The 57,671-nt window shown below is 58.2% G+C and carries 51 protein-coding genes and 1 tRNA gene (1 of these 52 only partly in view); 25 read left to right on the top strand and 27 right to left on the bottom strand.

The features are described from left to right. Window positions 1-1,827: the 3' portion of an alpha-glucan family phosphorylase gene (gene glgP / locus VH599_11720; GenBank protein ID HEY7348969.1), read on the top strand. The gene continues 723 nt to the left of window position 1, outside the view; the window shows 1,827 of its 2,550 coding nt (coding positions 724-2,550); its start codon lies beyond the left edge, outside the window; the stop codon is at window positions 1,825-1,827. An 84-nt stretch (window positions 1,828-1,911) separates the two neighbouring features. Here the strand turns inward: glgP and VH599_11715 are convergent, their stop codons facing one another. The 4 genes from VH599_11715 to VH599_11700 all read right to left on the bottom strand — a co-directional run bounded on the left by VH599_11715 (window position 1,912) and on the right by VH599_11700 (window position 4,423). Further along, window positions 1,912-2,037: a hypothetical protein gene (locus VH599_11715; GenBank protein HEY7348968.1), complete on the bottom strand. Its 126-nt coding sequence runs from the start codon at window positions 2,035-2,037 to the stop codon at window positions 1,912-1,914. Window positions 2,038-2,144: 107 nt separating this feature from the next. After that, the gene (locus VH599_11710; protein ID HEY7348967.1) at window positions 2,145-2,681 is read right to left on the bottom strand and encodes a hypothetical protein; all 537 of its coding nucleotides are present in this window, start codon (window positions 2,679-2,681) and stop codon (window positions 2,145-2,147) included. Between the two features lie 99 nt (window positions 2,682-2,780). After that, complete coding sequence (locus tag VH599_11705) at window positions 2,781-3,629, bottom strand: MBL fold metallo-hydrolase (GenBank protein HEY7348966.1); 849 nt, start codon at window positions 3,627-3,629, stop codon at window positions 2,781-2,783. 11 nt (window positions 3,630-3,640) lie between these two features. Continuing rightward, window positions 3,641-4,423: an NUDIX hydrolase gene (locus VH599_11700; protein ID HEY7348965.1), complete on the bottom strand. Its 783-nt coding sequence runs from the start codon at window positions 4,421-4,423 to the stop codon at window positions 3,641-3,643. A gap of 184 nt (window positions 4,424-4,607) precedes the next feature. On the opposite strand from VH599_11700, the gene VH599_11695 reads away from it, so the two are divergent. Then, on the top strand, window positions 4,608-5,378 hold the full coding sequence (locus VH599_11695) for a glucose 1-dehydrogenase (GenBank protein HEY7348964.1): 771 nt from the start codon (window positions 4,608-4,610) through the stop codon (window positions 5,376-5,378). A gap of 42 nt (window positions 5,379-5,420) precedes the next feature. Here the strand turns inward: VH599_11695 and VH599_11690 are convergent, their stop codons facing one another. The 4 genes from VH599_11690 to VH599_11675 all read right to left on the bottom strand — a co-directional run bounded on the left by VH599_11690 (window position 5,421) and on the right by VH599_11675 (window position 11,083). Next, window positions 5,421-7,040 carry an ABC transporter ATP-binding protein gene (locus VH599_11690; GenBank protein ID HEY7348963.1) on the bottom strand — a complete coding sequence of 540 codons (1,620 nt, stop codon included), beginning with the start codon at window positions 7,038-7,040 and terminating at the stop codon, window positions 5,421-5,423. Between the two features lie 29 nt (window positions 7,041-7,069). Beyond that, a complete protein-coding gene (locus VH599_11685; GenBank protein HEY7348962.1) occupies window positions 7,070-8,050 on the bottom strand; it encodes an ABC transporter permease in 981 nt (326 codons plus the stop codon). A gap of 12 nt (window positions 8,051-8,062) precedes the next feature. Beyond that, the gene (locus VH599_11680; protein HEY7348961.1) at window positions 8,063-9,739 is read right to left on the bottom strand and encodes an ABC transporter permease; all 1,677 of its coding nucleotides are present in this window, start codon (window positions 9,737-9,739) and stop codon (window positions 8,063-8,065) included. Window positions 9,740-9,985: 246 nt separating this feature from the next. Beyond that, entirely contained in the window at window positions 9,986-11,083 is a 1,098-nt protein-coding gene (locus VH599_11675) for a BMP family ABC transporter substrate-binding protein (GenBank protein ID HEY7348960.1), read from the bottom strand. A 509-nt stretch (window positions 11,084-11,592) separates the two neighbouring features. On the opposite strand from VH599_11675, the gene VH599_11670 reads away from it, so the two are divergent. Next, window positions 11,593-12,612 carry a hypothetical protein gene (locus VH599_11670; GenBank protein ID HEY7348959.1) on the top strand — a complete coding sequence of 340 codons (1,020 nt, stop codon included), beginning with the start codon at window positions 11,593-11,595 and terminating at the stop codon, window positions 12,610-12,612. A 32-nt stretch (window positions 12,613-12,644) separates the two neighbouring features. On the opposite strand, the gene VH599_11665 is transcribed toward VH599_11670, so the two are convergent. The 18 genes from VH599_11665 to VH599_11580 form a co-directional block, all read right to left on the bottom strand. Next, window positions 12,645-13,262, bottom strand: a complete 618-nt coding sequence (locus VH599_11665; GenBank protein HEY7348958.1) for a PD-(D/E)XK nuclease family protein — start codon at window positions 13,260-13,262, stop codon at window positions 12,645-12,647. Window positions 13,263-13,276: 14 nt separating this feature from the next. Continuing rightward, window positions 13,277-13,657, bottom strand: coding sequence for a hypothetical protein (locus VH599_11660; GenBank protein HEY7348957.1), 381 nt, complete (start codon window positions 13,655-13,657; stop codon window positions 13,277-13,279). Between the two features lie 17 nt (window positions 13,658-13,674). Further along, window positions 13,675-15,423: a helix-turn-helix domain-containing protein gene (locus VH599_11655; protein ID HEY7348956.1), complete on the bottom strand. Its 1,749-nt coding sequence runs from the start codon at window positions 15,421-15,423 to the stop codon at window positions 13,675-13,677. Window positions 15,424-15,658: 235 nt separating this feature from the next. Next, complete coding sequence (locus VH599_11650; protein HEY7348955.1) at window positions 15,659-16,489, bottom strand: tetratricopeptide repeat protein; 831 nt, start codon at window positions 16,487-16,489, stop codon at window positions 15,659-15,661. Between the two features lie 164 nt (window positions 16,490-16,653). After that, window positions 16,654-18,102, bottom strand: coding sequence for a tRNA (N6-isopentenyl adenosine(37)-C2)-methylthiotransferase MiaB (gene miaB, locus VH599_11645; GenBank protein HEY7348954.1), 1,449 nt, complete (start codon window positions 18,100-18,102; stop codon window positions 16,654-16,656). A gap of 15 nt (window positions 18,103-18,117) precedes the next feature. After that, complete coding sequence (gene larE, locus VH599_11640; GenBank protein HEY7348953.1) at window positions 18,118-19,017, bottom strand: ATP-dependent sacrificial sulfur transferase LarE; 900 nt, start codon at window positions 19,015-19,017, stop codon at window positions 18,118-18,120. Window positions 19,018-19,393: 376 nt separating this feature from the next. Next, entirely contained in the window at window positions 19,394-20,149 is a 756-nt protein-coding gene (locus VH599_11635) for a CehA/McbA family metallohydrolase (GenBank protein HEY7348952.1), read from the bottom strand. A 41-nt stretch (window positions 20,150-20,190) separates the two neighbouring features. Beyond that, window positions 20,191-21,435: a serine/threonine-protein kinase gene (locus tag VH599_11630; GenBank protein HEY7348951.1), complete on the bottom strand. Its 1,245-nt coding sequence runs from the start codon at window positions 21,433-21,435 to the stop codon at window positions 20,191-20,193. A 238-nt stretch (window positions 21,436-21,673) separates the two neighbouring features. Continuing rightward, window positions 21,674-23,656, bottom strand: coding sequence for an FHA domain-containing protein (locus VH599_11625; GenBank protein ID HEY7348950.1), 1,983 nt, complete (start codon window positions 23,654-23,656; stop codon window positions 21,674-21,676). A 143-nt stretch (window positions 23,657-23,799) separates the two neighbouring features. Then, the gene (locus VH599_11620; protein HEY7348949.1) at window positions 23,800-25,098 is read right to left on the bottom strand and encodes an FHA domain-containing serine/threonine-protein kinase; all 1,299 of its coding nucleotides are present in this window, start codon (window positions 25,096-25,098) and stop codon (window positions 23,800-23,802) included. A gap of 93 nt (window positions 25,099-25,191) precedes the next feature. Beyond that, complete coding sequence (locus VH599_11615) at window positions 25,192-26,115, bottom strand: GNAT family N-acetyltransferase (GenBank protein HEY7348948.1); 924 nt, start codon at window positions 26,113-26,115, stop codon at window positions 25,192-25,194. A gap of 168 nt (window positions 26,116-26,283) precedes the next feature. After that, on the bottom strand, window positions 26,284-28,377 hold the full coding sequence (gene ftsH / locus VH599_11610) for an ATP-dependent zinc metalloprotease FtsH (GenBank protein ID HEY7348947.1): 2,094 nt from the start codon (window positions 28,375-28,377) through the stop codon (window positions 26,284-26,286). A 533-nt stretch (window positions 28,378-28,910) separates the two neighbouring features. Beyond that, window positions 28,911-29,837: a malate dehydrogenase gene (gene mdh / locus VH599_11605; protein ID HEY7348946.1), complete on the bottom strand. Its 927-nt coding sequence runs from the start codon at window positions 29,835-29,837 to the stop codon at window positions 28,911-28,913. A 75-nt stretch (window positions 29,838-29,912) separates the two neighbouring features. Beyond that, the gene (locus tag VH599_11600; GenBank protein ID HEY7348945.1) at window positions 29,913-31,205 is read right to left on the bottom strand and encodes a serine/threonine-protein kinase; all 1,293 of its coding nucleotides are present in this window, start codon (window positions 31,203-31,205) and stop codon (window positions 29,913-29,915) included. A gap of 125 nt (window positions 31,206-31,330) precedes the next feature. Next, the gene (gene panB / locus VH599_11595) at window positions 31,331-32,182 is read right to left on the bottom strand and encodes a 3-methyl-2-oxobutanoate hydroxymethyltransferase (protein HEY7348944.1); all 852 of its coding nucleotides are present in this window, start codon (window positions 32,180-32,182) and stop codon (window positions 31,331-31,333) included. A gap of 46 nt (window positions 32,183-32,228) precedes the next feature. Then, entirely contained in the window at window positions 32,229-33,200 is a 972-nt protein-coding gene (locus VH599_11590) for a Rossmann-like and DUF2520 domain-containing protein (GenBank protein ID HEY7348943.1), read from the bottom strand. Between the two features lie 90 nt (window positions 33,201-33,290). Then, window positions 33,291-34,226 carry a sigma-70 family RNA polymerase sigma factor gene (locus tag VH599_11585; GenBank protein ID HEY7348942.1) on the bottom strand — a complete coding sequence of 312 codons (936 nt, stop codon included), beginning with the start codon at window positions 34,224-34,226 and terminating at the stop codon, window positions 33,291-33,293. 232 nt (window positions 34,227-34,458) lie between these two features. Then, window positions 34,459-34,531 (bottom strand) — tRNA-Arg (locus VH599_11580). A gap of 578 nt (window positions 34,532-35,109) precedes the next feature. On the opposite strand from VH599_11580, the gene mocA reads away from it, so the two are divergent. The 6 genes from mocA to VH599_11550 all read left to right on the top strand — a co-directional run bounded on the left by mocA (window position 35,110) and on the right by VH599_11550 (window position 39,979). After that, window positions 35,110-35,709: a molybdenum cofactor cytidylyltransferase gene (mocA, locus tag VH599_11575; protein HEY7348941.1), complete on the top strand. Its 600-nt coding sequence runs from the start codon at window positions 35,110-35,112 to the stop codon at window positions 35,707-35,709. Between the two features lie 42 nt (window positions 35,710-35,751). Continuing rightward, window positions 35,752-36,207, top strand: a complete 456-nt coding sequence (locus VH599_11570; GenBank protein ID HEY7348940.1) for a heavy metal-binding domain-containing protein — start codon at window positions 35,752-35,754, stop codon at window positions 36,205-36,207. Between the two features lie 240 nt (window positions 36,208-36,447). Beyond that, on the top strand, window positions 36,448-36,702 hold the full coding sequence (locus tag VH599_11565; GenBank protein ID HEY7348939.1) for a hypothetical protein: 255 nt from the start codon (window positions 36,448-36,450) through the stop codon (window positions 36,700-36,702). Between the two features lie 355 nt (window positions 36,703-37,057). After that, window positions 37,058-37,771 (top strand): DUF4388 domain-containing protein, encoded by a 714-nt coding sequence (locus VH599_11560; protein ID HEY7348938.1) that lies wholly within the window; start codon window positions 37,058-37,060, stop codon window positions 37,769-37,771. 129 nt (window positions 37,772-37,900) lie between these two features. Next, complete coding sequence (locus tag VH599_11555) at window positions 37,901-39,544, top strand: cache domain-containing protein (GenBank protein ID HEY7348937.1); 1,644 nt, start codon at window positions 37,901-37,903, stop codon at window positions 39,542-39,544. Window positions 39,545-39,550: 6 nt separating this feature from the next. Continuing rightward, complete coding sequence (locus VH599_11550; protein HEY7348936.1) at window positions 39,551-39,979, top strand: cyclic nucleotide-binding domain-containing protein; 429 nt, start codon at window positions 39,551-39,553, stop codon at window positions 39,977-39,979. A gap of 64 nt (window positions 39,980-40,043) precedes the next feature. Here VH599_11550 and nrdR read toward each other — a convergent pair whose 3' ends face one another. Further along, the gene (nrdR, locus tag VH599_11545; GenBank protein HEY7348935.1) at window positions 40,044-40,499 is read right to left on the bottom strand and encodes a transcriptional regulator NrdR; all 456 of its coding nucleotides are present in this window, start codon (window positions 40,497-40,499) and stop codon (window positions 40,044-40,046) included. Between the two features lie 248 nt (window positions 40,500-40,747). On the opposite strand from nrdR, the gene purB reads away from it, so the two are divergent. The 16 genes from purB to VH599_11465 all read left to right on the top strand — a co-directional run bounded on the left by purB (window position 40,748) and on the right by VH599_11465 (window position 57,453). Continuing rightward, a complete protein-coding gene (gene purB / locus VH599_11540; GenBank protein HEY7348934.1) occupies window positions 40,748-42,079 on the top strand; it encodes an adenylosuccinate lyase in 1,332 nt (443 codons plus the stop codon). A 195-nt stretch (window positions 42,080-42,274) separates the two neighbouring features. Continuing rightward, window positions 42,275-43,513, top strand: a complete 1,239-nt coding sequence (locus VH599_11535; protein ID HEY7348933.1) for an FAD-dependent oxidoreductase — start codon at window positions 42,275-42,277, stop codon at window positions 43,511-43,513. Further along, complete coding sequence (locus VH599_11530; GenBank protein HEY7348932.1) at window positions 43,503-43,865, top strand: nuclear transport factor 2 family protein; 363 nt, start codon at window positions 43,503-43,505, stop codon at window positions 43,863-43,865. Before VH599_11535 ends, VH599_11530 begins: the two co-directional genes overlap by 11 nt. A gap of 175 nt (window positions 43,866-44,040) precedes the next feature. Further along, entirely contained in the window at window positions 44,041-44,940 is a 900-nt protein-coding gene (locus VH599_11525) for an NAD(P)H-binding protein (GenBank protein HEY7348931.1), read from the top strand. 329 nt (window positions 44,941-45,269) lie between these two features. Further along, window positions 45,270-46,403, top strand: coding sequence for a hypothetical protein (locus VH599_11520; GenBank protein ID HEY7348930.1), 1,134 nt, complete (start codon window positions 45,270-45,272; stop codon window positions 46,401-46,403). A 97-nt stretch (window positions 46,404-46,500) separates the two neighbouring features. Further along, window positions 46,501-47,019 (top strand): hypothetical protein, encoded by a 519-nt coding sequence (locus VH599_11515; protein HEY7348929.1) that lies wholly within the window; start codon window positions 46,501-46,503, stop codon window positions 47,017-47,019. Between the two features lie 292 nt (window positions 47,020-47,311). After that, entirely contained in the window at window positions 47,312-48,166 is an 855-nt protein-coding gene (rpsB, locus tag VH599_11510; protein HEY7348928.1) for a 30S ribosomal protein S2, read from the top strand. Between the two features lie 210 nt (window positions 48,167-48,376). Continuing rightward, window positions 48,377-48,898, top strand: coding sequence for an elongation factor Ts (locus tag VH599_11505; GenBank protein ID HEY7348927.1), 522 nt, complete (start codon window positions 48,377-48,379; stop codon window positions 48,896-48,898). 66 nt (window positions 48,899-48,964) lie between these two features. Next, window positions 48,965-49,708, top strand: coding sequence for a UMP kinase (gene pyrH / locus VH599_11500; protein HEY7348926.1), 744 nt, complete (start codon window positions 48,965-48,967; stop codon window positions 49,706-49,708). A gap of 100 nt (window positions 49,709-49,808) precedes the next feature. Further along, on the top strand, window positions 49,809-50,366 hold the full coding sequence (gene frr / locus VH599_11495) for a ribosome recycling factor (protein ID HEY7348925.1): 558 nt from the start codon (window positions 49,809-49,811) through the stop codon (window positions 50,364-50,366). A gap of 29 nt (window positions 50,367-50,395) precedes the next feature. Then, window positions 50,396-51,235 carry an isoprenyl transferase gene (locus tag VH599_11490; GenBank protein HEY7348924.1) on the top strand — a complete coding sequence of 280 codons (840 nt, stop codon included), beginning with the start codon at window positions 50,396-50,398 and terminating at the stop codon, window positions 51,233-51,235. Between the two features lie 44 nt (window positions 51,236-51,279). Next, complete coding sequence (locus VH599_11485) at window positions 51,280-52,173, top strand: CDP-archaeol synthase (GenBank protein ID HEY7348923.1); 894 nt, start codon at window positions 51,280-51,282, stop codon at window positions 52,171-52,173. 255 nt (window positions 52,174-52,428) lie between these two features. Further along, window positions 52,429-53,592 carry a 1-deoxy-D-xylulose-5-phosphate reductoisomerase gene (gene dxr, locus VH599_11480; GenBank protein HEY7348922.1) on the top strand — a complete coding sequence of 388 codons (1,164 nt, stop codon included), beginning with the start codon at window positions 52,429-52,431 and terminating at the stop codon, window positions 53,590-53,592. Beyond that, a complete protein-coding gene (locus tag VH599_11475) occupies window positions 53,589-54,749 on the top strand; it encodes a site-2 protease family protein (GenBank protein HEY7348921.1) in 1,161 nt (386 codons plus the stop codon). Before dxr ends, VH599_11475 begins: the two co-directional genes overlap by 4 nt. A 92-nt stretch (window positions 54,750-54,841) precedes the next feature. After that, complete coding sequence (gene ispG, locus VH599_11470) at window positions 54,842-56,086, top strand: flavodoxin-dependent (E)-4-hydroxy-3-methylbut-2-enyl-diphosphate synthase (protein ID HEY7348920.1); 1,245 nt, start codon at window positions 54,842-54,844, stop codon at window positions 56,084-56,086. Between the two features lie 347 nt (window positions 56,087-56,433). After that, a complete protein-coding gene (locus VH599_11465; protein HEY7348919.1) occupies window positions 56,434-57,453 on the top strand; it encodes a CAP domain-containing protein in 1,020 nt (339 codons plus the stop codon). Window positions 57,454-57,671 lie beyond the last annotated feature (218 nt).

Raw genomic sequence — 57,671 nt, 5'->3', positions numbered from 1 at the left:
GGAGGCGACCACGAGATGCGCATCTCGCAAGAGGTTGTGCTGGGCATTGGCGGCGTGCGCGCGCTGCGGGCGTTGGGGCTAAAGCCCGCGCTCTGGCATATGAATGAGGGCCACGCCGCCTTCCTGGGATTGGAGCGCATCCGCGAACTGATCGCTGAAGAGGGTCTGACCTTTGCCGAAGCCCGCGAAGCTGTGGCGGCCAACGCCGTCTTTACCACGCATACGCCGGTTCCGGCTGGCAACGATGCGTTTGGACTTGATCTCATTGATCGCTTTTTTGGCAGCTACTGGGGACAACTGAGTCTCAGCCGCGACCAGTTTATGGACCTGGCCCGCCAGGATCAAAGCTGGGGGCCTAGCTTCAGCATGACGGTCCTGGCGCTCCGCCTCTCCAATCAGCATAACGGCGTCAGCAAGCTGCATGGCGATGTCTCGCGGCGCATGTGGCAGTTCCTGTGGCCGGGGGTTGACGTGGATGAAACGCCGATTGGCTCGATTACCAACGGCGTGCATACCTCAACATGGCTGGCCCCCGCGCTGGGAGAGTTCTATGATCGCGCTCTTGGTCCAGCATGGCGCGAACATCTAGATGAGTCACAAACCTGGGTACCTATTCTCAACGCCTCTGATCAAGAGTTGTGGGCAATTCATTGCCAGCTTAAAGCTGAACTGATCACCTATGTCCGCGAGCGAGCCAGGCAGCACCGACTCCGGCTGGGTGAAGGCGCGTTGCAGATCAACGAGGCGACAGCACTCCTTGACCCGCAGGCATTTACCATTGGCTTTGCCCGCCGTTTCGCCACCTACAAACGCGCCACCTTGATTTTCCGCGACCTGGAACGTATCCGGCGCTTACTCCAGTCTTCCAGCCATCCTGTACAAATCATCTTTGCCGGCAAAGCCCATCCGGCAGACGAGCCAGGCAAAGCGCTCATTCAGCAGGTCTATCGCCTCTCGCGGCAGCCGGGGTTTGCAGGCCACGTCGTCTTCCTCGAAGACTATGACATGGATATGGCGCGAAAGCTGGTGAGCGGCGTCGATCTGTGGCTCAATAACCCCGTTCGCCCCTACGAGGCCAGCGGCACCAGCGGCCAGAAAGCCTCACTCAATGGAGCGCCCAATTGCAGCATCCTTGATGGCTGGTGGGTCGAAGGATATAACAGCAAAAATGGCTGGGCCTTCGGCGAACAACGCGAATACCAGAACGCCGAGCTTCAGGCCGAAGCCGACGCTCTGGCGCTCTATACTGTCCTGGAGCAAGAGATTATCCCCCTGTTTTTCGAGCGCGACACCCAGGGCCTGCCCACGCGCTGGCTGCGCGTCATGAAAGAAACCATCCGCACGATTGCTCCCCAGTTCAGCATGCGCCGCATGGTCAAGGAGTATACCGAGCGCCTCTATGTGCCGGGCGAGCAGCAAGAGCAGCGCGTGGCTCAGGACCACTACGCCCTGGCGCGGGCATTGGCAGCCTGGAAAAAGCAGGTCATCCAGACCTGGCCGGAGGTGGGCCTCTGGGCAAACGGCCCCACCGAAGGGCAGATTGCCATCGGCCAATCAATTGATGTCACTGCCTATGCGCGCCTCGCCAGCCTGCGGCCAGAGGATGTTCTGGTCGAAGTAGTCTACGGACACGATGAGGATGGGCGCCTCAGCGGCTCAATCTATCAGCGCATGGAGCAGGATGGTCAGGAGAGCGATGGCAGCTACCGCTATCACACGCGCATCCTCCCACAAAGCGGCGGGAGCTTTGTCTATGGGGTGCGCCTGCTGCCAGCGCATCCGGCCCTGCTAGACCGGCACGAGATGGGGCTAGTGCGCTGGGCCTGATCAGTTCTCTACCAGCGGAACTATCTGCTGACCGGAGGCGCGGCACGCCACGCCTCCGGCGTTTTATGCCTGCGCGCGCGCCGCTCAGGCTCGCTGCCGTTTGGCGGCCTCTTCACGGCGTGCCTGAAGGAGACCGAGCAGCAATGAACCCACAAGAAAGACAACCAGCATCACTTCTACCGGGCTAAATCGAATACGCCCTTTATTCATTCTAGCGGCTCCTTTCGCGCTGCCTGCCCAGGCGCATGCTCCCCAGGAGAGCGCCACACCTCGTTATACCACATCTCCCTGGATGCTTACGGCGCAAACAGCGCGGCTCAGAACAACGCCTGCTTTATTTTCTGGTGGCGATCTCTGGCCTTTTCGCGCGAGAACTCTTTCTGGCGCTGGCGTTGGCTCTTTTCAGCATTCCTGGTAGTTCGCCTGGCTATTTCCAGCCCTTCACCCACCTGGGCGCGCAATTTATCTAGGCTGCGCTCGATTGTTGTCATATGCTGGGCAGTATACGCATAGGCCCCTCGCATGAGTTGATTGGCCTGCTGCTGGCCTTCGCCCACAATCTCATCGAACTGTTGGAGGCTAAGGGTTTTAATGCGATCATCGCTCAAGATCTCTCTCGCCTCTTGCCTGGCAGCTTCTACAATCAGTCTGCCCTCATTCGCTGCCTGGCTGAGCAGTTCATCGTGCGAAGAGGTGAGCGCAGCCTCCTGCTGCGCGCGCTCGATCTGTTCGCGGGCGGCCCGCAGCAGTTCATCAATCACGCTCCGATCAACGGCGTGCAGGCGAGTAAACGGTACCCAGGGGCTTTCGCGCACATAGCTTTCAAGGGCATCAAGCGTATCGAAGACATCCATCGTGGCGACTCCTCTTGCGCCAATCCGCTCTTCCCGCTCTCTTCGAGGCTGCCAGGCACAGCCTTACAGATACCCTGCATAAAAGATGCCAGAAAAGCGTTATGTCAGATCGTTCAGTCGCCAGATCGTTTCTCCTCCTTGCGCTTCTCGCTGCGCCACGCGCCCCTCCTCCTCTAATTTCAGCAGGTGCGCGCGCACTGATTCCCCGGCAAAGCCGTGTAGTTGAGGGTCCACATCCGCATAGATGTGTCTAACCATCGCTGGGATGCCGTCCAGGCCCGCTTGCAAAGCCGCCAGAATCTGCTGTTCTCGCAGCAAACGATGGTCAATGTATTCCTGAAGCTTCGCCTGGGGCGTCGTTATAAACGGCCCGTGCGCAGGCAGAATCAGCGCCAGATCATGAGCCAGCAGACGGCGCAGCGAACGCAGGTACTCGTTGATACTGCCTTCGGGGGGAATAATCACCACCGTCCCGACACCAGCCACCAGATCACCTGCAAACAGGATACGGGCGCGCTCCAGCAAAAAGCAGACATGATCGAAGCGATGACCAGGGGTATGGATGACCCGCAGCCGGTCAGGGCCGCAATCAATGGTTTGCTGGTCTGAAAGTTCCTGGTCGGCAATAGATGTTCCCTCACGGCTCCAGGCCAGGATGGGAGCGCCGGTAAGCTGCGCCAGGGTTCGCGCGCCCTCGCAGTGGTCTGCATGTCCATGCGTGATGAGAATGCTGCTCACGCCGCCCCAAGCCTGGCCTGCCCGCGCCAGCGACTCCAGATGCCCCTGATTCTCTGGCCCTGGATCGATAATAGCGCAGCCTGCCCCCGTTCCGCCAACGAGAAACGAACTGGTTCCTGGGCCGGTCAGCGCCGATGGGTTGGGAGCAAGCACATGCCTGACATAATCGGGAAGCGCGGGCAGCGCCGGTTTCGTTGCTTCTGTTGTCATAGATCTGACCCTTATGCCTCCATCTCATCATAACCCGGCTCACCAGGGAGGCGAATAACGATATTACCATCGCGCAGTGTGGCGCGTGGGAGAATCACCGGAATGGACTGATTGCGCAGCCGCGCCTCCGCATCGGCAATACTGGTAAACACGCCCAGAGCGCGTAATTGATGGATGGTCGCAAAGACCAACGGAAAGGTTCCCTGCTTATATTGCGCCAGCGCCTCGCCTGGGGCAATCCAGGTTCCGGCAGTTGTTTCCAGTTGGTCATGCGCGGCCTGCTGCTCTTCAGGCGCGGCGGCGATAAAGAAAAAGGTGTCAAAGCGTTTCGGCAGCGCGCCAGGCGTAATCCAATGAGCAAAATAGGTGAGGCGGTCTGTCGCCAGCGTCAACCCCTCCCCCTGGGCAACAGCGGCCAGCGTCGTCTCGTTCTGTTGCAGATGGCGGCGATGCTCGGCAAATCGCGCAGCATGGCCGCTGGAAATCGCCAGAATGCGACCATCCTGCCCGGCAAGCAGCACCCCTGCTTCCTCAAAAAGCTCGCGGATCGCAGCAGCGCGCAGCCCAGGGCCAAGCGCGGTTTCCCCCAGGTGATCGCCGCCTGGGGAAATACACAGATCGGATAGAGTCTCAGCTTCGCGGTCTCCGGGCTTGACCGAGCCGCCCGGAAAGACATAGACATCTGGAACAAACTCGCTGCGAACGTGTCGCCGCACCATAAACGTCTCGATGCCGCCTTGCTGGCGATCCCGCAGTAAGACAATCGCAGCGGCTGGACGTGGTTCTACAGACATGAAAGCTCCTATTTCGTCTGGTATTTTCGTCTGGGTATCTGCTCATGGGCAGCTAGCGGGTAGAGAGTCTGGTTCGGAGATACGACCATGCTTCACAAAGAAAGTATACTACAATGAAACAGAAAGAAGCTGAAACCGAAGCCAGAACAAAAACGACGCTTATTTCCGCAGGAGGAGATTACAGATGGACTTAGGACTTCAAGGAAAGGTGGTCCTTGTAACCGGCGCGAGTCGCGGTATCGGGCGAGCTATCGCCAATGCCTTTGCGAGCGAGGGCTGCCATCTCGCCATTGCCGCGCGTGGACAGGAGGCGTTGGAGAACACCGCCGAGGAGCTGCGCGCACAGGGCGTGCAGGCGCTGGGCGTGCCGGTTGATCTCACCAGATCAGAAGACTGTAAGCGTCTGGTCGATCAAACGCTTCAGCGTTTCAGACGGATTGATGTCCTCGTCCAGAATGCAGGTGGCGCCGTTGGGGCAGGCTTTCTGGAGACCACCGACGAGCAATGGGAGCAAGCCGTCAACCTGAATATCATGGCAACCACGCGGCTCTGTCGTCTGGTCATTCCACGAATGCGCGAGCAGGGCGGTGGCAGTATCATTACCATTTCATCTATTTATGGCCGAGAAGCCGGAGGCCGGGTGGTCTACAATACCACCAAAGCAGCGGCCATCAGCCTCACCAAAGCACTGGCCCGCGAATTTGCCCGCGACCATATCCGCATCAACAGCGTCGCGCCCGGTTCGGTCATGTTCCCAGGAAGCTCCTGGCACCGGCGGCAGAAAGCCGACCCCGCGGCCATCGCGGCGTTTGTGAACGATGAGCTTCCGCTGGGTCGCTTTGGCCGACCCGAAGAGATTGCCAGCGTCGTGGTCTTCCTCGCCTCTGACCGCTCCAGTCTGGTTGATGGGGCTTGCCTCAACGTTGATGGCGGACAATCGCGCTCCAATATCTAGCTACCGCAGACAGCGAATCGGCTGCTTGCGGTAGCCGCAGGCTCAGCTTTCGGCCTCTATCTGCTGGGATGAAGCGCCCGCCTGTTTGGATACCTCTGCGCCCACCTGCTGCGCTTCAGCGCCCGCCATAAGCAGCCCCAGGCGCTCCTCAGAAACTTCTGGAGACTCTACCCCCACGATATGTCCTTCATACATCACCGCAATGCGATCAGAGAGCGAGCGGATTTCATCCAGTTCAGCCGAGACCAGCAAGATCGCTACTCCAGCATCGCGCTGGGCGACCAGCCGACGATGAATAAACTCAATGGCCCCGATATCTACGCCGCGCGTTGGCTGCGAGGCCACAAGCACCTTCGGCTCAGAAGACATTTCGCGCGCGACAATAATTTTCTGCTGATTGCCGCCAGAAAGCGCCTTCACCAGGGTTGTCGGCCCAGGCGCGCGAATATCAAATTCGCGGATCAGCCGAACGGCCCAGCTCACGATCTGCTTGAAGCGCAGCAGAATACCATTGATCGAGAAGAGGGTCCAACGCTGGCGGCCCAGAATCAAATTATTGTCGATGCTGTAGCCCAGGACCAGCCCACTCCCCCGTCGGTCTTCGGGGATATGAGCCAGCCCGGCCCGGCGTACCTGCCTGGCGCTGAGATTCGTCACATCCCGATCTCCCAACTCGACCTTGCCACCTGTTGCCCGCCGCAGCCCGGTAATCACCTCCACCAGTTCCGATTGCCCATTGCCTTCGACGCCCGCAATCCCCAGAATCTCCCCCGCGCGCACGTCAAAGGAGACGCCGCGCAAAGCCGCCAGGCCGCGCTCAGAATCCGCCGTAATATTTTCAACGCGCAGCAGCACCTCGCCAGGCTTTGCAGGCGGCTTATCAACCCGCAGCAGCACATCGCGCCCAACCATCAGACGCGCAATCTCTTCTTGCGAGGTCTCACGCGTAATCAGGTTGCCCACCACCTTCCCGCGCCGCAGCACCGTCACGCGATCCGACAATTCCAGCACTTCGCGGAGCTTATGGGTAATAAAGATAATCGTCTTGCCTTGCGCCACCAACCCCCGCAGCACAGCGAAGAGTTCATGGGTTTCCTGGGGTGTCAGCACGCCAGTAGGCTCATCCATAATCAGAAGGCGTGCGCCACGATAGAGTACCTTGAGGATTTCGACGCGCTGCTGCTGGCCCACCGAAAGCTGGCCGGTAATGGCGCCAGGATCGACATGCAGCCCATATTGTCTGGTCAACTCGTCAATGCGATGAAGCGTCTCTTGCTGGCGATAGGGGCTGTAGACGCCGCCAGGTTCATAGCCCAGCACAATATTCTCCGCCACCGTCAGGGGTGGGATGAGCATGAAATGCTGATGCACCATCCCGATGCCCAGGCGAATCGCATCGCGTGGCCCGCTAATATGCGTCGGTTTCTCATCAATCAAGACTTCGCCGCTGGTTGGCTTGACGAGGCCATAGAGGATATTCATCAGCGTCGTTTTACCTGCGCCATTTTCCCCCACCAGGGCATGAATCTCCCCCTGGCGCACGCTGAAATTGACATCATCGTTGGCGATCACGCCCGGCCAGGCTTTATGGATATGGCGCATCTCAACAGCAAGCGGCGCCTCGCTCACATCCGACTTCTGAACCTCAGTAAGTTCCTGCATGCGATCTTCCTTTTCCTATTCGCCTTTTCCTATTCGCCGCCGGGTTCATAGGGAATGCCATCAGCGGCGGGCGCTGTAGCACGCCCAACTACACCAACCAGCGCCACGATGGTCAAGATATACGGGACCGTTGCCACCAATGAAGGCGAGTGCAGCGGTATATCCACGATGCCTACGCCAGTCGCGGGCAGCAAATTGACCCGGCTCTGGAGCGCCTCGCCCAGACCAAAGATGAGGCAGGCGAGCGCCGTATTCCAGGGCTTCCACTTGCCAAAGATCATGGCTGCCAGGGCGATAAAACCAGCCCCGCTGGTAAGATTCGGGTTAAAGATCTGATCCACACCCAGCGCCAAAAACGCGCCAGCCAGCCCTGAGAGCAGCCCGCTCGTAATCACGCACCAATACCGAATCACCCGCACGTTAATGCCAGCCGTATCCGCCGCCTGGGGGTGTTCCCCTACTGAGCGAATGCGCAGCCCGACGTTCGTATGGAAGAGGACGTACTGCATCGCCAGCAGCACGGCGATAGCGATATAAAAGACGACATTCTGTTGCAGGAAGGCCGGCCCGATAAAGGGGATATGGCTCAAGCCCGGAATGTCGAGGTAGGGCAGCGTCAACTGCGCGGGCAAAGTTGAAACGCCGTTCCCATTCGTAAAAAGGGGCAGGAGAAAACCCGTCAGCCCCAGCGCAGCAATATTAATGGCAACGCCGCTGACAATCTGGTCCGCCTTAAACTGAATGGAGAAGAAGGCATGAACCAGCGCCATAAGCCCGCCAGTGAGGATCGCCACCAGCACGGCAACAACGACATTGTGCGTACTCAGCACCAGAATGGCGGAAAAGAAAGCGCCAGTGAGCATCATCCCTTCCATCGCAATATTCACCACGCCGCTGCGCTCCGAAATCACGCCGCCCAGCGCGGGCAATAAGAGCAAGGCCCCAAATTGCAAGGCTGGACGCCAGAGGTTATCAGAAATGATGAGTTGAAAAAGCTGAGATAAAAACATGTTTTTCCCTCCTTACAATATTGAACCCGCTGCATCATCGTCCGCAGCCTCTGGCGCAGTTTCCGGTACAACTGCCGCTACTGTGCTGGCGAGCGCCTCTGTCGTGGGAAAGGCTTCAATCAAGAGCGGAGGGCTGCTGCCTTGTCTCAGGCGGTTTTTCATCACTCGAAGGCCAACAGCAAGTAAGAGAAGAAGAATACCAGCAATATAAAAGACTAATAAGAAGGCAAAGAGCGGGTCGGGATCAACGCTCTGAATCGCGCTCACCGGGGCAGTAAGCGGCACAACAGGCTGCAACGAAATCAAGGAGACGATGAAATAGCCCAGCAGAGCCAGGGTGGCAACGACATCAACCAGGACGAACAGTCCAAGGATGATCGCTGGCAGCCGCTCCATTGATGAGCGCATCCCCGTCATTACGCTGGCAAACAAACGTACAAGCGCGGCGCGAAACTGCGGGATGATCTGCCCGGCGATGACAAAGAGAACCAGCGCCTGAAACGAGAATTGAATCAATTCCACATGGACCGCGTAGTTCGATGGCAACGACGGAACAGCATTGCTCGCCAGCCGTGTGGTGTCAGCCTGCATCAGGCTTGCTCCCTGGGTAAGCGCCGCGAACAGAAACCCCGCCAGCAGCACGCCGATTGGCCCATTCAGACCAAGCAGCGCCACGGAGATGGCATCGAAACCCGTCGGGTCAGTTGCAAATGTGGTGTCGTTGATCGTATGCGTCAGATCAGGCCCCATCACCATCAACGCGCCGGCAACGCCAGCAAAAGCCCCAGCAATCAGCATCGTCACGGTGATATTGCGGCGGACGTTAATGCCCGCATAGCGTGCCGCTTTCTGGCTCTGCCCAACCGCGCGAATCTCATATCCCAGTGTCGTGCGGCTCATCACAAACCAGTAGATCACCACCCCGGCCAGGGCCACGAACAGCCCCAGATTGACCAGATAGCTCTCCTCGTTCGCAATCGTCCCAGGGAGAATCCGGTTGACTATTTGTGAGAGCAATGGCAGCGACGCATTCGGCCCCAGCGGCATAGACGCAGGCTGGAAGTCTACCCTGATGCGCCCGATCCCAGGCAGACAATTATTCGTACACTCGACAAGATAGGCGCTGAGATAATATGCCACGAAATTCAGCATAATCGTGGTCACAACTTCGTGCGCGCCACGCCAGGCTTTGAGAATCCCCACAATCCCGCCCCAGATGGCCCCGCCAACCAAACCCGCCAGCAAGATCAGCGGCATCAGCACCCATCCAGGCGCCGCAGCGAATTTCAGGCCCACGATGACGCCCAGTGTCCCACCCATAGCGATCTGTCCCCCCGCGCCAATATTGAATAAGCCAGCGCGAAAGGCGATTGCTACCGAAAACCCCGCCAGCACAAGTGGAGTCATCTTATCCAGAGTATTAGCAATATTCACCGGACCGCCAGCAGCGCCCCCAAGGAGCAAGCTATAGGCGCTGGAGGTGATATAAAAGCGATCTGCGATGCCAAGTCCGGCAGGCGCCGTAATCATAATGAGGAGACTGCCTGTCAGGGTCATCATAAGAATGCCAACCAGAACCGCGCTCAGCGGTGGGGTCACTCGCAGCGCCCATTGGCGGGCGCGTTCGCCTAATCCGACAGCGGGAAGTTCCTGGTTGTCTGCTGGCCGCTCAAGAGTGGGCGCTGCCATGACATCCTCCTCAAAAACCAGATAATTCATCTACGTAGCAGGGGAAAACCAGGCGATGCGCTGGAAGCTGCGCTTCCTATCATGGTGTGTATAGCAAAGAGACATCAATGTAGATGGCTGCTGTTTGCAGACAGGTGGGCCGCTTTGCAGTGGCCCACCTGTCTGTCGGTTGAGATCAGGCTATCGCCATCTCCTGATCTCCCTCGTTCCCTTCTCTGCCTTGCGGCTTAATCAGGCCACAAAGGCTTAACTAGAAGCGCAGCTTGCAGCCGGAGCGCAGCTCGTGGGAATAGTAATTGAGCCATCCTTGATCTTCTGGACGTACTGGTCCACCACTGGCTGCACATTCGATGGGACTGCGCTGCTCAGCGGCGAGGCGATCACGCCGTTATTGCTCAGATCGAACTGGTTGTAACTGAGCGGATCGCTCGGATACTGGTCTTCCTCGGTCTGGTTGATAATGGTTTCCACGGCCACATCTACGCGCTTCTGGGCGCTGGTGATGATGCTGGCTGGGTGCAGATAGCCCTGATCGCTGTCAACGCCAATGCCATACACGCCGTCGGTATCCGCTGCGTTCAACGCGCCGATGCCGCAGTTACCCGCCACCTGGAAGATGATGTCCGCCTTCTTCTGCTTGATCATCGCGTCTGCCGGGTCCGCGCACTTCGACGGATCGGTGAAGTTATTGGAGTAGGAAACGATGACCTTCACATTCGGGTTCACCTGCGTGGCGCAGTATTTATATCCCGCAATGTAGCGCTCCACCGCCGGAACAGGGATGCCGCCAACCGCGCCAATCGTTGACGCGCCCAGCAGCTTGGGCGCCGCGGATGGTCCGTCCAGTTCCATCTGGCCGGCTACCACGCCCACCAGACATCCGGGCTGCTGTTCCTTGAAGAGCAGCGGCACCACGTTCTTAATATTCGTGTCGCAGGTGCCGTTCGCGTCCACTGCCGCGCACGAATCAACCAGGGCAAACTTTTTGTTGGGGAACGTCTTGGCAACCTGATCGATGGCCTGCGCCATCAAAAAGCCGACACCAACGACCAGATCATTCGTCTGGGCCGCCGTCGTCAGGTTCTTGATGTAATCATTCTGGCTTTGCGTCTGAATGACTGAGTCCTTGAAGTGATACTTCGCTTCAGCCCTTTCATACCCATCATGAGCAAGTTGATTGAAGCCTCGGTCATTGATCTGACCAATGTCTGTCACCAGGCCCACTTGAAACTTGGGCGCCGTGGTGGTGGGGCCGCCAGGAGTGCTCCCACAGGCCGATAGCAACAGCAGCACAATGAGTGCAGGCGCCCCAAGTAGGGCCATTCTGAAACGAGATTTACCCATCTCTGCGCTTCTCCCTCTTGCCGGTCTACGTGTCTTTTTTGCTTGTAAGGATAAGGAGTATCGAGGTGGGGCATTCCTGCTGAGCCAGGAGTGTTCGTAGTATCAGGAAAGGATAGAAAACCGCGACCTGGCAGGATAAACACCCACCTGAGTTGATTTGGCTTCTTACCGGCGGCATTAGTATAGCAGGAAGCTCTTCCGAACGCAATAGCTGAGAGAGCAATTTCAATAACCTCTGCAAAAAGCCATCGAGCGACCAGAGGTCTCCCTTGCTTCTCGCCAGCGGCGACTCCACATGATACACTGATCATAAAGCATACTGCGGCCAGTTGTTCCTCGCAGTGGAACAAACAGCAATCAGCAGAGCAAGCGCCCTTGTATGCTCTTTACAAAGCTCGCCAACGCTTCTTGTCGGATTTGCATGCTTCATCATCGTGACCAGACAGAAAAGCGCCCAGGCAGCAAATAAATCATTGAGCAGCCCTTTCCCATACAGAGGGATCATCGCTATGAGCCAGGCATTTACCTTATCCGAGAACAGTTCCTACCCCTTCACCAAAGTCCTCTACAACGTCGCTGCTCTGCGGCGGTACGCGCAGCAGATCGCGCGCCTCAGCGCAGCAGCGTCCCCCAGCATCGAGATCATCACGCCAGCCGCCAGAGCCGCCACTGCGCCGCTCCTGATAGTATCGGCGTCATTTAATCCCCCTACCAGCGCGCACCTGGCGCTGGCAGAGGCCAGCCTGCAAGCCATCCCCCAGGCCAGCCTCTATCTGGCGCTGGGTACCACCATCATCAACAAAGAGCAAACCGAACGCGCCACGCTTCTTGATCGCCTGCTGCTCCTCGATCAGATCGCCCGTCGCAACCGGCAGATAGGCGTCTTATTGATGAATCAGGGCCTTTATGTCGGGCAGGCAAAGGCCGCTCGCGCGGTGTTTCCAAAAGCCAGCGAGCTTGTTTTTGTCGTTGGGTACGATAAGATCGAGCAAATCTTCGATGCCCGCTACTATCAGGATAGGGATGCCGCGCTCCATGAACTGTTCTCGCTCGCCAGTTTTCTGGTCGCGCCGCGCGCCAGCCACGAAGCCGCCGATGTTGCGGCGTTGCTGCGCCAGCCCGGCAACCAGCAGTATCAGGCGTTCGTGCGCGTCCTCGCTTTTCCAGTGGCGTATCGAGAGGTTTCTTCCAGCCAGATTCGCGCAGCGTTTCAGGCCAATTCGGCTGATCTAAGCGTTTCCGCGCTCGCTGCCCTGCTTCCGCCAGAAGCCCTGGCTTTTGTTAACGAGACTGGCTGCTACTCGCCTCCACAGGAAATCGCGGGGGGCGAAACGATTGATCGCTATGCGCTTCGCACGACATTGATCGCTCGCCTGCTGGCTCTGCCAGAAACTGACCAGCAGCCCATTGCCCTCCAGAAGCTCTTTGAGCTTGCCGCCAGCACTACCCCTGAAGGTCGCCAGTTACGTCGCTGGTTAAGCCAGCCAGAGGAAGCCGTATCGCCCACCGATTTGCGCTCTTTCGGCTAAAGAGCGCGCCGCCAGCCTATCATGGTGTGGGGTTATTGACGCAGCCCAATCGGGCAAATGGGCTGGAAAGGGCAGGCATGGCACTTACTGGGAAGCTGATGCGTCAGCGTGGGCGGGTGCTGCTCATCGCAGTGTTCCATCTCCGCCAGCCGCCGCGCCACTTTGCGCTTCAGCGCCTCGCTGTACTGGATAGTAAAATCTTTGTTGGCATAGCGCAGCACCCCATAGGTGGGAGGCCGGTCATAAAGGTCTTCGAGAATCACGAAATACGCCGCCAACTGCATCACATGATGGCGCTGGGCCTCTTCGCTTTCTATAGTAAGCTTGAGTTCAACCGGAATGGGCATCCCCTCTGGCGAGAGGATAACATAATCGGGTTTGCCAGAGAGCGGATAGCTGGTTGCCAGCAGCGGCTCACCTGTGCCATCAACGCCCTGATAGACAATTCTGCCCTCCGGCAACTGCTGGGCAGCCTTGCGCTCCTGTCGGGCAGGGCGAGGCTGCCGCCGACGAGCGCGGTGTTCATTGAGCAGCAAGATCAGCAGAGCCGCCACCACCACAGCGGCCAGGCAGATCAAGGTCACGCCTACCGGACCGGCTGCCCTATGCGCCGCCCCCAGCGCACCCGATGAGAGGGCCTGATGAAGCATGAAAAGCTCCAGCATTATTGCAGCCATAGCAACAATCCAAGGCCAAGCAGTACGAGCGTCAGCACGACTAACCCGGCAACGATCACCATAAAGATGCGTGGCACTGGCGTTACCACCGCGCTTTTATCAGCCTGATTTGCCTGGCGCTCTGCCCTGCGCTGTTCTCGCCCCTGGGCAAACAGGTTCGCTCGTTCGATAAGCCGCTCAATCACCTGATATTCAGGCAACGCGGGCGCAGAGGACTCATACTCATCCTCCAACTCTTTCAGGCGCTGCGTCAATTCTTCTTCATCGGCCTGGGCTAGCTCGCTGACCTCTTCATACCACCAGGCCAGCGGGCAGTATTCAAACTGCGCCAGATCGCTCGCCGAAAAAATACGCCGCTGTTCCATCATGTATATCTCCTCAGCCTTCAAGAAGAAAACGTATGGCGCATCTTGAGCGCGACCTGCAACGAGAGTCGCGTATCGGCATCCTCCAGGTCAATCTGTAAGACCTCTTGAATGCGCTCCAACCGATAGAGCAGCGAATTGCGGTGAAGGTGCAGCCGCCGCGCCGCTTCGCTGAGGTTGCCGTTGCAGGCAAAATAGGTCTCCAGGGTTTCAACCAGTTCATTGTCTGTGCGGCGATCATACTCCAGCAGCGGGCCAAGCGCCTCTTCATAAAACGCATGCACATCTTCGGCCTCATCCAGATGAAAGAGGAGCCGATAGATACCCAATTCGCCAAAGTAGGTGACAGGCTGCCCGGAGAAAAGACGCCGCCCAATCATCAACGCCTGGCGGGCCTCCTGATAGCTGCGGGGAAGTTCTTCAGGACTCAGCGCCTGCCGTCCCACCCCGATGCCCAAGCCCTCCTGGGCGCGCCAGGGTTCCAGTCGAGACACTAGTTCATGCAACCGGCCCTTGAAACGCGACAACATGCCACTCTGCCCGCGCTCTTCCTCAAGAGGAACAAGTAAGACCAATTCAGAGGAACGCATCTGCGCCCAAACGCCCGGAAAAAAGTACTCGGCTTCGGCCATCATGCGGCGCGCCCAGAGCGGAATATCCGGGGATTCACCCTGAGCCTGCTCATCCTGCGGCGCTGATCGGCGGGCAGCAGCCACCAGCGCCAGCGATGAGCCGCTCAGATCATGACCAAGCTGCCTGGCCCGCGCCAGCGCCTGCCGATAATCGCCCGCAGTCCCCGTCAACAGTTCATCAAACACATCCCCATGTAGCCGCTGCTGCACCTCCGCCAACTCCTCCACACGCGCCAGCTCAAGCGCAATCAGTGGAGCAATTTGCGCGAGAATCAGGCGATCCAGGGCATCAACCTGCGGGGAGAGAGCCACCAGCGAGAAGTAGCCTGCAACGCCGTGATGGAGGCGAATCGGCGTGACCAGTCTTGACAGACCAGACCCGCCAAAATCCTGACGCTCAATCAGCGGGTGCAAGCCGCGCTGGTTCGGTCCATCAAGCGGAGCCACAGGATGGCCGGGAAAGAGGGATTGCGCCGGATGCACCGTAATCAGCCGCTCAAGCTCTTCTAGATTCGCCCACTCAAGGTCAGGCGGGAAGACAGCGTGGAGCAGCCCGCCAGCGGCATCTTCCAAAAGCGCAAGTTTATGCAGGGAGAGCGCCAACCGCTCGATCATCTCGCGCACCCCGGCGCGCCGCAGGCTCAGCGCCAGCAACTCCTGATAGACCTCATCGGCTCGCTGCTCGATACCCCCGCGATGATTGACGACAAAAGCAATAATATCGCGCTCAATATCCGTCAGTGGCGGCTGGCGCGGCAGAGCGATCAAAGGCAGCGAGCGTTCATTGGCAAGCGTAATCGCCTGCTGCGCGTCATCCGAGAGATGCTGCTCCTCCAGGCCAGCAATTGCCACAGCCGCCACAGCCGCCTCATCCAGACTCAGTACGACTTTCGCCAGCGTGAGCGAGCCGTCCACTTCCTGCAACGCGCTCAGGGTAGAGAGCGAGAGCAAGGCAACCTCGCCTCCCCGCAGCGCCTCAAAGGCGGGATGGCGTGTGTGCATGGTCGCTGCCCAGCTTACCTGGCGTTGCAGGCCACCTGCGCCACCGAGCAGCTTTGCCGTTGATGGGAAAACACTCGCCAGGAGGTTACTCACGCTCACCATAGAAGCCAGATTCCTGACAACAGCATATGCCACATGACCGCTTTCTCCTCGTTCATGTGGCATGCGAACAGAGATTTTACATTCTACTTCAAAGAACGCAGCACCGTGAAATGAAGACTGGAAACGCCACCGGCTCTCTAACGGCGCGGCAAACTGCCAGATGAGGTGCGCTGCTGCTGCTTCAGCTTTTCTTCATACTTCTTGCGCTTTACACGATGTTTTTTCCAGGCCACACGCTTGGTCTTGTTCATGAGTCCGCTCTCCTGCTTTATTCCATATCACCGGTATCGGTTTCTTCAAAATCGATCTCCGGGATGTCTTCGGGTTCCTTGTCGCCTTCCCCGCTGTAGTCGCCGTCCTCCCCAAAGTCCTCATCATCATCACGATCATAACGCAAGACGCTATCCTTGATGTAGGGACGGATGGTCTCGCCGGTCCCCTGGGCTGGGAAGCTCACTCGCCCAAGCATATTGGGATGCTGATAGATTTCCCGTACAATGATCCGCACCTGGCGCTCGGTCAGGTCCGTAATCGCGGCAGCATATTGATTGCCACCCTCCATAAAGTTGATCAGACGATTTGCTAATCGAGGCTCAACCTGCCCGATGTCCTCGCCGCGCGCGTTGCGCACATAGAGTGTACGCCCATCAACATGGAAATAGACCTGATCCCCCGAAGTCAATTTCGCCAACACTTCAGGTGGGGCAATGTTCACCAGCCGGGAAAAGCCGGTTTTGCCCGTTTCCTCGATAAACAGCCGGGGATCAATCCGCTCAGTCGCCCCCGATGGGACATGGTCGTCAACTTCATTGCTCAGGTGCGAGAGGCGTTCCAGATTCTTGCGCGCAATCATGTTGGATGGATTAATCTCCAGCGCCTCCGCATACGCCTTTTTCGCCTCGGCATACTGCCCAAGTTCACTGAGAGCCTTCCCCAATCGATTCAGCGCCTCTGGGTCATGAGGAAACTGGCTCAGGAGCGTCCTGTTGGTCGCTACAGCCTCCTCCCAGTGGCTCTGCAAAGCAAGCTTAATCGCCTGCTCGATCAGTTGCTTACGCAGCCTGATCTTTTCCTCAGAGTGAAATTGCGCTTGGGTCATCCGAAGTGGCCCTCCTCCGATGGTATCCAGTTCATAGCAAGCTGGTAACGACTTGCCAATTCCAACCTCCCGTAACTTCCAGAGCCAGGCAACGTGTGTGCTTGTTAGCTTCTCTACGCTCAACAGAGCAGCATGGAGCCGCCTATGCTGAGGTAGTTTTGGTATTATACCGCGCCCACGCAACCTTGCAAGGACCACGCCGTCGCGCGTTCAATGTGGACAGGCACAATCTCTCCCTGCGCCAGGGCGGTCTGCCCATCCACTCGCGTATCGGGGAAAAAGACCAGCTTATTCGTGCGTGTTCGCCCCTTCCATTGGATAAGGCCATGCTGCTCAACCTGCTCCTCAAGCAAAATGCCCTCGACACGGCCCACATATGGCTCATTGAGTTCGCGCGCGATCCCCTCCTGCAACTCCTCCACCAGATGCAGGCGGCGCTTTTTCTCCGCCAGCGACACATCGTCTTCCCATTTATCCGCCAGCGTTCCAGGGCGCGTCGAATAGGCCGCCACATGCACCACATCGAAGCGTATTTCCGCCAGCAGGTCCAGCGTATGCTGAAACTCTTCAGCAGTCTCACCACAGAAGCCCACAATCACATCGGTTGACAGCGACACCTCCGGCCACCAGTCGCGCAGCTTCTTGATAAGCGTGCGATACTCCTCCAGGGTATAGCCGCGCCGCATCCGCTGCAACATCACATCATCGCCAGATTGCACCGGGATATTGACATGCTCGCAGACCTTGGGCAAAGCAGCCATCTGGCGAATCATCTTATCCGTCATATGCCTGGGATACGAGGTCATAAAGCGAATGCGCTCCAGGCCATCAATCTCGCTGAGTTCAGCCATCAGATCGCCCAAGTCGGCCTCCTGATCGGGCAAATCCAGCCCATACGCCTCAACCGTCTGCCCCAGCAGCGTTAGCTCGCGCGCGCCAGCGTCAACGAGATGCCGCGCCTCTTCCAGCAACTCCGAAAGTGGGCGGCTGCGCTCGCGCCCTCGCCGATAGGGTACGATACAGTAGGAGCAGACCTTATTACACCCTAGAATAACTGGCAGCCACGCTGTCGGTCCCTTGTTCGATGTAATCTGGAGCGGATAGTGCGCCTCGCGTTCGCCTGGGCGCATGGGCGCGGCCATAGGCAGAACCGTTAGCGTTCGGCTCAACTGCGTAGCGAAAGCAGGCTGCGCGCGCTCCATATCCACACAGCCATCGCCCGTCGCCAGCGGGGTCCAGCGATCTTCCAAAAACTGCGGCAAAACATCCGCGTGTTCGACCTTAAAGAAAAGGTCCACCATCGGGTAGCGCTGCTTGAGGCTATCTACCGTTTTTTGATTGCCGATCATGCAGCCCATCATCCCGACCAGTAGATCAGCGCGCTTCTTTTTGGCATGCCCCAACAATGAAAGTTGGCCGTGTGCGCGCTGCTCCGGAGCAGCGCGGACGCTGCACGTATTTAAGATGACCAGATTCGCCTGCTCCATCGAGGGCGCTTCTTCCCAGCCAAGCCCATCGAGAATGGTGGCAACGCGCTGCGAATCGGCCTGATTCATCTGGCAGCCAACCGTCCAGATATGGTATTTTCCTCGTGCGATGTTTGCCACGCTCATAACATCACCCTCTCATTATTCCTCTGATGAACGGCTGATTTTTAGCTCCCGCGCCGGACGCTTGCGATGTAGTTCGTTCATGCTGCCGGAACGATATCCCTGGAGGTCCAGGGTGACATACGCATACCCAATAGCCTTGAAGCCTTCAACAATTTGACGGTTGATCCCTTCCTCGATCAATCGTGGAAAATCAGTCCTGCTCACTTCAATGCGCGCAATGGTATCATGATGACGCACGCGCACCTGCCGAAAGCCGAGGGCGCGCAGCAGACGTTCGGCACGCCCCACTTTTTGCAGCGCCTCGATTGTGACCGGCGTCCCATAAGGGATACGCGAGGAGTAACAGGCGAGGGCGGGCTTATCCCACACCTGCACCCCCAAATACCGCGCAATGGCCCGAATCTCATCCTTCACCAGACCAGCCTCTTGCAGCGGCCCATGCACCCCAAACTCGCGGGCCGCGCGCTGCCCAGGGCGAAAGTCGCCCAGATCATCCTGGTTCAGACCATAGGCAATAACTCGCATCCCCAGTTCCCGCGCCAATGGAACCAGCCTGGTAAACAGTTCATGCTTGCAATGATAGCAGCGATCCAGGCCATTCGCCACATAGCGCTCGTTTTCCATCTCATGCGTCTCTATCTGCATGATACGAACGCCCATTGCCTCCGCATTGCGCAGCGCCTCAACAGTCTCCGCATCTTCATAAGCAGGTGAAGTAGCAATCACGCCCACCGCGCGCTCACCCAACACATCCGAGGCTACTTTCAGCAGCAGCGTGCTATCTACACCACCAGAATAGGCTACCAGCACCGACCCCAGATCGGCCAGAATAGCGCGCAAACGCTGATATTTCTGCGCAATCTCAGGTGGTAACGCTTCACGCGCCGCTGCATTAGTTGAAACCGCTGACATCATAGACTCCTGACCAAAAAGCTCGACCTATCTCTTGACTTTCCATTGTATCACGTAAACGCCGCGCTCGCTTCTATCCTGGCGAAGAGGGTTCCACCAAAAAGCGGGGCCACTTGTAGCGCCGCCTTCCAGGCGGCCAGCGACCAGCCGCCTGGAAGGCGGCGCTACAAGTAACACGTCTCGCTTGCCAACATCTCATGTTTGGCGGAACCCCTCATTCCAACATCTTCTTGAGTACTTGCAGACGCCACAGTGGCGACAATTCATCAGGATATGATAGAAGAGGGGTTCCAGGCAAGTATTACCGAAAGCGAAGACAAAGAGGCTTCTGGCTTCTGCGTAAGCCAGCAATCTGCGAGGATACCAGCACATAGCGTCACTATGGAGAGGCAGGCGCCCGCACCATGCGAGCAATCTTGCGTGGGGGATCGACGAACCAACTCCAGGCGCACTGGCCCGCCAGAGCGGCTATAGGAAGCCGCTCTGGCGGTTTTTCTTGCCCACCCGCGGCGGTCGTTTTCGCCTGCAGCGCCGCTTGAAACTCTTCCGCCGTCTTTCCGGCAAACGTAGTATAGCCGCTGCCGATATGCTGCCAGAAGTGCGCATCGCTGCCCCCCGTCTGGGCCAGCCCCCAGCCAACGTTCAGCTTCAACACCTCCTGGCGCTGCGAGCGATTGGCAGGCGAGGGATTATACACCTCAATCCCATCAAGAGCAAAACCGCGCTCCAGCAGTTCCTCGATCTTTCTGCGGTTCAAGCTGGGTACCAGACGGCCCATTGGATGAGGGATGATGATCAGCCCTCCTTGCGCCTTGATGGCATCAATGCTCCACTCCACCGAGCGCAGCATCTTGATCGGGCGCTGCACGAACAGCCCCAACAGATGCCCCTGGCGAGTCGTCACTTCAATCCCCGGAATGACGCCCAGCGAACTGCCTGACTTTTCCAGCAAATCGGCCACGCGCTTGAAGCCTTCGAGGTGGTCATGATCGGTAATGGCGATCACATCGAGCCGCCGCCGCTCTGCCTCGGCAATAACCCTGGCAGGGCTGGCTGTGCCGTCGCCCAGATTCGTGTGCATATGAATATCGGCCCTCCCCAGCAGTGCTGGGGCTTCCGGTCTTTCGTTCTCCACTGGAACTCCCTGGTTGGCCGCTTTCATCACCGGCGGCTTGTTTATAGGCGGGCAAGTTGGCGCCCGCAGCGTGTACAGAAATTGCGCCCCGGCAGGTTCTGCATACCACAGGCCGCGCAGGTGAGCATGACAGCGCCACTCTCTACGGATGTCCCTGGCAAGCGGTTGCCGCATTTGGTGCAAAACTTGCTGACTGGCGCATTTGGCGCCTGGCACACCTGGCAAATCTGCGCCCACGACCCTAACTTCGAGTAGCTTCCTGAGCGTCCCACCCCTGAAGGAGCGACGGTCACAGAACGCGGCTCAATCCCGCTCAAGCCCTGGCCGCAGCGCCGACAGAAGCGCATCTGTGGTTTGCTCATCGTGCCGCACTGTGGGCAAATCAGCACGGTGGTTTGCCGGACACCATTTGTTTCGCTGGTGAACTGCCCCACCATCTCTCCAGTTCCGCCGGTGCTGCTCCCACTGGCGGCATACTCCAAAGCCGTCGCCAGGTCCGTCGCGTGTTGAAAGCGCTGCGCGGGTTCTTTTGCCAATGCCCGCAGGATAACCGCCTGCACTGGCGCTGAGATGCGTGGGTTAAAGAGCGTGGGCGGCGGCACCGGCTCGTAAATATGGGCATGGGCCAGGGCAGTATAGTTATCGGCCTGAAACGGGGTACGCCCCGTCAGCATCTCATAAAGCATCACCCCCAGGGCATAGATGTCGCTGCGCGGCGAGACACCGCTCCCGCGACACTGCTCTGGCGACATATATTCGGGCGTACCCACCCCAGCCCCAGGGCGCGTCAGATGATGCTCGGCGCTTTCCATCACCTTAGCAATGCCAAAATCGCTCAGAACCGCCCGGCCATCCCCATCAAGCAGCACATTGACCGGCTTGACATCGCGGTGGATAATCGAACGCTCATGAGCATACTGGAGCGCCTCAGCAATCTGGCGGGCCACCGGCAAGGCTTCCACCAGTTCCATCAGATGATCCATCTGGTTCTTCAGAGTGCCGCCGCTCATATAGGCCATAACAATATACAGGCGGCCATCTTGCTCACCAGCATCATGCACCGTCACGATGCTGGGATGCGAAAGGCGAGCCATTGCCTGGGCTTCTAACTTGAAGCGATTGACAAAGTTGGGGTCGGCTGCGTAATAGCTCGGCAGCACCTTGATAGCAACTGTGCGGTCAAGATGTTCCTGATAGCCTTTATAGACGCGCGCCATCCCGCCCTGCCCCAGCGGCTCCTGAATGATGTAATGCCCGATCCGTGCGCCGATTAAATCATCCTTCAAGCGCAACCCTCATATGCTCTGGCCGCAGCCCCCAACGGCAAGACCGATAAGGGGTAGCCCATTAGCCTATCAACGAAACCAGCCGTATCGCCCATTGACCTCTATTATACAACACCTGTGCCGCAGCTTCCGTCAACAAAAGTGGCGTCCTCCAGCGCCTTATAGAAGCGAGGAGGCGCAGAGCGGTTGCTCTGCGCCTCCTCGTCGAAGGGGTGCTTTATGTGCTATAGGCCCGCTGCTAGCGGCGCACAAATGCCAGAATCGTCTGGCCGAGTTGAATCTCATCACCTTCCTGCAAGGCGCATTCGCTGACACGTTGGCCGTTGACGCTCGTACCATTGGCGCTGTTTTCATCGCGCAGGAGATAGCCGCCCATTTCATCACGATAAATCGTGGCGTGCAGTCGTGATACCGCCAGATCCTCCAGGAAAATATCGCTCTCGCGGCTGCGGCCAATGCTCACATGATCCTTGCGCATATCATAGGTCCGCCCTGGCTCTTTCCCCTGTCGCACCACGACAGAGGGGGTACGGGCCGCTGTACCCGTGTCTTTGCGCATCACCACCGTCTTATCAGCCGCGCCTTCGCTGCTTTCGGAGGTTTGCGGGGCATACGCCGTAGACTCAGGGTTCACTTTGTTGAGTTGGCGCATATCAGGTCCAGTTCGCTCTGGAGGAGGATTCACCTGCCCTGAAGGAGCCGCCATCTGTGGTCCAGGAGATTGCCAGGACGGCGTTTCGCGCTGCTCCCAACTCCCAGGTTGAGGCGCTGGTTTGGCAGTTGGTCCGTCAAAACCACGATTGCCCCACTCCCCGCCAGATGAGGAGGGCTGGCTCACCCCCCTGGCGCCTGCTGGCTCTATCGGACGACTGGAGCCTGGCCTGGAGTTTGGATCAGCCTGCCCCCATTCGCCTGCTGAGCCTGCCCCATCCCAGCCACCTCCAGAGGGACCACGAGCGGTTTGCTCCCGCGAAGCCCGCGAGGGGGCTTGATTGCCTGAGCCGCTCCTTGGGTCGGCTGGCTCTGGTTGGCCTGACCTCCAATCGGGCGCTTCCCAGGAAGGCTGCTCTCGCCTGGGTTCAACCTGCCAGGCTGACGCCTCGCGTTCGCCCCAGCCGTTCCCTGGCCCCTGACTCGGCTGCGATTGGTTTCCCAGGCCAGCCATACCCCCCTGACCACTTGGACGGCTGGCGCCTGGCTGCGCAGGTGAAGCCGCTTGCCCCCACCGATCAGGCGATTCCCCAGCGCCCCATCCGCCGTTTGCCTGGTCCCAACCTCCCTGGCCCCACTGCCCTTCGGCTTGGCTTGCGGGCGCTGCGCCTCCGCGTGGTCCTCCACGCGGAGCAAAGCCGTGATCTTCTGCCTGCCCCATCCCAGGGGCGCCTGCCCCTGACTGGTCACCCCATTGGTCCTGGCCTCGTCCACGCATGGGCGCGCCCTGCCCCCACTGATCGTTATCGCGGCCCAGCGGCTGAGATGTCGCAGCCCCCTGGCCCCATTGATCAGCGCCACGCCCCGTCGGGTAGGGCGCGCCTGCGCCCTGGCCCCACTGATCGCTATCGCGTCCTGTTGGATGAGAGGCTGATGCTCCCTGCCCCCATTGATCGTCAGCGCGCCCCATTGGGGGAGCGGCCCCCTGGCCCCACTGATTATTTTGCCCACCGGAAGGCGCCTGGCCTGCTCCCCAGGCCCACCCATCATTACCAGGCGATCCCATCTGGTCCTGGGCGCGCGAGTCTGGGCGCCCACGCCCCATTGCTGGTTCGGATGGTACCCATTCATCGGTCCCTACCCACTGGCCGCCTCGCGGCGCCGATTGGCCCTGGGCTTCCCACTGCGCATCCCGTTCCGCCGGACCCCAGCCTGCCTGGGCATCGCGGCCCCCAGGTCCACGCCTGCCGCTCATCTGCTGACGCGCGCCTCCCTGCTCCCAGGGCAGCATCTGATCGCGCGGATCGTACCCCTTGCCAGAGGGGCTGGCGTTCCCACGCGGCGCAGCCTCCCAATGCTCTTGCTCCTCATCTAATTCTGGAGCCATTTCGGCTTTCCTTGAGCCGCCACGCAGCACCATAATTAAGACAATCAAGACAGCAACGACAACAACAGCAGCAGCGCCCAGCAATACCGCAGGATTCTGAATTAAGGTACCAATATCTGCTGCTAGAACCGCAGCGCCTCCTGGCCTCCAGGCCAGCAAAAAGCCGAGGCTTCCCGATCCCATATCTGCTATCCCCCTCCGATGGTTTTACTCGCAAACACAGTCTATACAAACTTTGAAGTAAAGAACTACTAGTATCCCTCATCTCCCCCTGCATCGCTCGCCTGGAATCAAGACTTCAGGTGAGTGGGGAGCATCAGGTTTCCTCAATTATCGCGCAGGCTAAAGCGTATCTCAATATTGCCTGCCCGCAAAATATCGCCGTCATACAATTCACGCTCCTCATTTGGGCGCAGCGGCACCCCATTGAGCCGCGTCACATTGAGCGCCCGCAAATCCTCCACAAAGAATCGTCCATCATGTTGCAAAACACGGGCCTGACGCCGGGATACCATGCGATCAGTATCGAGCGTAGACAGATCAACCTCTGGATATATTTGCCGGTGAGGATCACTCCGCCCAATAATCGCCTGATTTCCCGTGAGGTAGACCACTTGCCCGGTAGACAGGAGCGTTAGCCTCGGTTTCTCCTTCCCCTGAGGGCCAGATGCCGGTTTCCCTTCACGCGGCGGAGAAGCAATAACAGGAGATGCCGACGCTTCAGGCATCTCTTCGGTGATACGGCTGCCTGCTGGACCAAATCCACTGGAGGCGGGAGCGCCAGACAGCCCCACAAGCTGCCTGAGCTCATCTAGCTCGTGGATAAAATCCGCAGGTGTCTGAAAGCGATTGGCGGGCGACTTTGCCATAGCCTTCTGAAAGAAGGCGTCAAAAGCAGCAGGCAAGTCGGAGACAAAACCGCAGGCAGAAGGGATCGGATTGCGCACATGTTTCACGACCACATCCACCGCGTTGGTCCCATCATAGGGTACCTGGCCGGTCAACATCTCAAACAAGACACAGGACAACGAATATAAATCCGAGCGAATATCCGCGTTACGGCTATCATCAGCCTGCTCCGGGGCCACATAATAGGGCGTCCCCATAAAGACGTTCGATCCTGTCAGCGTAACGGACTCCTGGGCGCGCGCCATCCCGAAATCGGTCAACTTAATGACATTTCTCGTGGTCACAAGAATATTCTGCGGCTTGATGTCACGATGCACCACTTTCTTCTGAGTATAAGCGGCGTTCAATCCTTCAGCCGCTTGCAAAGCCGCATCCAGCGCGCGCTGCGGCGCAAAAGGCGCATCGGCAATAATCTGTTCTTTCAACGTGGAGCCATCAATGTAGTCCATCACAATAAAATGGGCGTCATCATCGTCCCCATACTCCACCGGGCGCACAATATGTGGATCCGTCAGCACCATCAGGATCTGCGCTTCACGATGGAAACGCTCCAAAAACTCGCCCTGATTGGCAATCTCTGGCCGCAAGATTTTCACAGCATAGATACGATTGCTCCCCAGATCACGACTCACATAGACGGTCGCCATGCTCCCGCTGCCACGCACATCGATCAGTTTGTATTGACCATTCTTGCCCTTGATTGTGCGGCCCAGCATTGTGCGTCTCCCCCCAATCTCTCAAGTCTTATGCTCGCCCTATCGCCTCAACACGAGGAAGGTCTGTGATAGAGGTTCACTCGCGTTATTATATCAACCAGGGCTTCCAGGCGCAACAGAAAGAGCAGACCGCTCTTCATCTTCATCTAATTGGCGCTGATACACCAGGAAAAAGCCCGCATCCTCCGTTTGATAGCCTGTGCCTTCCAGCGCATCGCGCAGCATCAGCAAATTTGGAAGCGTGATCGCCACCTGCTCCAATCCTCGCTTAGCCGCCAGTTCACGCAATCCATAGGCCATGCGGCCAATCCCCTCGCTGGTCCCGTCAATATATTCAACCAACAACACCTGCTCATCAGTATCTTGCAAGCCACAAATGGCTATAGCCTGAAAGTCATCCCATTGACTTAGAGTGAATACCTGTCCACTGGCAAGCCGCTCCTGCAACACCTCGCTGGTCAGCGCCCGCGTTCGATCCCCCCAATCCACATACATCAGCCCGCCAGTCGCCGGAAAGACATTGGAGCGATCAAGAAACGCCAGCAGGGCGGGCAACTCTTTTTCGTCGGCCACCATCGGCAGCGGAGCGCCGCGAAGCTGCTCCGCAGGAGCCGTATAATGAATATATGTCCCTACCTGCCGAAACCCGCCGGAATCCAGCGCGCGCTGCGCCACCACGTTATCGAAGCGGGTTGCCAGTCGGGCAATCGTTGCCCCCATCCCCCGCGCCTCGCGCATCGCCTGCTCATTTAACTGCCTGGAAATCCCCTGGCCGCGCACAGTCGGGTCCACACGCATACCCTCAAGCCAGCATTCCCCAGGCGCCACCATCTGCATATGCTCAACAGCGACCGGGCGATCATCGAGAATAGCGACCAGAAGTCGGCCAGATGAATCGGCCAGCCACTCATCCCATACCTCGGAAATGTAATCGCCCCAATCCCAGGTATGGGCGCAGAACGCCAGAACGGCTGCTTTATCTCGCGCCTCTGCCAGACGAATCGTGAGGTCTTCCACGGCGCCCTCCTGGGGCAGCCTCCCCGCGGAGAGATCAGCGGTTCAGCAGCGCCCACAGATGATACGAGCGCCTGCCGAGCAGCAGCCCCCTTTGCTCTCATCAAAGATCGCTGCTGCTCAGCAGGCGCTCACCTGCTCTATAACCTCGTACCCAGGCTTTTCACAAAGCTAGGCCAGTGGTGAGGTCGTATTTGACGCTGGAGGAATACGGGGTATGCGATCACCATCAGGCAAATCCCACACCTCCTGTGATACGGTATCGATCTCGACTCCTGTCTCAGCCAGAATAACCATCAGTTGCTTGTTATCAATGACCTCGTGTCTGCGGAGTTCCTGGGCAATGCGATCAAGCGTCGGACGATACCTGGTGAGCAGCGCCCTTACCTGAGTATAAGCGTCCTCAACGAGGATATGGACCTCTTCATCAATCGTTTTGGCCGTCTCTTCGCTATATTCGCGGTTCCCGAACTCAGCGTTCCCGATGCCGCCGAAGGGGCTGCTTCGATCACTATAAGAAATCGTCCCGATCTTCTCACTCATCCCCCAGCGCATCACCATCTGGCGAGCAATGCCTGTCACCACCTGGAGATCGTTCTCTGCCCCCGTCGTGATCGAGCCAAGCGCCACATCCTCCGCTGCGCGCCCTCCCAGCGCCATCATGATGCGCGCCCGAAGATACTCTTTCGAGTAATTATACCGATCATCCAGCGGCGTCGATTGGGTGACGCCCAGCGCCTGACCGCGTGGCACAATCGTCACTTTCGTAACCGGATCGGAATGCGGCGTAATCAGCCCAACCAGCGCGTGGCCGCCTTCATGATAGGCCACCACCCGCAAATCTTCCTCGCTGAGCACCAGCGGGCGCTCAGCGCCAAGCTGAATCTTATCCAGCGCCTCGTTGAAGCAGGCCATGTTGACGCGATCCAGATTGCGCCGCGCCGCCAGCAGCGCCGCCTCGTTGACCAGATTCGCCAGGTCCGCGCCCACCATACCAGTCGTTGTGCGCGAAAGCTGCGTCAGGTCCACATCGGACGCCAGCGGCACGCCACGAGAATGAATCTCCAGAATCGCCCGCCGCCCCTTCCAGTCGGGCCGGTCCACCGTCACACGGCGGTCAAACCGACCCGGACGCAGCAGCGCCTGATCCAGTCCATCCGGGCGGTTTGTCGCCGCGACGACCACCACCGCCTGATGGGTATCAAAGCCGTCCATCTCCACCAGCAGCTGATTCAACGTTTGCTCGCGCTCGTCATTGGTAGTCAGACTGGTGCCACGCTGGCGGCCTACTGCATCAATTTCATCAATAAAGATGATGCAGGGCGCGTTCTTTTTCGCCTGGTCAAACAGGTCGCGGACACGGCTCGCGCCGACACCAACCAGCACCTCAACAAACTCAGAACCAGACATCGAGAAGAAGGGTACGCCAGCTTCACCCGCCACCGCACGCGCCAGCAGGGTCTTACCAGTTCCTGGGGGGCCAACCAGCAAGACACCCTTGGGAATCTTGCCACCCAGCCGCTGAAACTTGCCGGGCGTCTTCAGGAACTCGACGACCTCTTGCAGTTCATACTTGGCCTCATCCACTCCGGCGACATCGGCAAACGTCGTGCTGGGCCGGTCTTCCATAATCAGCTTCGCGCGGCTCTTGCCAAAGTTAAAGACATTTTGCTGCCCCGCGCCAGCCCGGCGAATCAGCAGGAAGATCAGGCCGATAAACAGCAGCCAGGGTACCACATTGATCAAAATCGAAAGCCAGAGGTTCCCGTCACTGCTGGACTTCACAGTATAATCGAGCGTTTGCTTTGCGGCCTGCTGGTTCAGCGTCGTCATCAGCGTCTGGTCATCAGTAGGAATGGTCGTCTGGAACTTGGTGTTGGTGGTACCATCCGAGCATTTCACGGCCTGCCTGAAATCGCCGCTCGCCTGGTCAGACTGGATGGTGACACTCTTCACCTGGCCGTCCTCAAGCTGCTGGTAGAAGGTTCCATAGGATACAGCGCAGGCTCCTGCGGTTCCCGTCCCGGTAAAGACCAGGGTGGCTACCTGCCACAGAATCAAACCAACCACAATTACAAGCAGCCAGCGCCAAACCAGCCAGCGCCCACCGCGCGGCGGCTGACCATTCGGGTTCGGCCCAGGTCGGTTCGGCCCACCAAACGGATTGGTGGGATCCGTTGGCCGATTAGGGCCATCAGAGTTAGGGCCGCCATTTGGCCCACGCACCTGTTTGGCGCGATAGACTTGCGACGGAATAATATTCATACGCCTGGTACCTACTTTCCCGGCAGAACACTCGCTACCCGCTGGCCGGGCGACCAGCATGCAACAGCAGCACTTCTCCAACTCTTCTACGACCCAGTGCGTGGAGATGTTGTACCTGCTGTCACATCCACCATCATAAAATGATCACCGTACTATGATTACTACCTCGCGCGAGCGCCAGATTACCGGCGCTTTTCAGTGCTCAACGCAGCATCACGCTACACTCATTATAGCGCATCGGGTCGGCCTTTGCACGGCCTCTTTCTTCTTTCTTCGTGGTTTCCCTGTCCATGCCAGGAGAGCAGATAGTCTTCGCCCGTGTCCTCCCTCTCTCTCTCATGTTCTCCTATTCTCTACTAGAGAGAGATGTCTCTCCAGAGAGTAATGAATAGAGAGCACGAGAGAGATACCAGAGATAGAAGCAGCAGAGAGAGCGGTATCACCAGCATCTCTCCAGCGAGAGCCATGCGGCAGTGGAGCGCGTGCTGCATGGCACAGCACACGACGAAGAAAGAAGAAAGAAGGGCCGGACGCTAAATCCCCATCACCCCCACCAACTCCTTCACGGCATCGGCTGACTTTTGCAGCGCCGCCGCTTCCTCTGCCGTCAATTCGATCTGGATGACCTCCTCGACGCCCTTTGCGCCCAGCTTGGCAGGCACACCAACAAACAGGTCTTTCATCCCATACTCGCCCTGTAAATACACCGCGCACGGCAGAATCATCTTTTTATCCAGGACGATAGAATCAATCATCTGCGCCACTGCCGCCGAGGGCGCGTAGAAGGCGCTGCCGCTGCCCAGCAGATTGACGATCTCGGCTCCGCCGTCGCGCGTGCGCTGAACAATCTGGGCCAGGCGTTCTGCGGGAATCAAGTTGGAGACTGGTACACCCGCCACCGTTGTGAAGCGCACCAGCGGCACCATCGTATCGCCGTGCCCACCCAGCACATAAGCGGCCACGTCACGCACCGAGACATTGAGTTCCTGGGCAATAAACGTGCGGAAGCGCGCCGTATCAAGCACACCGGCCATGCCCATCACCCGCCCCCTGGGGAAGCCGCTGACCTTATACGCCAACTGCGCCATCGCGTCCAATGGGTTCGTGACGATGATCAGAATGCTATCAGGCGAGCGGCTGACAATCTCCCGCGTCACCTGCGTCACGATTTCCTGATTCTTGCGCAGCAGGTCGTCGCGGCTCATCCCTGGTTTGCGTGGCAGGCCAGAGGTAATCACCACAATATCCGAACCGGCGGTCTCGTCGTAGCCATTGCTGCCGATGACCAGCGAATCATAGCCCAGCACCGGTCCAGCCTCCAGCAAATCCAGCGCCTTGCCCATCGGCATATTCGGAATCACGTCCACCAGGACGACATCCGCATAATCTCGCTCAGCGATGCGCTGGCCCAGCGTTGCGCCCACCATACCGGCCCCGACGACGGTTATCTTCTTTCGCATCTGTTACGTCCTCTTCTCAAACAGGGGATAAAAAGTAGCGACTGAAGGCAGCGCCGCCTTCGATTGTATCACACGCTACTCTTTTTTGAGCCGCCAGACCAGCCGCTGCAATTGCGTAGCAGCCGACTTCAGCAGATCACTGTTGGCGTTGGCGTCTTCCTCATCCACCTCATCCTCTTCCTCTTCTTCAACTGCTGGCTCTTCCGCTTCCCCTGCTGGGGCGGGCTGTGGGCGCGGGGGGCGCTCCGTCGGGGGCGCTGCGCCCGGCGTTGGAGGGCGCAGCACTGATTGAGGCAAGGGTGTCAGCGTAATCGGCGGCAAGGATGGATCGCCTCTTGGCCTGCCCAAAGCAGACCAGGATCGCGCCGTCGGCTGAGGGGCAGGCGCGGCGGGCGCATGCTGATTCGACGCCTTACCCTCTCCCTGTGGGAGTACAGGCTTCGGCTTCGGTTCCCCCTGCACAGGCGGCGCCTTGGGTTCCGGGTGAGACATCATCGGCGCAGGGCGCACCTGCGTGTTCTTGCGCTCTGGGGTTGGAGAAGCGAACGCAGCCCAGCGGCGAAGATCCGCCTCAAATTCGCCGGCGCTGCTGTAGCGGTGCTCGCGGTCACGCGCCAGGGCTTTGAGCAAGATCGCTTCCAGGTCCGCAGGAATGGCCGATTCCAGCTTCCCTGGCGCTTCCAGCGGCCCCATAAGAATAGCCCGGCTCAGTTCCGCCAGGTTCTTGCCAAGAAACGGGCGCTTGCCGGTCAGCATTTCATAGAGCGCCACCCCCAGCGCGTACACATCCGCGCGGCCATCCAACTGACGGCCAAGCAATTGTTCCGGTGAAACATAATAAAGGCTGCCGACCACGGTCCCCACGCGCGTAATCGTATTCACACCCGCCACGCGCGCCAGCCCAAAATCAACCACTTTCACCTTGCCCCAGCGGTCCAGCATCATATTCTCTGGCTTAATATCCCGATGCACCATCCGCGCTTCCACATGCGCATACTCAAGCGCGGCGGCCACCTGCGAGGCAATCTCCACCGCCTGTGACACCGGCAGCTTTCCCTGTTGTTTGAGGAGCTGTGTCACCGTCGGGCCAGAGATATACTCCATCGCAAAAAAAAGCAGATTTTCTGCGCGGCCAGCGTCATAGACATGCACAATATTGGGGTGGTTCAGAGAAGCGACCAGGCGAGCTTCGCGGATAAAACGCGCCACAAACGACTCATCGCTGACCAGGCTCTCCAACAACACCTTAACTGCAACCACGCGATCAAGTGTCACCTGGCGCCCGCGATAAACGATACCCATCGCGCCGCGCCCAATCTCTTCCTCAAGCTCATAGACACCAAGGCGCTTCCCTGGAAATGCTGGCACGTCTTTCTCCCTAACACCGCAATCTGAGCGCGATCTCGCCGCCCATTGTTAGCTGGCTACGCCACTCTTCTATTTCGTGTAACGAAGACCCCCTCCTTCTGTCACATTTACTCCGGCTGCCAGATTCACTCTGCTGTTTTCTGCTGCTCACTCCGCAGGCGCTCGATGATCGTGGCATCCATGCTCGTGCTTTGCTTCGCTGTCGGAAACGCGCGGCTGCGCACATCCGCCGCATAGGCCGTCACAGCGTCCAGAATGATTTTGCCCATCTCCGCATAGCGGCGCGTATGCCTGGGAGTGAAATCGGGGAAGAGGCCCAGCAGATCGTGGATCACCTGCACCTCACCATCGCAGTGCGGGCCAGCGCCAATGCCAATGGTGGGTACACTCACCCGCTCGGTAATCAGCGCGGCCAGCTCAGTGGGTACGAGTTCCAGCACGATGCTGAAGACTCCGGCCTGTTCCAGAACCACTGCGTCTTCCAGAATGGCCCGCGCCGCTGCCTCGGTCTTGCCCTGGACCTTAAAACCACCCGTCGCATTGACCGATTGAGGCGTCAGGCCAAGATGCCCCATTACCGGAATGCCCGCCTCCACCAGCGCGTGAACGGTTTCGGCGACGCGCCGACCTCCCTCCAGCTTGACTGCCTGGACACCCGCCTCCTTCATTAACCGGCCAGCGTTGCGCATTGTTTCTTCGCGGCTCACCTGGAAAGTCAGGAAGGGCAGATCACCAACCACCATAGCCCGTTTGGAGCCGCGCACCACCGCCTGGCTGTGGCGGATAATATCATCAAGCGTGACCGGCAGCGTTGAATCATAGCCCAGCACTACCATCCCCATCGTATCGCCAACCAGCAAAATAGGCACACCCGCCGCGTCCAGAATAGAAGCTGTGGAATAATCATAGGCCGTCAGCATAGGGATGCGCTCACCGCGCTGCTTCATCGCGCGCAGTTGATCGGGAGTGGTCCGCATCGTCTTTTCCTCCTGATAAAGAGATAGGCCGTCGTTCGCTCGTCATTCATGCCGTACCTCTTTGATTACTTTCTGTGTCACCATCGAGCAGGCGTTCCAGCGTTCGCAGTTGCTCTTCAGTCAGCCTCCCTTTGGCCTGCGCCAGTGGCAGGCTTAAAACCCCCAGCAGGCGATAGATCTCACGTAGCAGGGCTGCATTCGTCGGCGCATCTTCCTGCTTACGCTCCAGATACTCCAGGTGGGCATGTACTGTTCCAACGTCACCGCGCGCAATGGGACCGGTCAGGCTTTCAGGCAGACCAAGGTGCGCCAGGTTCGCAACTGTGCTGCGCAGCAAGGGGAGCAGCGCAACCAGCGCCTCCTCGCGCGAAACGCCAAAACTGGCCCACAGATCGGTGGCAGCGGCAACCAGCGCCACCGGGTAATTGGAAACCAGCACCGCAGCCAGGTGATAGGGAACCCGATCTTTCTCGCGCAGATAAACCGTTCGCCCCCCCAGGCGGCTCGCCATCTCTGCCAGCCGCGCCGCCAGCGGCTCAGGCGCCTCAATTGCAAAAGCGCATCCGGTCAGCCGCGCCAGCGCCTCTCCAGCATGGGCAGGGCGCGCCCTGGAAACACTCAAAAGGGGGTGAAAGGAGCCATAGAGCGCGCCCTGGGCGCCAGCAACCGCCAGCACACGCGCGGGTGATGCCCCGCTGCAATGAACGACTGCCTGATCAGGGCGCCAGGGAATAGCAGCAGCCACCGAAGCGATGGCGTCATCTGGCACAGCCAGCAGCACCAGATCGGCCAGAGCGGCCACATCACCAGGAGAGGAGAAGGCGCGACAGCCAGGAAGCTGCGCCGACAGCCAGGATGCCGTTGTCGAAGCGCGGCTCGATAGGGCCACCACAGGATAGCCACACGCCGCCAGCCCCCAGGCCAGGGTTGTTCCCACCGCGCCAACCCCCACCACTCCCAGGCGTGGCAGCCCTCCAGCGGTCTTGAGCGGAGAAACCATTGCTTGTTCGCGCGACATGGCGGCAGCGCGACCCTCCCAGACGGGCAGCTAATCGAGGTGAAGTACCCAGCGCTCAAGCGCGGGGTTTTACGCGGCCCTTGATAATCTTTAATCGAGATAATCTTTTAAGAGGCGGCTTGACATCGGATGGCGAAGCTTACGGATGGCGCGTTCCTCGATCTGACGCACACGCTCGCGGGTCACTTTCAGGCGGCGCCCAACTTCCTCCAACGTATGATCCTGGTCATCCACCAGGCCAAAGCGCAATTCGATCACCTGGCGCTCGCGCAGCGTCAAATTACTCAACACCCGCCGCACCTCGTCGCGCAGCAGGTGGCGGTCGGTTGTCTCCACCGGGCCAATCGTGCGCTCATCCTCAAGAATATCGCCCAGCGTATTCTCTTCCTCGTCAGAGAGCGGCGCATCCAGCGAGAACACTTTCTCGGCCCAGACCAGCAATTCACTTACCCGATCCGGCGACATACTCAGCGCCGCGCCAATCGCCTCTGGTGTTGGCTCACGCCCCAGGTCTTGATACAACTGGCGCATCATGCGCTTCACGCGCATCACCTCTTCCATGATATAGACCGGCAGGCGCACCGCCCGCGTCCCTTCGAGAATTGAGCGCGTAATGGCTTGCTTAATCCACCAGGTCGCGTAGGTGGAAAACCGAAAACCCTTGCGGTAATCAAACTTCGTAACAGCGCGAATCAGGCCAATGTTGCCCTCGCCAATTAAATCCTCCAGGGAAAGCCCCTGACCAACATACTTTTTGGCAATACTGACGACAAGTCTGAGGTTCGCCTCGATAAGCTGATTGCGCGCTTCCCGGTCGCCAGCTTCGGCTCGTTCGGCCAAGACGACCTCCCGGCTGGCGGAGAGCAGAGGGATACGAGCGATCTCACGCAGATAGAGGCGCAGGCTATCACTCTGGGCCAGGTTGCTCAGATCAGAGGTGTCCATATCACGGGCGCTATCCCGATCACGTTCAACCTCAGTCACCTTTTCCGCATCATATACCGCTTCTTGATCTTCGATGCTCATAGGGTAAGTCATCCCTCCTCTGTACACGGCGCAGTATAGCACCTGTAGCCGAGAAAGCGCAAGTAGCGCCAAGGCGCGCAGCCCTCGTGTTCAGGCAGTCTGAACCATAGCAAGCAAGGATACCAGAAAAAGCAAACATAACCTCTGCTTTATTCACATGCTCTGGCAGCAGCAAAAAGGCGCTGCCTGGCAAAGCAAAAGCAGGCAGATACGTATCTGCCTGCCTCATCGGCCACCCCGGCGGGATTCGAACCCGCATAACACGGCTTAGAAGGCCGTTGCCTTATCCATTAGGCCACGGGGTGGTATAGAACCCCGGACATATGCCCTCAGCGCCCCCTGAATTGTAGAACATGCTTCAGACGCCTGTCAAGCCGCAACCAGGCGAGCAGTTTAGCTTTTCCCTGCGTCCCGACACACTCTTTTCTTGCGCTTGCCAGCGTTCCCTTCTCTTACACTGGAGTTCCACCACCTATCGGGGGTTGCCACTTGTAGCGCCGCCTCCCTTCGGGAAGGGCCGCTTGACCGCCCCTTTGGGGAGCGGCCCTTGCGGGAACTGGGTTCCCGCATTCTCCCTCGCTGCGCTCGGTCGCGGGCCGCTGCTGTTGCCTCGGCATGCTCGCTTCCGTTGGTCGCTCGCGCGTCCCTCTTGGCGGCGCAACGCTGGCCTGCTGGCGCCGTGGCCTGGAGGGCGAACGCTCGCCCTGGCGCAGCGGTGGCCGCCTGGAAGGCGGCGCTACAAGTACCATGCCTCGCTTGCCAACACCTCATGTTTGCTAGAATCTTACACTGGCCCCTCGTTGCACAGGAAAGAATGCTCTGCTATGATGGGTGTGAGAACAGACATCCGGTTTTATCGAGTCGTGAGAGAGCGCGTGAGCAAATGATTGCTGCCATTATCCTTGCTGCCGGACAATCCAGCCGCATGGGCCAGCACAAACTGCTGCTGCCAGTCCTGGGCAAACCGCTGCTGCTGCATGCCGTAGATAATGCTACAGCCGCAGGGTTTGATGACCTGCTGGTAGTCGTGGGCTATCACGCCGACGCGGTACGCAAGCTCCTCACCAATCGTCCGGTGCGTGTAATCGAAAACACCGCCTACGCCCAGGGACAGAGTACGTCGCTGCGTGCGGGAATTGCCGCGCTGGCTCCCCAAACAGCAGCAGCGGTGTTGCTGCTGGGAGATCAGCCCCTGGTGAATCCGGCCATCTTGAAGCGTCTCATGCGCGCCTGGCAAGACACGGCAAAGCCTATCGTGGTCCCTTTCTACGGCGGCCAGCGAGGCAACCCCGTCCTCTTCGCCCGCGCGCTCTTCCCTGAACTGCTGAGTGTGACCGGAGACCAGGGGGGACGCGAAATCCTCCAGCAGCACGCCCAGGAGATTGAACCCGTATACATTGCCGACGCCGACGCTGCGCAAGACCTGGATACCTGGCAGGACTATCAGGCTCTGCTCAAGCGGCTGGAGCAAACAATCGAGTAATATTACCATCAGGCAAGTGGACCTGCTGAAAGGAGAGACTGGGTGTTTGGAAACCATGAACCCAATTCGCCAATGGACATCAAAGGCGGCTATCGTGGCCGGGCCTTTACTTCCGACCTGACAGGGCAGGAGTTCTGGCTGGTCGTTGATAAGGGCTTTCTGCCAATGGGCCTGGTCCTGGGCAACTGCATCTATTCTATGGGCGCTGTCCGAAACTGGATCGCCGGTTTCAAGTCGAACTTCCAGGGAGAAATTAAAGAATACTCCCAACTCATGTATCAGGCGCGCGAACTCGCCCTAAGCCGCATGCAGTGGGAGGCTGACCGCCTGGGCGCCGATGGGGTCATCGGCGTTGATATTAAAGTAGAATATCTGCATAACGGCGAATGGATGGAAGTGACGGCAGTAGGCACCGCCGTGAGAAAAATATATGACGTTGCTCCCGCGCAGGGACGTTTCGCCGCAGAAGTGAAGCCCTGGGTCAACCAGGAAAAGTAACAGTCGCGTCCGTCAGCAAATAACAGAACAAGAAAATTGATCTTTTGATCCCCCAAAACTCTTACTCTTATGTTCATTTGCTTGACGACGCGCCGCGCCTATGCTACGCTTGTCTCACTTGAGGCATAGGACTACAACCTGACCTCAAGGTGGCGCGTACCCTCACTATCCTGCTCAAGAACATCAAAAGCCGATACGAGCAGCATCCTGAAGAGCAAACCATCCCTGGAGGCTGGGGCGATGACCGAAAAAGAACGGCTGGAAATACAAGCAAGATCATTTGAATTTTATGCTGGCTTGATTGAGCGCGCTGTTGGGCGCGGCGCGCCGCTCCCCGTTTGGGGGCCAATGACTGCTGAGGAATATCGGCAGCAAGCCCAGGAATACCGCCGCCGCGCGGCGCAGCTGAGCAAGCAGGAGCAAGCGGGAGGCAAAAATCTGACAAGAAGAGACGAGACGCCAGCAACCTTGCAAAGAGGAGCCACGCCACGCTAGACCGCCCATCGTACCCTGAGTCCACACTGGTAGATGTCCCAGCCAAAACGGTTCTTCTTTTGTTTGCGACCACTTGACAGATATGGTAGAGTAGGGCTGGTCCGAGCGGCCAGGCAACGGAACTTCAAGAGCAGAAGTGGTTCTTGAGAACGCCTGGGAACCAACGATAAAGCCGACGCCAGAAGGCAGCACCCAACCTATCTGGTATGCCATTCCGGTGTGCCATTTTTCGCTGGGGCAGGCTTCTGGCTCATGAACACGGAAGAGATGAGGCCCACTGATCAGGCCATGCAAGCAGGGGGGATGGAGGTCATTTTAGATGACGCTCTCCATTCCCACTGCCAGGAGCAGAGGTATGACAGAACAGTTTCTCTCCACCAGTCGTTTGGGGAATGTCATCCAACTCATTGCCCTGGGGAAGCAGACGGGTGTATTGAAAGCAATGCGTGGCCTGGGATCTACTCGTGAGCAGGGTGAGGTCCATTTTATGAATGGTCAGCCAACCTACGCCGTCTTAGGGCAGATGATCGGGAACGCGGCTTTGACCGTCTTGCAGAATTGGGGTGAAAGCCAATATCTCTTTCTGGAAGGGCCGCTGCCAGAGCAAGGGCAATCACCTTTTCAATCTGACCCATTCGGACACATGAGCGACCATCCCGCGCCCCAAACCGGTCCATTCGGAGCGCGCCCGACACAGCGCTTTTCGCCAACGCCCACTCGCCAGATGGCTGGCTTTCCGTCATACACAGCCTCTCTCCCTATGAATCCAGGCCAGGGGGGCAATAATACGACGGGCAATCTATCCTATAGAGGGAACGATTCGTTCTTCTCTGGACCACTATCACCTCTACCCACACGACGCGAAGCGCTTCAGGGACAATTCATCCCTCGTCGCCTGGCCTCAATGGATCGCCTTGAGAACCTTCCACTGGATCGACGCGAGCGCATGGTGTTGCTGCTGGTGGATGGGCGCCGCAGCCTGGCCGATCTGGTGCGGCTGACACGGCGCAGCGAGCAAGAACTACAAGCAATCTTGTCACACCTGGCTGCGCTCCGACTGATCGAATAGGAATGGCAGGAATGTATTCAAAGCTGACCAGAGATGCACCACTGAAGCACCTATCAGGAAGCAATGTGGAGACGGAGTAGGCGCAATCAACCGGACTGTTTATTTGTCGCCCTGTAGGAGAAAAGAAGTATGATGCCAAAACGTTTGCGGTTCGGTATCCGCGCTCAGCTTACCTTTATCGTGTTGATCGCCGCCTTGCTGAGTACCATCGCCACGCTTTATATTGCTAACAGCGCGATCCAAAGCTATGTCATCGATCAGGCAAAAGAGCGCGAGGCGCATAATCTTCAAGTCGCCTGGCTGGTATTGCATACTGAATTTGGCGACAACGTTTCCATAGACGTGAATGACAAGCTTGTCGCTGATTCACCGCTGACCGCCAGCGCCGCCGGATTGCCTCAGGGTGCTGCACTGAACGAGAATCAGTTTTTGCCTTATCCGCTCAATAGCGATGTTGATTACGTAGACGAAGTGCATCATCTGGTCGGAGGAATCGTCGCCGTCTATCAATGCGCCGATGAGCGCGGCGATCTGACGCCAGGAGGCTGCCCCAGAATTTCCACCAACATCCTCAAAGCGGTAAATGGGCAAAACCAGCGCAACCTGGATGATAAGCTCGACCCTAACATTCTCCAACAAGTACAACAGAAGCCTGCTGACGCCCTGGTTCAGCAGGATACCGTGAGCGGTGTTGAGTATATCGCGGCGTATCAGGCCATGCGCAGCCCTCAGGGAGATTTCATCGGCGTGTTGTTTGTGGGTGAGCCGCTCGCTGGCATCCAGGACTTGATCTTTCACACCACCATTCAGCTTGCCATTGTCGGCGGCCTCATTATGGTGGTGGGCGCTATCTTCGCTATCTTGCTCGCCCAGGCAATCACTGGCACGCTGCAAACTGCTGCCCGACAGGTGAGCGCGGCTTCCACTAAATTCGGCGCCATTGCTGCCCAGCAGTCCAGCGGCTCGGCTCAGCAAGTCTGGGCCATTAACGCCATTTCGCAAGCCCTACGCAACCTTTCAGAAACAGCGACAGATGTCGCCAGACGCTCCGATCAGCTCGCGCAGATGGGGCTACAGGTGCTGCAAAGGCGTGCTGAAGTTTCTCCGACACAGATCGACTCGATCATCAACTACGTCACGCGCTCTACCCATGATATTAGCGTCCAGAGCCGCCAGCAGGCCTCCACGGTAGAACGCATGAATGGCGCAATGCAAGCAGTAATGGAGGTGGCCCAGCAAGTAGCAAGCGATAGCCAGCAGACCACAGAAGGCGCGGAGCGCCTTGAACAAGTCGTGCGTCAGTTGCAACGGCTGGTGGGGACGAATGACCTTGCAGGACCGCAGATGGACGCGCGCACAACCAACGCCGGTGGACAAAACATGGTCCCCGTGCGTGGAACAACCGGCTCACCAGGGGCAGCGGGCATGCTGACGCCATCCCCGATGATGCCCCCCGTTCGCTCTGCCCGACCATCACCGGCAGAACCGTTCTCTGTTTCACCAGCGCCCTGGCCTTCTCGCTCGCCCTCACCAAGCGGCGCATTGCCTACCCAGGCGCCTAATCAGGCGTTCTTGCCGCCGGGCGCGCGCGGGAGAAACAACTCTACCGAGCTGCCGACACGCTCCGGCCAGCTACGTCCACCCATGCGCTACAGCAACAGTGGAGACCCCGGAACGTTCCCGTCGTTTGAATCGGGGAATCCCTTCCCCGACCACGGAAGCGCACCCCCACCTTACCAGCCACCTCGACGCGATCAACGAGGAAGGAGATAGTTGCCGATGTATGAAGATCAGTTAGAACGGGTTGAGCTGTTTGAGGGACTAGACAAGAAAGAGGTGCATTTGCTCGCAAAGACCTGCACCGAGCGGCAATATGCCGCTGGCGCAGTCCTCATGCAAGAAGGTGAGGCTGGAGCGGGCTTATTCATCCTGATCGAAGGCAAAGTCCACGTCACACAGTCAGCAGGGCCAGGACAACCTCCACGCGACATTACCACTCTGGAAGCCGGGGAAGTCATTGGCGAGATGGCGCTGCTTGATGACCTGCCGCGTTCAGCGACCGTTACGGCCATTGAGCCATGCCGCTGCCTGCTCGTTCCCGTTTGGGATTTCCGCGCAACGCTGCGCGAATCTCCAGATATTGCCATCAAACTGCTGAGCCAGCTCAGCAGGCGGCTGCGCAAAACCGAGCAGCAACTTCATAAGTAACCTGGCTCCATCTGAAGCCAGCATCTCACCAGGCGGGGGAGCAACAACGCTATGCTCCCCCGCTTTATCTTTGGCTGCGCCGCAGCAGTTCATCCATCTCCTGGCGCATCTCTTCGAGGTCACTAAAGGAGCGATAGACACTGGCAAAGCGAATATAGGCGATACTATCCATCCTGGCAAGCTTTTCCATCACCATCTCGCCAATCACCTGGCCTGCCACCTCTGGACGCCCTAACCGATAGAGCGCCTGCTCAATCTCATCAACCGCATTTTCTAATTCGCCAACAGGCAGCGGGCGCTTTTCACAAGCCCTGCGAATGCCGCGATACAGCTTCTCACGATCATATGGCTCGCGGCGTCCATCGCGCTTTACCACCAGCAACTGCGCCGTTTCCACGCGCTCATAGGTACTGAACTTGCGACCACAATCCTTGCAGCGTCTGCGCCGATGAATGCCGTCGCCAGAGTCGCGGGAATCAGTGACCATTGATTCATGGCCGCTGCAAAAAGGACATTTCATAGGCTTTGCCGCGCCTTCTTCCTGCGCGCTCCCTGCTCATATCTCCAGAGACAACGAACAAAACGAACCAGTAAGAACCGGCCAGGAGTCGCTCCTGGCCTCCAGGGTAGCAAGAAAGAATGAGGGGGATGTTGTTATTAGAAATGATACAATCAGTATGATACCACACAAGAACATCGCGCGGGCATCCGGCCCTTGAAGGACCGTATATCTCTCTCACGCGCACTTTTTAAGATAAGGACCGGCCCATGATCGAACGTTACAACACTGCTGAGATGAAGGCCATCTGGTCGGAAGAGCATAAGCTGGACATCTGGCTCAAAGTAGAACTACTGGTCTGCGAGGGCTGGGCGCGCGAAGGCGTCATCTCCGCTCAGGATATGGAAAAGCTGCGCCAGGCAGGCTACAGCGTTGATCGCATGCAGGCCATCGAACGCGAAAGCCATCACGATGTCATCTCCTTTTTGCGCTCCGTTCAAGAGCAGCTTGGCCCGGAAGGTCGTTTCTTGCACCTGGGCCTTACCTCATCCGACGTGCTGGACACTGGCCTTGCCGTCCAGATTAAAGAAGCCGGGGCGGTACTCACCGAAGCACTCAACCAGCTTATCTCAGCCACAGAACGCGCGGCATTGGCTCACAAAGAGACGCTCATGGTGGGGCGCACACATGGCATCCACGCCGAACCCATGACTTTTGGCCTCAAGCTCGCCCTGTGGGTCGCCGAACAGCGCCGCGCCCGCCAGCGCCTCAACGACGCCCTGGAGCAGATCGCCGTCGGCGCTGTCTCCGGCGCGGTGGGTACTCACGCGACGATTCCACCCGCGATTGAAGAATACGTCTGCGCTCAGTTGGGACTGGGTGTCGATCCGGTTTCCAGTCAGATCATCCAACGTGACCGCCACGCGCACTTGCTGGCTACCTTTGCGCTCATCGCCAGTTCGCTGGAGAAGATGGCCCAGGAGGTCCGCCATCTCCAACGCACCGAAGTCAGCGAGGCGTTCGAGCCATTCGCCGCCGAGCAGCAAGGGTCATCGGCCATGCCCCACAAACGCAACCCCGAAAAATGCGAGCGTATCTGTGGATTAGCCCGCGTCATGCGCGGCCACGCGCTCACGGCTATGGAAAACGTCGCGCTCTGGCACGAGCGCGACATCAGCCATTCCTCAGCCGAGCGCCTCATCATCCCCGACAGCGCCACGCTGCTGCACTACATGCTCAATCTCTTTACCGACGTGGTTGCGCACCTCGATGTTGACGCGGCCCGCATGCGGCAGAACCTGGAAAGCACACGCGGCCTGATCTTCTCTCAACGCATCATGCTCGCGCTGATCGATAAAGGCATGCCCCGGCAAACCGCCTATAAGCTGGTGCAGCGCAATGCCCGGCGCATCTGGCGCGGCGAAGAGGCGCAGACGCAGTTTCTCACGCTGCTCCAGGCCGACGCGGAGATAGGCGCTTATCTCTCACCGGACGAACTCCAACACCTGACCGACACCGGCTTCTATACGCGTTACATTGATAGCACATACGCTCGTCTGGGTCTGGGTTCATCCGCAGCAGCAGACGCGCCGCTTCAGTAGCAGTTGGGCTGGCGATGTGCTACATTACGAAACAAAAGTACTCTATCCCTGCTTTTTCCAGCACATCTCTGCAAAGCCACCGGGCGGCGATACATCGGCAGAGCAAGGGCGCCTTCAACGGCTGCCTGGCACGCGGCTTCGCAGAATATGTGGAATGTGGAATATGCGGAATATGCGAAATATAAGGAGTCAGATTTGGCTGCACTGGAACAGAAACACTATGTCATCATCGGCAATGGGATTGCAGGCACCACTGCCGCTCAGACACTGCGCAAGAACGACCCTGACTGCTCCATCTACCTCATCACCGACGAACCCTATCCTTTGTACAACCGTGTCTCGCTGCCGCGCTTCCTTCAGGGGGTGCTCATCGAGCAGAAAGTGATGATCCGCAATCGGGAATGGCACGATCAGCAAAACATTACTCTGCTCACCGAAACCACCGTCACTGCCGTTGATACCGAAGGGCGCACCGTCACCCTCCATGATGGCCGTATCCTGCCCTATACGGCGCTGCTGGTTGCCACTGGCGGGCGCGCCAATCCGCTGCATGTCCCTGGCGCAGACGGGACGCGCTTTATTTTTAATTTCGTGACGCTCGATGATACCAAGGCCATTATCGAGCGCGCCCTCGAATCCCGCTGCGCCGTCACCACAGGTGGCAGCTTCATCGGCTATGAGATGACCGAAGGCTTTAATGTGCGTAAGCTGCACGTCACCTGGCTCATTCGTGGCCCCCGCTGGCTCCGCACCATATTGGACGACGATGGCGGCGCGCTGGTTGATGACATTGCTCGCAGACACGGGGTTGACGTGGTTCATGGCGAAGAACTCCGCGAAGTCATCGCCGATCAGGGCGTTCCGAAACAGGTCATTACCACCAGCGGTAAAACCTATGACGCGGATGTGATTGGCGTCGGACTGGGCATCACGCTCAGCACCGGCATCCTGCAAAACACGCCCGTTGCCTGCAAGTCAGGTATAATCGTCAACGAGTATCTGGAAACCAATGTTCCCGGTGTCTACGCCGCAGGCGACGTAGCCGAGTTTTATGATCCGGTCATCGAACGGCACCATACTATGGGTACCTGGGACAACGCCCTGGGACATGGACGCATCGCCGCCGCCAACATGGCTGGCGGCCACGAGCCGTATATTGATGTGCCTACCTATACCAGCCCACTCTTTGATACCAATATCGCCGTCATGGGGACTGCCGAGATCAACAACCCCGAACTCACCTCCATCAGCCGTACTGCCACCGGAGAGCGGGGCGAACGCAATTACCGCAAGTTCTTCTTTAAGGGCAATCGCCTGGTCGGCTCGGTCTTTGTCGGCTCCCCAAAAGGGCGCAAAAAGGTCGTCGAAATTATTCGGGTTGGTCAGGAATTTGCCACCCAGGCCGAGCGTGAGGGGTTATTTGATGTCCGCTGATGAATTGAAGCAGCTACTCGACGAACTCAGCAACCGCTGGCGCAACAGAGACGCGCAGGGCGCAGCCGAACTCTTCAGTGAGAACGCCATCTACTCCGAGCCACCGGCTCATGAGTTACGTGGCCGACCAGCCATCGCCAGTTTTTTCCGTACTTTTTTCGCCAACCACTATGCCATCGAATTTGGCTTTAGCCGCATCTTGATTGGCGAAGGCGAGGCAGCCGCCGAGTGGTCCTTTCATTACTTTCGCGCCAGCGATGGCCGCCCAAGACGGCTCACAGGCATCGTCTTTATTGACGCAGCCGCAGGGCGCATTCACTTCTGGCGAAGTTTCTCCGCGCGCCTGGAATAAACACCGCTCGCTCCAGGCCAACATGAACCCCACAACAGAGCCTCCTTTGAGCGAAGGCTCTGTTGCATTTTCAGGGAGCGCGAACCCTATAATCTTTGCAGCAAATGGTTGTCAATGCTCTCCAATCCTTTCAATCTACCAACCAATCTTCCAATCAACCTTCCAAGGAGGGGCTATGATACTGATTACCGGATCAACCGGCTTTGTGGGGCGTCATCTGGTCAAGCGGCTGGTGGCCGAAGGCGAGAAGCCGCGCTGCCTGGCTCGCAGCCAGCAGAAAGCCGCACAGGTGTTACCCATCGAGAAGGTCGAAGTGGCTGTTGGGGATACAACCAGGCTCGGTACCCTGGAACCAGCCATGCGAGGCATTGAAACGCTGGTACACAGCGCGTTCGTCACCGCCGACATCAAGGAAAGGCGCGATGTCAGCTACCAGGGCGTCAACGTTGAGGGTACCAGGAATGTCGTTGAGGCGGCGCAGCGCGCCGGGGTCAAGAAAATTGTCCTGGTCAGCGGCCTGGGAACCAAACCAGACAAACCAGGCAGCTATATGCAGGGGCGTTACCTGGCGGAGCAATATGTCAAAACGAGTGGGCTGGCCTGGTCTATCATCCAACCTTCCATCCAATTTGGCGCCCAGGCTGCCTTCTTTAAGGGCCTGGCTGACTTGATTCGCACCGCGCCAGTGGCGCCCATCATCGGAACCAGCCAGCGCAAGTTTCAGCCTATCTGGGTGGAAGACGTAGCGCAGTGCCTTATGAAGCAAATCCGCGAAGAGAGCCGCAGCGGCAAAACCTACGTGGTGGGCGGCCCTGAGCAGTTTACCTATGGGGAAATCCTGGATATGCTGGCAAACGCCCTGGGCAAAAAACGTCTGAAAGCCCCCATGCCTATGCCGCTGGCCTACCTGGGAGCAGCCGTGATGCAGACGGTCTTGCCCCGGCCACCCATTACCACCGCCGCGCTCACCCTGTTCACCTTCGAGCAAACTACCGACCTCACCGCCGTCGAGCGCGAGTTCGGCTTTCAGCCGCTCTCCTGGCGCGCCTACCTGGCAGAGCATGGGGTTGATTAGCTGACATCACCGCCAGAAGCTAGACCAGCATGTGAGCTAGTTCACAGAAAGCTGGACAGTAAGATGGTACGCTCTGGTTACTGGCCTCAGCAACAAATCGTCACATTGATGGTAGGATACTACGCAAAGACCTTGAGTGATCTTTGCGCGCATAGAAAGGCAGGAATATACCTATGGTCTGCACCCGCTGCGGGGCTGTGCAGCGGCGGGCAACTGCCAGGTTTTGCCATCAGTGTGGGGCAACGATAGAGCTGGCGCCCTCCAATGTTCAACCAAACGTCACTGAAATGCCCAGTATTGAACCGGCGCCTCAAGAGGCTCAGGCTCCCATGCCGATGTCTTTTATTCCTCTTGAGCCAGATGAGAAGACGAAGCCAGAGAAACAGGAGGCGCCGGAGCCTCAGATTCCCCAGCCGCCAGCAGGAGGCTACCCCAACTGGCACGACGAAGCGCCCACCCTGCTGCGCGATCAGCAACAGGCAGCCGCCCACGAAAACAATACCCAGGCCCCAGCGCCCCCGGTACGACCCGCTCCTGTGGCCGCGCCCGAATGGGGTCCAGCGGCGCCCGCATTTCTCAATCAACCAGAGCATTTCTCCACCGTGGCAGAGAATCAGGCGTTTGCGCCGGAAAGCGCCCGCATGGCCGGGGGCCACAATCCAAGAGAGATTCGGCCCGCCCCTCCGGCCTGGGCGGGGGAGCCTCCAGCATGGGAGCGCCGCCCCCAGGAAGTTCCTCCTGAACAGAGGGAAGACCGGCCCTGGAGCAATCAACCTCCTTCCGCTCAAAACTACCGAAGCAATCTGAACCAGAACCCGTTTGACGAGCGCGCTTCAGTGCCTCCCTCGTGGCAAGCGCCTCCAGCAGAGCGGCCTATTCGACCAGCAACAAGGGGACCGGTCCCAGGAGCCTTTCAGAAACCTCGCCCCCCCAAACAGCACCGCCTGCCTCTAGGCGTCATCATCACACTGGGGCTGCTTCTCGTTTTTGTAGTCGCTGGCGTTGGTGTCTATGCGTTTGTTAGCGGCTCAGGAAGCCTGGAACCCTCCGCCTTCCAGACCTATACCGACTCGGACCATCACTTCAGCATCCAATACCCCACTGTCTGGACACTCAAGCAATTGCCCAACGGGGCTCGTTTTGCCAACACAACCAATACCGCCGAGCTTTCAGTGACCTACACCCCCAACACATCAAACCTCACTGCTGAGCAGTTCGCCGATCAGGAAGCGGCAAAAGAGAATATCAGCACACCTGATACACAAACATTCGCTGGAACAACCTGGGTGGTGCGCTCTGGCATCGTCACTCAGACTTCTGGCATCAGCCAGGATATTTTTCTCTTCGTGACGGTCTCGAACAACCTTCTCTATGAGGTGCGTGAAGTCGCCCCTCTGGATGGCTACAAAGAGCCAAACCAGACGGCGTTTATGCCGATGCTGAAATCGCTGAAATTGACGTAGTAAAGAAGCGGATACAGGGGGCAATGCTGCCCCCCGCGCATCACGCGCCAGAGGAGAGTTGAGCAGATCCCTGGTCTACTGTTAGGGGAGGCGTCCGGTGCTGCGTAATCCATATATTGTCGGGGTAGAGCGTTTCGAAGCGCCTTTTTCCGCCAGCGCCCAGGCTGGCGAGGTCTTCCATCGCAAAGAGCAAGCGGCACGTTTTTGCCTGCTCCTGTGGCGCCAGTTTCAGCCAGAACTGCGAACCATTCGCTATACTATCAGCGGGGATGATCTGGCCGACACAACCGTCGAGTTTGCCGGGCAGCCACGCTATGACGAACTCATCACCCTTGATGCCAACGATGCCCGGCAGATTGACATTGAGTTTATCAGCCAGCAGCCGACGCCCACTGGTAAAGACCTGCATCCAGCGTTCAAGGGGAAAGACGAGCATTTCCCCGCATTTCTAGAGGTCTTTATCCCCCTGAGCCAGAATCATCCGCAGTCAGAGACGCCCGCCCTTGAGTATTTCGCCGAGGATCATCTGGTCATCTGGTGTAGGCCCAACCTTCTCTCCAAAGTCACCGCCCTTTGGGAGCGCGCGGCTGTCGCCCCTTTCAACCGACCTGAATGAAGAACGTTAGCACGCCCCTCAGCGGCCCTTCTTCCGGGAGCGCCTGACAAAGTTGCAGGCCCATTCGGCCCTGTGTTATACTTCAGGGGACGGGGGCCTTGCCCCCGCTTATTACGCACGCTCCCTAACCATCGGGTTCCTGACTGCTGGAAAGTTCGTCTTTCCTCTGCGCCTGGCATGCGCTCCATACCCTGATACCAACGGTTGGATAGCGTATTCCCCCGGCGTGAAGCGACCAAAGGGACTTCCCAACGGGAGACAGGGAGTGGAGGTTTACTAAGGAGGCCCGTCGTTGGCAAACATCGTTTCCATGAAACAGCTCTTAGAAGCTGGGGTCCATTTTGGACATCAGACCCGCCGCTGGAACCCCAAAATGAAGCCGTTTATCTTTGCGGAGCGCAATGGCATCCACATCATTGATCTCCAGCAAACAGTTAGCCGCCTGAACGAAGCCTACAAGTTTGTCGCTGCCATCACCGAAGAGGGGGAAAGCATCCTTTTTGTTGGCACCAAAAAGCAGGCGCAAGAGGCAGTCGAGCAGGAAGCCAAACGCTGCGGCATGTTCTATGTGAACCAGCGCTGGCTGGGTGGCATGCTCACGAACTTCCAGACGATCCAGACCCGCATCCGCTATCTGAAAGACCTGCAAGCTCGCAAAGAGCGCGGAGAATTCGAGCGCCTGCCCAAGAAAGAGGCGCAGCGCCTCGAAGAACAAATGGCCCGCCTGGACCGAACCCTGGGTGGTATTAAAGACATGCGCCGCCTGCCAGCCGCTATATTCGCGGTAGATACGCGCAAAGAACACACCGCTGTGCTTGAGGCGCGTCGTCTTGAAATCCCGGTGATCGCGCTGGCCGATACCAATTGCGATCCAGATGAGATGGATTATCCGATCCCGGCAAACGATGACGCTATCCGCGCAGTGCGCTTGCTCTGTACCAAGATCGCCGATGCCGCTCTGGAGGGTCGCCTCCGGCTTGAGGCACAGCGCAAAGACCAGGAGCCAGCCGGGGAAGAGGGAGCCATCGCAGAGGTTGAAGAAGAGTTGGGCGCCCCCCCAACGACACCCGAAGCAGCGCCCGAAGCGACACCCGAAGCCGAGTCATCGCCTCCAGAGCCAGAACTGGTTTCCGAGGAGGCTCATTAAGCATCCAGGTATGTGAGCAGGGTGTCCTACCTCGTCCGGTACCGGGCTGATGGAGGCGCCCTCTCTTTGTGGAGACATCCAGCAGGTCGCTGGGAATTAGGTCGAGGGCCTGATACTTTTGTATGCCCCGCATCGTTTCATGTTCAGAATGCCCGCACAGCCTGCCGATGAGTTGGCCTGTGGCGAGGCAGAGGAGTGCGAAGAAGAAGCATGGAATATACTGTCAAAGATATTCAGCGGCTCCGCGAAACAACTGGCGCTGGTCCACTCGATTGCAAAAAAGCCCTCGAAGAGGCCACCAGCTTTGAAAATGCCGTCGCATGGCTGGAGGAAAAGGGCAAGAAGCGCGCTGAGAAGATCGCCGGACAGGACCGCGAAACCCGCCAGGGCTATATCGCCGCTTACACCCATTTCGCCGGAAACCTGGGCGCGCTGGTAGAACTCAATTGCAGCACCGACTTTGTTTCTCGTAACGACGAGTTTCGCGCCCTCGGCGCCGAACTGGCGCTCCAGGTTGCAGCAATGGACCCGAAATATATCACGCTCGAAGAGATACCGGCTGAGGTTGCCGAAGACAAAACTCCCAAGGAACTGGAATCTATGGCGCTCATGACGCAGCCCTGGTTCAAAGACGAGAAAGTCAAGATCGCCGACCTCATCAACGACTTGATCCGCAAGACCGGCGAAAATATCATCGTTCGCCGCTTCGTGCGCTTCAAGCTAGGCGAGTAAACGCGCAGCGAGCGCGGGGCGCTTCTCCAGGTTTCCGCGCCCCACCCTCGCTTCTGCGGAGGATCTATGGCCGAAAGAACACCAGCCTTTCGGCGCATCCTGCTGAAGCTCAGCGGAGAAGCGCTGATGGGCGATCAAGGGTATGGCATCGCTCCGGTTGTGGTGCAGCGCATTGCAGGCGAGATTCAGCGCGTGCAGGCGTTAGGGATAGAGATGGCTATCGTCGTTGGCGGCGGCAACATCTGGCGCGGACAAACGGCTGCTCATGGTGGTATGGACCGTGCCACTGCCGACTATATGGGTATGCTCGCCACCGTCATCAACGCTCTGGCGCTGCAAGACGCCCTGGAACAGATTGGATTGATTACGCGCGTGCAGACCGGCATCGAAATGCCATCGGTGGCCGAACCGTTTATTCGCCGCCGCGCTACCCGGCATCTGGAAAAAGGGCGAGTGGTCATCCTGGCAGCGGGAACCGGCAATCCCTACTTCACTACCGATACTGCCGCTGCCCTGCGAGCAGTCGAGTTGAATTGCCAGGTCTTGCTCAAAGCTACCAAAGTAGATGGCGTCTATGATACCGACCCGCTGCGCAATCCCAATGCGCGCCGATTCACGACGTTAAATTACATGCAAGCACTCAATATGGGGGTGCAGGTGATGGACAGCACCGCTATCTCGCTCTGCAAAGATAACCATTTGCCCATCATCGTCTTTAACTTACATGAGCCGGGCAGCATCGAGGCTCTTGTGGCGGGCGAGCATCGTGGAACGCTCGTGTGTGATCCCGAATCGTCTCTACAGTGGTAAGCCAGCGTATCGGAAACGTACAACCGAACCGCGTAGTGATTGGAGACCCGTACCACCATCCGGCCAGAGATGTTCGATAGCCCTAGAAGGAGAGGCGCTTATGCCCGCAGATCTTTTCAGCGATGTTGAACACCGCATGAAGATGGCTGTAGACGCGCTGCACCGCGAGCTTGCCACAGTGCGCACTGGCCGCGCCAGCCCTGCCCTGATCGAAGGGTTAAAAGTCGAGTATTATGGCGCCCCTACACCATTGAATCAAGTTGCCAGTATCCATGCAACAGACGCGCGTACTTTGACCATCCAGCCCTGGGACCGCAAGACCCTTGGCGATATTGAGAAAGCCATCCTGAAATCCGACCTGGGGCTGAATCCCAACAACGATGGGCAGGTCATTCGTCTCATCATTCCCCCCTTGACCGAAGAGCGCCGCCGCGAGATGGTAAAAATGGTACATAAAAAAGTGGAAGATGGCAAAATCGCGGTGCGCAACTGTCGGCGCGATGGACAAGACCATCTGCGCGCCCAGGAAAAGCGCAAGGAAATCTCTGAAGATGAGTTGAAGCGAGGCACTGATCGCCTTCAGAAGCTCACTGACCGCTATATTGACGAGATGGACAAAGTCGGCCACGCGAAAGAGACTGAAATTATGGAAGTCTAAAGCGTCGGCAGGAGGATGGTTGCACACTCATGGCACGGGCAATCTCAAAACTTTTTGATTTTCTTGGTTCCCGCAACGGAACCAACAAACAATCTGCCAAAAAGCAGGAAGCCTCTGAGCAGCGTCAGGTCACCCCTCAGCATGTTGCCATCATCATGGATGGCAACGGGCGCTGGGCCACCAAACGCCACTTGCCGCGCTCGTTCGGCCATAAAGCCGGGGTAGACGCGCTTCGACGGGTGGTGGAGTGCGCCACTGACGAACACGTTCCCATGCTCAGCGTGTACGCTTTTTCCACCGAGAACTGGGATCGCCCTCAAGATGAGGTGAGCGGCCTGATGCGCCTCTTCTGGGAAGTCATTCAGTCCGATGTTGATCGGCTCAGACGCAATGGGGTACGTCTGCGCCATATTGGGCGAATGGAAGGGCTTGCGCCTGAGATTCAGCAAGCTATTCAGCATTCAATCGAAGTCACCAGGCAGAATACGAAACTTGCCTTCAACGTCTGCTTTAACTATGGTGGGCGGGCTGAATTAGTGGATGCTGTGAGGCAGATCGTCGCCGAGGGTCTGGCCCCTGAAATGATTACCGAAGAAGTAATTAGCAAACACCTCTACACGAAAGACCTGCCCGACCCTGATCTGGTCATTCGCACCGCCAGTGAAATGCGCCTCAGCAACTTTTTAATCTGGCAGGCGGCATACAGCGAATACTACGCCACAGAAACTCTCTGGCCCGACTTCACCCGCGAAGATTTCCTTGACGCCCTGAACGCCTACAGCCAGCGCCAGCGGCGCTTTGGCAAAGTCACATCAGCCGAACAACAACAATCCGTAATCTTAGGGCCATCAAGCGCCGGGATCCGCTAGATGCCCTCTGAATCAGTATTTGCACGAAGCAAAAGGAAAGAGCGATGAAGCAGTCAGCCCCTCCGCCATCGGTGGCAAACCCCGACCCAGGCGCTGCCAACGACCAATGGAGACACTCGCTGCTGCTGCGGGTATCGACGGGCATTCCTGGCATTGCCATCATCCTGGGCCTCTTATGGGGCGGCGGCTGGATTCTGTTTGGGGGTCTTGTTCTCATTGTGGGCGCGGCATCCTATGAAATGCACCGCATGCTTACCGGCGAAGGCATGCGCCCCCTCAGCCTCCTCAGCCTGGCGCTCAGCCTTGATTTTCTGGTTGCAGCTATCCTGCCCGCCTGGCGTACTCCCCTGATCGAGGGTGGTATCAGCCTCTTGCTGCTCCTGTCATTCACCTGGCTTCTGACGATGCGCAAAACGCTGAATGGTTCGCTCGTAGATTGGGCGCTGACGATGGCGGTACCATTCTATATCGGCTGGCCGCTCAGCTTCTTCCTGCGCCTGCGCGGCAATCAGATTGGTCCCAGCACTGGTTTCTGGTGGGTACTGGTGGTGTTAGTAGGCGTCTGGGCATTTGATAGCGCGGCCTTCTTTACCGGCAGATTTCTGGGGCGGCATAAACTGGCAACCGTGATCAGCCCTAGCAAAACCTGGGAAGGTGTCATAGGAGGCATCGCCGGTGGAATAGCCGTCACCTTGCTTGCAACTCGCCCGTTGAACGTTCCCGTCTATCATGCCATCATCCTGGGCCTGCTTATCAGCGTTGCCGGGCAGGTGGGCGATCTGGCAGAATCGCTCATCAAACGCCAGACACACGTCAAAGACAGCAGCCATCTGATTCCTGGTCATGGTGGCATGCTTGATCGCATAGATAGTCAATTATTCGCAGTAGTTGTAGTCTATCTCTATGCCTCCTGGGCGCTCCCGCAAATGCTCTCTTGAGCCAGACTCATCTTTTCTGCTGGTTCTCTTGCTTTCACAACAAACGGCTAGCTCGGCAGTGCTATGCTATAATCTTTAATGAGGCTACATACCTATTAAGATGCTTGATGATACGCGCGGAGCAGCGATCCAGCCTGGTTGCCAACTGGAAAGACGCTCCAACAGGGGAATACGTTGATGGGGCCACAGCGGCCATTGCCAGAACAAATAAGAAGAGAGATGGGCGCCGCAGCGCCTTTCCCAAGGCGAATTGCTGTGCTTGGCAGCACCGGATCAATTGGCCGACAAACGTTGGACGTGGCGCGCTGTTTCCCCGATCATTTCACCATCGTAGCCCTGGCGGCCCGCAACAATATCGCGCTGCTGGCTGAGCAAGTCAACGAGTTTCAGCCAGCCCTGGTTGCCTGCGCTGCCGATACCCCCGAAGCGGAGACCCTGGCAAAGCAGCTACTCCCACAGGCGCTGCGAGGCATAGAAGGCTTAGAAGCCGTTGCGACCTCTATCAATGTTGATATACTCGTCGCCGCCACCTCCGGGCTGATTGGCCTGCGCCCAACGCTGGCCGCCATTCACGCGGGCAAAACCATCGCGCTTGCCAACAAAGAGACACTGGTGATGGCAGGGCATCTGGCAACGGCCAGCGCCGAAGCGGCTGGAGTAGACATCCTGCCGGTAGACAGCGAACACAGCGCCATCTGGCAGTGCCTGCGTGGCGAATCGCGCGCCGAAGTTGCCCGATTGATCATCACCGCCTCTGGCGGGCCGTTCAGAAACACCCCCTTGGAGGAACAACGCCAGGTGACAATAGCCCAGGCGATGGCGCATCCCACCTGGCGTATGGGGCCGAAGATCACGATTGACTCCGCTACCCTCATGAACAAAGGGCTGGAGGTTCTGGAGGCCCGCTGGCTCTTCGGCCTATCCTATGACCAGATTGAAGTGGTGGTCCATCCGCAGAGCATTGTGCATTCAATGGTGGAATTCGTTGATGGCTCAATCAAGATGCAGGCGGGCCTTCCCTCAATGCGCCTGCCGATTCAGGTTGCCCTGAGCGCGCCCTATCGCCTTAATAATACTGACACTGGCCTGGTGCGCCCCCTCCAGTGGCCGGAGGTTGGCGCCCTCAATTTTGAGGCGCTCGATCCTCAGCGTTTCCCCTGCTTCCGGCTCGCCCGCGAAGTCGGCGCGCGCGGCGGCAGCTATCCATCTGCTCTGGTAGGGGCCGATGAAGAGGCTGTTGCGCTGTTCCTGGCCGGACACATCTCCTTCACGCAGATTGCTGAACTCATCGAGCGCGTGCTGGAGCGTCATACGCCAATTGCAAACCCTGATGTTGATGCTATTCTGAATGTGTGTGCCTGGGCGCAGCGGACATGCCGCGAGCTGGTGGTTGGCACTGATCTGGGAGTGAAAACATGAGTGCTTGGTATCTCTTAGCGGCTATTCCGGTCTTTGGTCTGCTCGTCTTTGTCCACGAGTTGGGACACTTCCTCACCGCCAAATGGTCTGGCATCCGCGTGGAAGAATTCGGCTTTGGTTTTCCACCGCGCCTCTTCGGCATCAAGCGCGGCGAGACGATTTACTCGCTCAACTGGATTCCCCTGGGGGGCTTTGTGCGCATGCCAGGGGAAAACGGCGAAACCACCGACGACGAGGGCAATTATGACCCGCGCAGCTTCGCCGCAAAACCGGCCTGGCGGCGCGCTATTGTCCTGGTCGCCGGAGTCACGATGAACGCCATCCTGGCGTTTTTGCTCTTCGGCCTCGCCTACGCCAGCGGCGAAAGCGGCTATAGCCCGGTCATTCAGTCTGTGTGCGCCAGTTCTCCCGCCGCCGCTGCCGGTATACAGCCAGGCGATAAGATCATCAGCGTTGATGGGCAATCAACGATCCTGGAAACCGATGTCATACAGCTTGTTCAGAACGACATCAATGCCGCGCCCGCTGGCGCGGCCAGCGTTCCGGTGCAGATCACGTTTCAGGATGCGCAGGGACATACACAGACGAGTGTTGTTGACGCCAGGACCGCCGACTTGAGTAACACGCCTTGCCAGGACGCTCAAGGCGCTACTATCAAAGATAAACAGGGAACCCCTTTTACCAGCCAGGGGCCGTTGGGCATCGTCTTCGATAATACCGTCATAGCAACTCGCCATTACCCGATCAGCCAGATTCCAGGGCTGGCAGTGAAGCAAGCTGGCCTCATGCTTGGTGGTTTTGTCGACCTGATCCGCAGCCTGTTTGACGGAGCCTTCAATATTCATCAGGTAGCCGGACCTGCGGGCATTGTTCACTTTACCGGTGAGGCCGCCAGCCTGATCCCACAGCTTGGATGGTTCCCACTGCTCAACCTGACGGCTTTTCTGAGTCTGAATCTTGCAATCATTAACATCTTACCTTTCCCCGCGCTCGATGGTGGTCGTCTGGCGCTGTTGGGGCTGGAGGTGGTCCGGCGCGGCAAGCGCCTGGACCCTCGCCATGAAGGGCTGATCCATCTGGTCGGCATGGCGGTCTTACTTTTGCTGGTCGTCATCATCACCTGGAATGACATTGGCGCCTGGATCAGCCAGCGATAATCTCTATAATTGCCAGGGCGCAGCAGAGAACAATCAACAGAGAACGCTAGAGCTTTTCACAGTTTCCGAATACGCTTTAAGGAGTTTCTTCAATGCGTCGTAAGACTCGGCAAATCCACGTAGGGAGCGTACCCATTGGTGGCGACGCCCCGATTGCCGTCCAATCCATGACCACCACCTATACCCGCGACATAGAGAGCACCGTTGCGCAGATTCAGCGCCTTCAGGACGTGGGCTGCGAACTGGTGCGCGTGGCTGTTCCTGAAAAATCAGACGCCGCTGCTCTTGGCGAAATCAAGCGTCGGATCGCTATCCCGCTGATCGCGGATATTCATTATAACCATCATCTCGCGCTGGAAGCCATCCAGCAGGGCGTTGACTGTATTCGCATTAATCCGGGTAATCTGGTTGGCGGGCGCGACTCCTTCAGAGAAGTGCTGGATGCCTGTAAAGCGCGGGGTATCGCTATGCGCATTGGCGTCAACTCCGGCTCCATTGACGCCCTCGATCAGCGCGGCCAGGAAATGAAACGCATTCAAGTGCGCCTGCGCGACGATGGCGTACTGGAGCGCACCGACCCTGCCGAGCAGCGCCGCCAGGAGCGCGAACATCTGGCCGAGCGCATGGTCAACAAGGCGCTGGAATATGCAAGCTGGTGCGAAGAAGAGGATTACCACGAGTTTAAGATTTCACTCAAATCCTCCAACGTGCTGACAGCCGTAGAAGCCTATCGCCGTATCGCCGCTCGCTGCGATTATCCGCTGCACCTGGGCATTACCGAGGCAGGCACCCTGGTCACAGGCGCAGTCAAGTCTGCGGTTGGACTCGGCCTCTTGCTGGCCGAAGGCATCGGCGATACCATCCGCGTCTCGCTGACCGCCGATCCAGAAGAAGAGATTCCGGTGGCCTATGAAATCCTACGCTCGCTTGATTTACGTCAGCGCGGAGTGACGTTTGTCTCCTGCCCTTCCTGTGGTCGGGTCGAGATTGACCTGCTGGAGATTGCCAACGAGGTCGAACGCAGGCTCGCCAAAGTGCAGACACCCATCCAGGTTGCTGTCATGGGCTGCGTTGTCAACGGCCCAGGTGAATCGCGCGATGCCGATGTCGGCCTGGCTGGCGGGCGTGGGCGCGGCGTCATCTTCCGCAAGGGCGAGGTTGTGAAAACCGTCCCCGAAAGCGAGTTTCTGGAGGCGGTTCTCAAAGAAGTTGCCAGTCTGCTCCCCGAAAGCGAAGCAAAGCTCGTTTATCCTGGCGATGGGCAGCTTGGTCCGGTCAGCGGCGGGCGCACGCGCGCCACTGGCGTGAGTGGCAAGCAGCTTCCAGTCCTCCAATAACCCGTCCCTCTTGATGCGCTCAATGAGCGCCGGAAAGGGAGTGCTGAAAGAGCCTGGACTCCGAAGGACGCTCAGCACGGAAGCGGCTCGCTTCCGTGCTGAGCGTCCTGTTTTCCTGTCGCGCCCGGCCCATCGCCTCTAGCGCATAGATGCCTGAAAGGTGGCTAGGAGAGAAGTACTGCTCAGCATGCCTCCATTCCCCACTTGCTCAGCGGCATGGTATTTTACTCTGGAGGAGAAAAGATTCGGGGACCGAACAGAAAGCAGCGATGGAAGCAAAGAGCACTACTGGCGGGCAACCGCGGGACATCAAACCAGGAAAACCTGCCTCTAGAGAAGTATTAGCTGTGCCAGGGCGGAACCGATTGATGCGCCCGATCCGGCAATCGTGGCAGGCGACGCGCCACAGGCGCAGTTTTGTCATGGCAACCGGCTTTACCGTCCTCGCCGTGTTTCTGTCCTGCATCCTGGGCGCGCGGCCAGTCGCCAACTCGGTTGGACTCGACCAGCCCTCTTATCAACCCACTGCCGGAGTTGACCAGCAGGCTTTGCGCGCGCTGATCGGTCATGTCTGTAACCTATCCCTCAGCGCGCCTGATACTCCCTGCTCAGCGGGCGTGCGCGCCGCGCTCTTTCGCGCCTTCAATGTCAGCCAGAACGATATTGAACGGCAGGTGCAGCAGGGCAATACCCCCTTTGCCGCTCTGCATATTTACTCGCTCAACTGCCCTGCCTGGGAGCAGGCTATGGCGCGCGCGGTTGCCTCGTTGGGTAAACTCGTTCAGAAACAAACGATTACGCTCGCGCAATCGGATGAGGTAATCGCCTGGCTTCAGGATCGCCAGGACAGCGCCTGCGCGTTTGTCGCCAGTTCTGGGGTGTTCGCCCCGACACCTACACCCGCCCCATTGCCGCCCGGCTCCAGTCATTCATGCCCGCCAGTTGCCGGTCACGAAAACGCCGATGTTGAAGCGCGCCTGCTGGATTCGGTGAACCAGGCACGCGCCAACGCAGGCGTTGCCGCCCTCAGCATCGATCCGCGCATCCACAGCGAGGCGCTGGTACACAGCGAGGACATGACCTGCTATGGCATGAGCCATTTCGTGCCTCCAGGCACCACGCCGGAATCGCGGATGGCCGCCGCAGGCGTCAAATTTACCTGGGGTGGGGAAAACATTGGCTGGTCAGGCATGGGCAGCGATTGGCAGAAAGTGATGTGGCTGTTCAACATGATGATGGCCGAAACACCCCCCAATGATGGGCATCGCAAGAATATCTTGAACCCCCATTTCACCCGAACCGGCATCGGCATTTACGTGGAAAATGCGTCCGCGCGCCTCTGGCTCACCGAAGATTTTGCAGGCTGAAGCCGGTTTCCTGACTTTTAACCAGCCGTTCTTGCTGGCGCTCCCCTCTCGCGCCTTTGGTTCCACCAAAAATGAGGTGTTAGCAAGCGAGACCCGTTATTTGTAGCGCCGCCTTCCAGGCGGCTCAACGCTGGCCTGCTGGTCCGGTGGCCTGGAGGGCGAACGTTCGCCCTGGCGAAGCGTTAGCCGCCAAGATGGCGGCGCTACAAGTGGCGTCC

Source organism: Ktedonobacterales bacterium (assembly GCA_036557285.1).
GTDB lineage: Bacteria > Chloroflexota > Ktedonobacteria > Ktedonobacterales > DATBGS01 > DATBHW01.
This window is presented reverse-complemented; position numbering and strand designations above follow the sequence as displayed.

Coding starts and splice junctions, on each gene's coding strand:
- larE (HEY7348953.1), bottom strand. CDS start 19,017: ATGATGTCAGCGGTTTCAACTAATGCAGCGGCGCGTGAAGCGTTACCA.
- VH599_11680 (HEY7348961.1), bottom strand. CDS start 9,739: ATGGCAGCGCCCACTCTTGAGCGGCCAGCAGACAACCAGGAACTTCCC.
- VH599_11475 (HEY7348921.1), top strand. CDS start 53,589: ATGAGTGCTTGGTATCTCTTAGCGGCTATTCCGGTCTTTGGTCTGCTC.
- VH599_11555 (HEY7348937.1), top strand. CDS start 37,901: ATGATGCCAAAACGTTTGCGGTTCGGTATCCGCGCTCAGCTTACCTTT.
- VH599_11665 (HEY7348958.1), bottom strand. CDS start 13,262: ATGCTTCATCAGGCCCTCTCATCGGGTGCGCTGGGGGCGGCGCATAGG.
- miaB (HEY7348954.1), bottom strand. CDS start 18,102: ATGAGCGTGGCAAACATCGCACGAGGAAAATACCATATCTGGACGGTT.
- VH599_11660 (HEY7348957.1), bottom strand. CDS start 13,657: ATGATGGAACAGCGGCGTATTTTTTCGGCGAGCGATCTGGCGCAGTTT.
- VH599_11670 (HEY7348959.1), top strand. CDS start 11,593: ATGAGCCAGGCATTTACCTTATCCGAGAACAGTTCCTACCCCTTCACC.
- VH599_11675 (HEY7348960.1), bottom strand. CDS start 11,083: ATGGGTAAATCTCGTTTCAGAATGGCCCTACTTGGGGCGCCTGCACTC.
- VH599_11650 (HEY7348955.1), bottom strand. CDS start 16,489: ATGACCCAAGCGCAATTTCACTCTGAGGAAAAGATCAGGCTGCGTAAG.
- VH599_11485 (HEY7348923.1), top strand. CDS start 51,280: ATGAAGCAGTCAGCCCCTCCGCCATCGGTGGCAAACCCCGACCCAGGC.
- VH599_11620 (HEY7348949.1), bottom strand. CDS start 25,098: ATGCTGGGCCGCACAATCAAGGGCAAGAATGGTCAATACAAACTGATC.
- VH599_11710 (HEY7348967.1), bottom strand. CDS start 2,681: ATGGATGTCTTCGATACGCTTGATGCCCTTGAAAGCTATGTGCGCGAA.
- VH599_11565 (HEY7348939.1), top strand. CDS start 36,448: ATGACCGAAAAAGAACGGCTGGAAATACAAGCAAGATCATTTGAATTT.
- VH599_11700 (HEY7348965.1), bottom strand. CDS start 4,423: ATGTCTGTAGAACCACGTCCAGCCGCTGCGATTGTCTTACTGCGGGAT.
- VH599_11590 (HEY7348943.1), bottom strand. CDS start 33,200: ATGTCGCGCGAACAAGCAATGGTTTCTCCGCTCAAGACCGCTGGAGGG.
- ispG (HEY7348920.1), top strand. CDS start 54,842: ATGCGTCGTAAGACTCGGCAAATCCACGTAGGGAGCGTACCCATTGGT.
- VH599_11625 (HEY7348950.1), bottom strand. CDS start 23,656: ATGGGATCGGGAAGCCTCGGCTTTTTGCTGGCCTGGAGGCCAGGAGGC.
- VH599_11690 (HEY7348963.1), bottom strand. CDS start 7,040: ATGCAGGAACTTACTGAGGTTCAGAAGTCGGATGTGAGCGAGGCGCCG.
- panB (HEY7348944.1), bottom strand. CDS start 32,182: ATGCGGACCACTCCCGATCAACTGCGCGCGATGAAGCAGCGCGGTGAG.
- VH599_11560 (HEY7348938.1), top strand. CDS start 37,058: ATGACAGAACAGTTTCTCTCCACCAGTCGTTTGGGGAATGTCATCCAA.
- VH599_11525 (HEY7348931.1), top strand. CDS start 44,041: ATGATACTGATTACCGGATCAACCGGCTTTGTGGGGCGTCATCTGGTC.
- VH599_11505 (HEY7348927.1), top strand. CDS start 48,377: ATGGAATATACTGTCAAAGATATTCAGCGGCTCCGCGAAACAACTGGC.
- VH599_11530 (HEY7348932.1), top strand. CDS start 43,503: ATGTCCGCTGATGAATTGAAGCAGCTACTCGACGAACTCAGCAACCGC.
- VH599_11695 (HEY7348964.1), top strand. CDS start 4,608: ATGGACTTAGGACTTCAAGGAAAGGTGGTCCTTGTAACCGGCGCGAGT.
- VH599_11550 (HEY7348936.1), top strand. CDS start 39,551: ATGTATGAAGATCAGTTAGAACGGGTTGAGCTGTTTGAGGGACTAGAC.
- pyrH (HEY7348926.1), top strand. CDS start 48,965: ATGGCCGAAAGAACACCAGCCTTTCGGCGCATCCTGCTGAAGCTCAGC.
- mdh (HEY7348946.1), bottom strand. CDS start 29,837: ATGCGAAAGAAGATAACCGTCGTCGGGGCCGGTATGGTGGGCGCAACG.
- ftsH (HEY7348947.1), bottom strand. CDS start 28,377: ATGAATATTATTCCGTCGCAAGTCTATCGCGCCAAACAGGTGCGTGGG.
- VH599_11685 (HEY7348962.1), bottom strand. CDS start 8,050: ATGTTTTTATCTCAGCTTTTTCAACTCATCATTTCTGATAACCTCTGG.
- VH599_11715 (HEY7348968.1), bottom strand. CDS start 2,037: ATGAATAAAGGGCGTATTCGATTTAGCCCGGTAGAAGTGATGCTGGTT.
- VH599_11520 (HEY7348930.1), top strand. CDS start 45,270: ATGCCGATGTCTTTTATTCCTCTTGAGCCAGATGAGAAGACGAAGCCA.
- VH599_11585 (HEY7348942.1), bottom strand. CDS start 34,226: ATGAGCATCGAAGATCAAGAAGCGGTATATGATGCGGAAAAGGTGACT.
- VH599_11705 (HEY7348966.1), bottom strand. CDS start 3,629: ATGACAACAGAAGCAACGAAACCGGCGCTGCCCGCGCTTCCCGATTAT.
- nrdR (HEY7348935.1), bottom strand. CDS start 40,499: ATGAAATGTCCTTTTTGCAGCGGCCATGAATCAATGGTCACTGATTCC.
- VH599_11490 (HEY7348924.1), top strand. CDS start 50,396: ATGGCACGGGCAATCTCAAAACTTTTTGATTTTCTTGGTTCCCGCAAC.
- purB (HEY7348934.1), top strand. CDS start 40,748: ATGATCGAACGTTACAACACTGCTGAGATGAAGGCCATCTGGTCGGAA.
- mocA (HEY7348941.1), top strand. CDS start 35,110: ATGATTGCTGCCATTATCCTTGCTGCCGGACAATCCAGCCGCATGGGC.
- frr (HEY7348925.1), top strand. CDS start 49,809: ATGCCCGCAGATCTTTTCAGCGATGTTGAACACCGCATGAAGATGGCT.